We start from the raw sequence: 43,388 nt of genomic DNA, 5'->3' as shown, positions 1-43,388 counted from the left end.
CCCTCAACCAGAGGGTAAGAAACCACACACACCGGCACTACCAAAGACACATAAAATCTTTACAGCAGCAGATGGCAAGACGAAAGTTTCAGTAGTATTTGATAAACCTACAGATGCTGATAAGTTACATCTCAAGGAAGTAACGACGAAAGAGTTGGCTGATAAAATTGCTCGTAAAACAGGAGGAGGAACAGTTCGTGTGTTTGACTTATCTCTTTCTAAAGGAGGCAAGGAAACTCATGTCAATGGAGAACGAACTGTTCGGCTCGCGCTTGGGCAGACTGGTTCGGATGTTCAGGTCTATCACGTAAAGGAAAATGGCGACCTTGAGCGTATTCCTTCTAAAGTTGAAAATGGGCAAGTTGTTTTTAAAACGAACCACTTCAGTTTGTTTGCGATTAAGACACTTTCTAAGAATCAAAATGTCACCACACCTAAGCAGACTAAACCGTCTATCCAAGATAGTCAAACACAGATAGGAGAGAGACAAACTGGAAAATTCCAGAATAAAGAAGTTAATCATAAACCACTGGCTACTGGAAATGAAACAGTGGCAAAAGGGAATCCTACATCAGCAACTGAGAAGAAATTGCCATCTACAGGAGTGGCGTCTAATCTAGTTCTTGAGATCATTGGTCTCCTTGGTTTGATTGGAACTTCATTCATCACGATGAAAAGAAGAAAATAATGACTCAGTTTTTTAAAAATATCCACTTTCGATATTTAGCATTTGATTGGTTAACCATTGAAGATCCCAAAGATTTTACTTATAATTGGTATCTAATAATGATAAGTCATTTCATATAGAGATGAAACTAAGATATAAAAAGAGAAGGCTAGTGAACCACAAAAGTTAGAGTTTTTATGTTCAACTTTTGAGGGGCAGTATAAAGATGGCCTTCTCTTTTTTGCCATCTTTTTATAAAAAATAATAAAAATATATTGACAAAATAAAAATATAGTATATAATAAAAACACAGAAAATAAAAATATTAAAAATTATAAAAAGGTAAAACGTTTATGAAAAAGAAAACAGCAGTGATATTTGGAACCTTTGCCCCTCTCCATCAAGGGCATATCGACCTTATCCAGAGAGCGAAGCGCCAGTGTGATCAGGTCTGGGTAGTCGTTTCAGGCTATGAGGGAGACCGAGGGGAGCAGATAGGCTTAACTCTTCAAAAACGATTTCGCTATATCCGAGAAGCTTTTCGTGACGATGAGTTGACCTCTGTCTGTAAGCTGGATGAGACCAACCTTCCCCGTTACCCTATGGGCTGGCAGGAGTGGTTGGACCAGATGTTAGCGGAGATTTCCTACGATGAAAACCAGCAAGAGCTGATCTTCTTTGTAGGAGAAGCAGACTACCAGCAAGAGCTATCTAAACGTGGATTTGGCACTGTCTTGCAAGAAAGAAAGTTTGGTATCTCATCGACTATGATTCGAGAAAATCCAAGCAAATATTGGAAATACATCGCTCAGCCCTTCCGTCGTCAGTTTACAAAGAAAGTGTTGATTATGGGAAGTGCTAGCAATGGGAAGACCACTTTAGCAAAAGATTTGGCAAGGTATTACGATGCGCCCGTCAGTCTGGAATACGCGCGTGAGTACCAGATCAAAAACAATGTCCGCGACGATGAATTGACTCCAAAGGATTATTATTATCTCCTGTTGGGGCAGTATGACCAGACCTCAAAGCTAATCGATAGCAATGCCAATCGAGGTCTAGTGATAGCCGATACCAACTCCTTGGTAACTAAGGGTTACTATGATTATTACATGGAGACTGAGGACCAAGAGGACTTATCAGGAGAAACCTTTGACAATCTTTTTGTTTCGATCTTGGCCAAGGAAAAATGGGACTTGATTCTCTTTGTGCAGCCTGTCGGTTCTTATGTCAATGACGGATTTAGAGATATGACCATGGCAGAAGACCACATTCGCTACAGTTTTTCCCAGCATTTGGATCAGATGAGGGGGAGATACTTAACGACTATTCCTTTAGTTTATCTAGCGGAGGATTATCTAGGTAATTATGAAGCAGCAAAAGTGGCTATTGATGCCATTTACCAAGCAGATTAGGAGAAAATTATGAAAAAACTAACTAAAAAAATCACACAATTTATCGAAAATTTTAAAAATGTCCATGCAGAAGCCCGCAAGATAGGTTTTGTAGGAATCATGCGTTTGCTCTGGAAAGATCTCTTTGTTGGTCGTAGCCTTTTCCAGTGGTTGTATCTCATCGCCTTGTCAAGTGTTCCCTTGATCTTAGAGTTCACGCAAAATACGGAAAGTCAGGACTGGCTGAGCTTGTTTGCATCCTGGACTGGGATTGTCTGTGTTATCTTGGTAGCGGAAGGTCGTGCAAGCAATTATCTCTTTGGGACCATTAACTCGGCTATCTATTTGATCTTGGCCATGAATGCGACTTTTTACGGAGAAGTTTTGACGACTGTTTACTTCTTTGTCATGCAGCCGATTGGTCTCTATGCTTGGTTGTCCAATCGTATCAATGAACAGGAAAAACCAGAAGAATCCCACTTTGAAGCTAAGAAATTATCTGTTCTTGACTGGCTCAAGTACTTGGTCTTGACTGCCATTATCTGGATTGGTATGGGCTTGGCTTATCAAAGTATCAATAGCGCTCGTCCTTTCCGTGATAGTGTTACCGATGCGACCAATGGTGTTGGTCAGCTCTTGATGACACGTCTTTACCGCGAGCAATGGATTTTCTGGATTGCAACCAATCTCTTTAGTATCTACCTCTGGTGGGGTGAAAATATCCACATTCAAGGGATGTACTGGGTTTACACACTGAACAGTCTAGTGGGATGGTACCAATGGACCAAGGCAGTTCGAAAGGAGGCATAAGATGGCAGACATAAAGATTCCAGAAGGAATGACGGAAAAAGAATATTATGAAATCCATGCCAGTCAGGAGGAGTTTTTAGACTGGTACTACAGGCAGGAACTCCCTCAATATGAAAAACCAAGTGTGACAGTGGATATGGTGGCTTACTGCTTTGTCGAAGGAAAGATCAAGCTCTTACTGATCCGTCGCAAGGCCCACCCTTATCAAAACTGTTTGGCTCTGGTTGGAGGCTTTATGGACAAGGGAGAAGATGCTGCACATGCCTGTCAGCGCGAGGTGAGAGAAGAAGTCAATCTGGATCTTCCTTTAGAAAAAATCGAGCAATTGATGACCGTATCGACTCCCGGCCGTGACCCACGTGGCTGGACAGTGACCATCGCCCACTTGGTTTATTTGCCTAGTCGTGCATTAGAACTTGTTCAAGCAGGAGACGATGCCAAGGATGTCGTTTTCGTAGATGTGGATTTTCGGACGGGCAAGTGCTTCTTAGAGGGAGTAGAGTTGGAGGAGCAAGCTTTCGCCTTTGACCATTATGCCATTATCCAAGAGTCCATCAAACGAATCCAAGGCCGTCTCGATTGGAATCCGACCTTCCTTTATCTGCTGGAGGAAGAGTTCACTGTTTACGAAGGAACTGAACTGGTCAATCTCATCAACCCAGGTCGCCCAATCGTCAGCAATAACTTTCTCGTAAAATACGGCGAATATGTAGAAGAGGCTGGGCTCAAACGAGTGCCTAAAAAGAAACCAAGAAAAACCTATCGATTGAAATAAAGAGGTCGGGACCAAAATCCCGACCTCTTTATTTATTATCATTTTTTATGAATGGCTATCTTTCTTAGAATTACACAAGAGCGATGCAAAAAATAGGACTCTAATCTAAGAAATTTTCTATTTTTTCGTTTCGATTACGAATTGAAATAGTGGAGGGAACAATTTTTAAAATAGTTTATCTAAATAATTGACAGATTCAAGGCCTAATGTTACAATTATATTACAAAATAATTTCTTAATATTTCAAAAATGTTACAAAGGAGTAGAAAAATGAAAAAGAAAATCTATATCAAATTGATGGCAGCGACTGTATTGGTTTCTACCTTGCTACTGGGAGCTTGTGGAAATAAAAACGAAACCACTCAAACCAGTAGCTCTGCAAAGACAAGTCAATCATCAAGCTCTAAAGCGGCTTCTTCTAGCAAAGAAAGCAAGACTCAAAAATCTTCAAGCTCAGCTTCATCTGAAAAGACTCAGGCATCTTCTGGTCAGTCTTCTACAACGGTAGACCAGTCACAAGCGAAACCGGCACCTGAATCAAGACAAGAACAAGCAACTCCTAGTCAACAAGCCCCATCTCAGGCTCCATCAACTCAGCAAGGCTTTCAAGCACAGTCTAACCAGTCAGGCTATGATCCAACAACTGACCGCAAACTTCAAGACAAGCAAGCAGAACACAACAAACGCTACAAGGGTGTTTTAACCATGGTCGATGGTGATTTCTCAGCAGCTGCAGGCAACTGGAAGGGAGCGAATGGCGAAACTATTACGGTTTCATCAGGGGGCCAATTTACAGTAGAAACTGCAGAAGGAAATAAAGAAAACTACTCTATTAGAGGCTACTCTTACACTCTTGATGATGGCAAGTATAATGCTAAAATCGGAGGAGGAAAAATCATCCAAATTACAACAGGTGCGGATGGTAAAGTTTCAAGCGTTGCCTTGATTCAATAATAAAATTTTGTGTTTTAACTCTTACTAGAAATCGTTCTGTAAAAGAGTGAATCAACTGTTTTTCACTTAGTTTCTCCAAGAGAAAGTGGTATAATAAAAAAATCAAAGGAAAACGAGTGATAATACATGGCGGATAAATTAATCTTACCTCAAAACACACGATTGATGGGAGTATTTCTTGGGTTTGTAGGTGGTTCTTTGGATGTGTTTTGCCATATTCAATACCATAGTTTGGTAGCGACACAGACAGGGAATATTCTCCTACTTATATCTGATTGGCACGACTCAAATGTCATCAATACGATGCTACGATTCTGCTCCATTATTTTCTTTTCTCTAGGATTTCTGTTTGCATTGCACATGAAAGAATACCGCAAAACGGCCTACTGGCGGGTTAAGATGTTGCTCCCCTTATTTATCGGGACCCTTATCTTGCCTTTCTTTTCACGATTTCCTCTATTAGAAGTTCCTTTCATTGCTTTTGGAACAGGAATGATGATGCTAACATTTACGGGTAGTTTGATTGAAGATCATCCCTATGTCATTTTTATGACATCTGGAAATTACCGAAAGATGTTGACCGCTTTGTATCGCATTGCTAGAAGAGAAGGAAATATCCAAGAATACCGTCGTCAGGCCTTAAATTATGGGATTGTTGTGGGAAGTTTCGTAGTGGGCGCAATCAGCTTGGCTGTATTGATGCATTTTCTTCATGAATGGTCTATATGGATTGTCAGCCTCAATTTGTTTTTGATTATGTCCTATTATATAGCTAGAGTGAAGCAATTAGATTTACAAGATGAAAATATATAAAAACGGCAAGACTCATTTTTGAGCTTTGCCGTTTTTGTGAGTTGTAGATGTGAGACTATACTTTGTCTAGTTGCAAGAGGGCTTCAATCTCTGCTAGGGTGCTAGCTTGGGAAATAGCTCCACGAAGTTTGGCTGCGCCAGATGTACCACGAAGATAGTGAGGAGCGAGGCCACGGAATTCACGGACTGCAATTTTTTCTCCTTTGAGGCTAATCAAGCGTTTTAAGTGTTCGTAGGCGATTTTCATCTTATCTTCAAAGGTCAAATCAGGAAGGATTTCTCCTGTTTCAAAGTAATGATTGATTTGATTGAAGAGGTAGGGATTTCCCATGGCTGCTCGGCCAATCATAACTGCGTCAGCACCAACTTCTTCGACACGCTGTTTAGCGTCTTGAACCGTACGAATGTCACCGTTGGCGATAAATGGAATCTTGGTCAAAGCTTGAGCGACCTTGTGAAGGGTCTCGAGGTCAGCGTGACCAGTATACATTTGCTCACGGGTACGACCGTGCATAGCAAGGGCAGAGACACCAGCAGCCTCAGCGGCGAGAGCATTTTCTACTGCCAGAGATGGGTCAGCCCAGCCGGTACGCATTTTGACAGTAAGTGGGATATCAAGGACAGACTGGACTTTGTTGATGATAGAGTAGATTTTGTCTGGATCCTTGAGCCACATAGCGCCAGCTTCGTTCTTCACGATTTTGTTAACTGGGCAGCCCATGTTGATATCGACGATATCGGTCTTGGTGTTTTCTTGGATGAATTCTGCTGCGCGTGCGAGGCTGTCTTCATCGCTACCAAAAAGTTGGATAGAGACAGGGTTTTCGCCTTCATCGATATGAAGCATGTGCAGGGTTTTTTCGTTGTTGTATTGGATTCCCTTGTCAGAGACCATTTCCATGACAACGAGTCCAGCTCCGAGCTCTTTTGCGATGGTACGAAAGGCTGAGTTGGTGACACCAGCCATGGGCGCTAAAACAGTACGATTGGGAATCTCAACATTGCCAATCATAAAGGGTGTATTAAGATTTGTCACGAATGAGTTCCTCCAGGTCGTTTTCATCAAAGTTATAAGTTGTTTGGCAGAATTGACAAGTGATTTCTGCCCCGTGGTCTTCCTCTTTCATTTCTTCAAGGTCTGAATTTGGAAGGCTGGCAAGAGCGTTCATAAAACGATCTTTGCTGCAGTCACATTGGAAACGAATTTCTTCTTCAGAAAGACGTTTGTAGGATTCGTCGCCGTAGATAGCCTTTAGAAGGGCTTCGATATGGTCGTCGCTTTCTAGAAGAGTTGAAATGGCTGGCATTTCTTGGATGCGTTTCTCAAAGCGAGCAATCTCTTCTTCCTTGGCCCCTGGCAATACTTGGAGAAGGAAGCCACCTGCGACTTTGACCTTGTCGTCTTTATCCAAAAGAACATTGAGGCCGACGGCTGAAGGAGTTTGTTGACTTTCGGTCAGGTAGTAGGCTAAGTCTTCACCGATTTCTCCAGAGATGAGAGGAGTCATGGAGTTGTAAGGATTTCCAGTACCATAGTCTGTGATAACGAGGAATTGACCGTTTCCAACAAAAGGTCCGACTAGGACTTCACCTGTTGCGGTCTTTTTGATGTCAACACCTGGATTTTGAACGTAGCCTTTGACATTTCCCTTGGTATCTGCGACCGTGATGATGGCACCGAGAGAGCTCGTTCCAAGAACTTTTACAGTAATCTTGGTATTTCCTTTTTCATTGGCTGCGAGAATTTGGCTAGCGATAAGGGCACGACCAAGTGCAACAGTTGAACTGGCTTGAGTTTGATGTTTTTCTTGAGCAGTGCGGACGGTTTCTGTGCTGTCAAGGACAAAAGCACGAAAGGCTCCGCTTTCTGATATAGTTTTAATAATTTTATCCATAGCTACTATTTTAGCATAAAAATGCCCAAAGGGGGAGCCGTGTGTTTGCTGTCATTCTTTAAACTGTTTAATTTCTGATGACTGGTATAGGAGATTTATAGAAATGGAAATCTTTGCCTGCATCTGCTGTTAACATTTTAATTTATCTTAAAATAACCTAAAACGAACTTTTAAGTTATGGTAAACAGTTGAAAAAAAGGTTGATAAAGTGGTAAAATGTTAGGAAGATAAGTTACTAATAGTGCGTAGTTGTAGTCGATAGAAATGATATATTAATGGATAGCTTATGAAAAAACAACGAAATCTACATATATTCTTAGGCCGAACGGCCCTATATTTTGTAATCTTACTTGGCTTGCTTTATTTTTTTAGTTACCTTGGGCAGGGACAAGGTGGCTTTATTTATAATGAGTTCTAGTTTAAAGGAGAAAAAGAACTGTGTCTAATAAACCGATAAAAGATATGATTGAAACGATTGAGCACTTTGCTCAAACACAGCCAACATATCCTGCCTATAATGTTTTAGGTCAAGAGCATACTTATGGCGACCTGAAGGCTGATTCAGATAGTTTAGCTGCAGCTATCGATCGACTTGACTTGCCTGAGAAATCTCCAGTCGTCGTTTTTGGTGGTCAGGAATATGAGATGTTGGCTACCTTTGTAGCACTGACTAAGTCGGGTCATGCCTACATTCCAATTGACAGCCATTCAGCCTTGGAACGAGTTTCTGCTATCGTAGAAGTTGCAGAGCCAAGTTTGATTATTGCCATCTCAGATTTTCCATTGGAGCAAGTCTTTATGCCAATGATGACTTTAGCTCAGGTTCAAGAAGCCTTTGCTCAAGGGGATAGCTATGAGATGACGCATCCAGTCAAGGGAGATGATAATTACTACATCATCTTTACTTCTGGTACGACCGGTAAGCCTAAGGGGGTGCAGATTTCCCATGACAATCTCCTCAGCTTTACCAACTGGATGATTACGGATAAGGAATTTTCGACGCCAAGTCGTCCGCAAATGCTAGCTCAGCCCCCTTATTCTTTTGACCTATCTGTCATGTACTGGGCACCAACCTTGGCACTTGGTGGTACGCTTTTCGCTCTTCCTTCAGCCATTACTCAGGACTTCAAAAAACTCTTTGCGACCATCTTTTCACTCCCGATTGCTATCTGGACCTCAACACCGTCCTTTGCAGATATGGCCATGTTGTCAGAAGACTTTAATAGCGAGAAAATGCCTGAAATCACGCATTTCTACTTCGATGGGGAAGAATTGACGGTCAAAACAGCTCAAAAACTGCGTGAGCGATTCCCAAATGCCCGTATTATCAATGCCTACGGACCAACAGAAGCGACAGTAGCCCTGTCAGCTGTTGCTGTAACGGATGAGATGTTGACGAATCTCAAACGCCTTCCAATCGGCTATACCAAGACTGATTCTCCAACCTTTATCATTGATGAGGAAGGCAATAAACTGCCAAATGGTGAACAGGGAGAAATCATCGTTTCTGGACCAGCTGTTTCAAAAGGCTATATGAACAATCCTGAAAAAACGGCAGAAGCTTTCTTTGAGTTCGAAGGTCTTCCAGCCTACCACACAGGGGATGTAGGAACCATGACAGATGAGGGATTGCTTCTCTATGGTGGACGCATGGATTTCCAGATTAAGTTTAATGGTTATCGTATTGAGCTTGAAGATGTTTCTCAAAACCTCAACAAGTCTCGCTTTATCGAGTCGGCTGTTGCTGTCCCACGTTATAATAAGGACCACAAGGTACAAAATCTACTGGCCTATGTCATCCTAAAAGACGGTGTCCGTCAGCAGTTTGAACGTGATATCGATATTACCAAGGCTATCAAGGAAGACTTGGCTGATATCATGATGTCTTATATGATGCCGTCTAAGTTTCTCTATCGAGATAGTTTGCCGCTAACGCCTAATGGTAAAATTGACATCAAGGGCTTGATTAACGAGGTAAACAGCCGATGATGGAGCTTTATAAACAGCTACCTCATTTGGAACCTTATGGTGACCTTCAGTACTTTTTATACGTAATTGTTGCGACTTTACCTATCTTTATTGGTCTTTTTTTCAAGAAACGTTTTGCCTTGTACGAGGTGCTCGTTAGTCTCTTCTTTATCGTCACCATGTTGGTCGGTGGAAAGACGAATCAAATAAGCGCTCTTATCCTTTATGTTATCTGGCAAGTGCTGCTTGTATCTTTCTACAAAAGGTACAGGAAACAACGGGATAGTAAATGGATATTTTACCTGGTTAGTTTTCTATCCCTATTGCCTATCGTCTTTGTGAAAGTATCTCCTGCTATTCATGGATCTCAATCTTTGTTTGGATTTTTAGGGATTTCTTACTTGACCTTTCGTGCAGTTGGGGTTATCGTTGAGTTGAGAGACAGTGTCATCAAGGATTTAACGGTCTGGCAATTCTTACGTTTTCTTCTCTTTATGCCGACTTTCTCGAGTGGTCCCATTGATCGTTTTAAACGCTTCAATGAAAATTATGAGACCATTCCTGAACGGGATGAGTTGATGGACATGCTAGAAGAGGCTGTCAAGTGTATCATGCTTGGCTTCCTTTACAAGTTTATCTTGGCCCATGTTTTGGGAGAGATATTACTGCCTCCGCTGAAAAATTTGGCCTTGCAGACAGGTGGTTTCTTTAACCATTATGCTCTTGCAGTTATGTATACCTTCGGTTTAGAACTGTTCTTTGACTTTGCGGGCTACTCTATGTTTGCCTTAGCCATTTCAAACTTGATGGGTATTCATAGTCCTATCAACTTTAACAAGCCCTTTTTGTCAAGGGATTTAAAGGAGTTTTGGAATCGCTGGCACATGAGTCTGTCTTTCTGGTTCCGTGACTTTGTCTTTATGCGGATGGTCATGGTGTTGACCAGAAAGAAGGTCTTTAAAAATCGCAATGTCACTTCAAGTGTAGCCTACATTCTCAATATGCTGATTATGGGATTTTGGCATGGTGTGACCTGGTACTACATCGCCTATGGACTTTTCCATGGGATTGGGCTAGTCATCAATGATGCATGGGTTCGTAAGAAAAAAGCGCTCAATAAAGAACGGAAAAAAGCTGGAAAGGGTTCCTTACCTGAGAATCGCTGGATTCAGTTGCTTGGCATGGTTGTCACCTTCCATGTCGTGATGGTTTCATTCTTAATCTTTTCTGGATTTTTGAATGATTTATGGTTTAAAAAATAAAAGGATATGAAAAATGGATATCAAATCAGAAGTTATTGAAATTATTGATGAGTTGTTTATGGAAGATGTTTCTGACATGATGGATGAAGATCTTTTTGATGCCGGTGTCTTGGATAGCATGGGGACGGTTGAATTGATTGTTGAGATTGAAAACCGTTTTGACATTCGTGTTCCAGTGACGGAGTTCGGTCGTGATGACTGGAATACGGCTAATAAAATCGTAGCAGGTATCACGGAGTTAAAGAATGCTTAAACGCTTGTGGCTGATCTTCGGTCCTATCTTCATTGCTGGATTTTTGGTTCTTCTACTCATCTTTTTTTATCCAAGTACAACAAGCCATAATCTGACGGAGGAGAAGTACTCGGCGGCTTCTGTTAGTACAGAGAGCTTTAAAGAGAGAAGCCAAAAAGTGAGGGCCTTTACGGAACCCAATATGCGTTTTATTCCTTTTCTAGGGTCAAGTGAATGGGTTCGGTTTGATAGTATGCATCCTGCTGTTTTAGCAGAAAAATACAATCGTCCCTATCGTCCTTATTTTCTAGGTCAGGCAGGAGCAACCTCTCTTATCCAATATTTTGGATTACAACAAATCTTGCCGGAAATAGAGAATAAGCAGGCGGTATTTGTGATTTCACCTCAGTGGTTTACGCAGTCAGACATTGATTCTTCAGCTTTTCAGAGCTATTTTAACAGCGATCAGTTGACAGCTTTTTTGGAAAATCAATCTGATGATACTGCGACTCAGCATGCAGCTATTCGTTTGTTAAAGCAGAATCCTAATGTTGCATTAAAAGGCATTGTTCAAAAGCTATCGAAGGGCGAGGAATTGTCAGAGGTTGATCAAGCTACTATTGATATCTTTGCACGATTCAACGAAAAACAATCCGCTCTCTTTGGACAATTTTCTATTCGAGGAAAACTCAAATACAAGGAACATGTGGAGAATTATTTAAAAGATCTTCCAGATCAGTTTTCGTATGATGAGTTGGAGAAAATCGCTCGTAAGGATGCAGAAGCAAATACGACCAATAACGATATGGGGATGGAAAATCAGTTTTATAATACTCGGGTGAAAAAAGATCTAAAAAAATGGGAGGGGTCTCAAAAAAATTATAGCTTCCTTAAGTCAACGGAGTACAATGATTTGCAGCTGGTCCTCAATCAATTTGCTAAGTCGAATGTCAATGTACTCTTTGTCATCCAGCCCGTTAACAAGAAGTGGATGGAGTACACAGGGCTCAGCGAAGAGATGTACCAGCATGCTGTGGAAAAAATTCGTTACCAATTAGAAAGTCAAGGTTTTACCAATATTGCCGATTTTTCAAAAAATGGAGGAGATCCATATTTTGTTAAGGATACCATTCATCTAGGATGGTTGGGTTGGCTAGCTTTTGATAAGGTTACCAATCCCTTCTTGACGGATCCAAAGCCAGCTCCAGACTACAAGATGAATAACCGCTTCTTTAGCAAGGACTGGGCGACCTATGATGGGAACATCAAAGATTTCCAATAAGATTAGCTAAAAGTTTGGGATTGGAACCCAAGCTTTTTTGTTTAATTAGCGAATGTTTTAGATGGGAATAAGTCAAAGGTTTCAAATTTTCTAGAAATATCGTATGATATAAAGGAAAAAAGAAAAGGATTTCAAAATGAATAAACGTTCTTTGTTACCTGTCTTGTCGACAGCTCTATTAGCCCCAGCCTTTTTAGCTGGACAAGTCTACGCTGAGGAAGCAACAACTCCTGCGGAAAGTTCAGCTGTTGTAGCGACTCCTGCTACGTCGGCGACTTCAGCTCCTGTTGAGAGCCCTGCGGTACCGGAAACTTCAGCAACTTCAGAAGCGGTTGCACCTGCAGAAACTCCGTCAGCTCCTGCTGAATCTACTAAAGGCGAAGAGAAGGACACCGTTATCTTACACACCAATGATGTCCATGGTCGTATTGTAGAGGAAAAGGGAGTAATTGGTGATGCTAAGTTAGCGACTGTCATTGAGCAGGAACGCGCGAAATCAAATCAAACGACTCTCGTCGTAGATGCGGGAGACGCCTTCCAAGGTTTACCGATTTCCAACTCTACAAAGGGTGAAGCACGCGCTGAAATTCTTAATAAGATGCAGTATGATGCCATGGCAGTAGGAAATCATGAGTTTGACTTTGGTTTAGACGAAGCTAAGAAATACAAGGAAATCTTGAAATTCCCATTACTTAGTTCAAATACCTACGTCAATGGTGCTCGTCTCTTTGAAGCTTCTACAATCGTTGATAAAGATAAGACTGTGGAAGGTGATGAGTTTGTTGTAATCGGCGTGACAACACCTGAAACAGCTACCAAAACTCACCCTAAAAATGTCAAAGGGGTAACTTTTACAGATCCAATCTCTGAAGTCAATAAGGTTATCGAAGAAGTTCAAGCCAAGGTTCGTGCAGAAGGTAAGGACTACAAACACTATGTTGTGCTGGCTCACTTGGGTGTGGATACCACAACCCCAGTAGAATGGCGTGGTTCAACTTTGGCAGAAGCCTTGTCTAAAAATCCTCGTTTGAAAGGGAAACGCGTAACAGTAATCGACGGTCACTCTCATACAGTAGAATCAACGACTTATGGAGACAATGTTACCTATAACCAGACAGGAAGCTACCTTCATAATGTAGGGAAAATCACCTACAAATCACGTCAGCTTTTGGGCAATCCAACTCAGATTCCGGCTGCTGATGCTAAAAAATTACCAGCTAATCCAACAGTTGAAAAACTAGTCAAAGATATTAAACAAAAATACGATGCTGAAAATGCTGTTGAAGTCGTTTCAAACAGCCCTGTAGAACTCAATGGAGATCGTGAAAACGTTCGGGTTCGTGAAACCAACCTCGGAAACGTTGTAGCAGATTCTCTCTATCAGTATGGTCAGACAGGATTTAGCCATCCGACTGACATCGCTGTGACAAATGGTGGTGGCTTGCGTGAAACTATTGCAAAAGGCAAACCGATTACGAAAGGCAATGTCATTGCGGTTCTTCCATTTGGAAATACCATCTCACAAATCCAAGTGACGGGGCAACAAGTGTTGGATATGTTTGAAAAGTCACTCGGATCTATCTTGCAGGTCGATAAGGATGGCAAGAAGGTCTTGGATGAGAACGGCCAACCATTGTTAGAGCCAAGTGGTGGCTTCTTGCAAGTTTCAGGTGTGAAGGTCTACTATGATACCAACCTACCATCAGGTAAACGTATCTTGGCCATCCAGGTCAAAAACCGCACAACTGGTCGTTATGATCTCCTAGACCTCGCAAAAACCTACTATCTTGCAACCAATGATTTTCTAGCTGCGGGTGGTGATGGCTACACGATGTTAGGTGGTGCACGAGAAGAAGGTCCTTCTATGGATGCAGCCTTTGAAGAGTATCTGAAAACAGCTGATTTGACCCAATATGAAAAGATCAATCCAAACTCGCGGACGATTTCTGTGGATTCTACAATCTTTAGTCTGCCGGTAGAAACGCCTCAAACGAATGCGGCTGCTAACGATGCGACTACGAATGTGCCATTGACTTATGAGGTGGCAGGTCAATTTAGCAAGAAGGCAGTTGTCTCAGAAAAAGCTCTCCCAAATACAGGAAGTGAACAGTCCATCTTCTTGCTCTTGATGGGAATGGTAGCTGGTCTGGCAGGTATCTTATCGAGTCGAAAACCAAAGCAAAAATAGGTTAAATTTTACATCTAGAAGAGTCTAGGGAAACGTTTTTACGCCTTTTTCCCTTGACTCTTTTTTGGTTTATGATATAATTAACCAGTAAAGAATCGGAGGCTATCCAAGTTTTTTTACGAAAAAGATAGCTAGGGAAGGAGTAACACATGAGACAGCTTGCACAGGAAATCGATAACTTTTTAAACGAGGTGATCCTGAGATCTGAGAACCAGCATGAAATTCTGATTGGGCATTGCACAAGTGACGTAGCCTTGACCAATACTCAGGAACACATCCTCATGCTCTTGTCGGAAGAGTCCCTAACCAACTCGGAGCTAGCCCGTCGTCTCAATGTCAGTCAGGCAGCAGTGACCAAGGCTATCAAGTCTTTGGTCAAAGAGGGCATGTTAGAGACATCCAGAGATCCCAAGGATGCGCGTGTGATTTTTTATCAACTGACAGAGCTAGCTCGACCAGTAGCGGCAGAACACCACCATCATCATGAACACACGCTCTTAGCCTATGAACAAGTGGCAAGTCAGTTTACTCCAAATGAACAAGAAGTTATCCAGCGGTTTTTAACTGCTTTAGTAGGAGAAATCAAATAATGCGGTATATTACAGTAGAGGACTTGTCTTTCTATTATGACAAGGAACCTGTCCTCGAGCATATCAACTATAGTGTTGATAGTGGGGAGTTTGTCACCCTGACTGGTGAAAATGGGGCTGCCAAGACGACGCTTATCAAGGCGAGTCTGGGCATCTTGCAGCCAAGATTTGGCAAGGTAACCATCTCAAAGACAAACACTCATGGAAAAAAGCTAAGGATAGCTTATCTTCCCCAACAGATAGCCAGTTTTAATGCTGGCTTTCCAAGTACGGTTTATGAATTTGTCAAGTCGGGTCGCTATCCGCGAAAGGGCTGGTTCCGTCGTTTGAATGCCCACGATGAGGAGCATATCAAGGCCAGTCTAGACTCAGTTGGTATGTGGGAACACCGTGATAAACGAATTGGCTCCCTCTCTGGTGGGCAAAAGCAACGAGCGGTGATTGCTCGGATGTTTGCTTCTGACCCAGATATCTTTGTCTTGGATGAGCCGACGACTGGGATGGATGCGGGGAGCAAAAATGAATTTTACGAACTCATGCACCACAGTGCTCACCATCATGGTAAGGCCGTTTTGATGATTACCCATGATCCTGAGGAGGTCAGGGACTATGCGGATCGCAATATTCATCTAGTCCGTAACCAAGACTCGCCATGGCGTTGTTTCAACGTTCACGAAAGCGACCAGGAGGTGGAACATGCTTAGTTTGTTATCTTATGACTTCATGCAGCGTGCCTTCTTGGCGGTCATTGCCATGAGTCTCTTTTCTCCAGTTCTTGGGACCTTCCTTATCTTACGTCGTCAGAGTCTCATGAGCGATACCCTCAGTCACGTTTCTCTATCAGGGGTAGCCTTTGGTCTGGTTTTGGGAATTTCTCCAACGATTTCAACCATTGCTATCGTCCTGATCGCTGCGGTCTTTCTAGAGTATCTCCGTACAGTCTATAAGAACTTTATGGAAATCGGAACTGCCATCCTCATGTCTACAGGGCTTGCAGTCTCCCTTATCGTGATGAGTAAGGGAAAAAGTTCGAGTTCCATGAGTTTGGACCAATATCTCTTTGGTTCGATTGTGACTATTAGCCAGGAGCAGGTGATTTTCCTCTTTGCCATTGCGGCGGTCGTCCTACTCTTGACTTTCTTATTCTTGCGACCAATGTATATCCTGACCTTTGATGAGGACACGGCCTTTGTGGATGGCTTGCCAGTTCGTACTATGTCCATCCTATTTAACATGGTGACAGGGGTGGCCATTGCCCTTATGATTCCAGCAGCAGGAGCCCTTTTGGTGTCGACTATTATGGTCTTGCCGGCTAGTATTGCCCTTCGTCTGGGGAAAAACTTTAAATCCGTTATGTTACTAGCCAGCGCTATTGGCTTTTTGGGAATGGTGGCAGGTCTCTATATTTCCTACTATGCGGAAACTCCTGCTAGCGCTAGTATCACCATTATCTTTGTAGCTGTCTTTTTGTTAGTCAGTCTATTGAAACGTTTTATCAAATAGGAGAATGAAATGAAAAAACTCAGCTTACTACTAGCTAGTCTATGTGCCTTGTTTTTAGTGGCTTGTTCCAATCAAAAACAGGCAGATGGGAAGCTAAATATCGTGACAACCTTTTACCCTGTCTACGAATTTACCAAGCAAGTCGCAGGAGATACCGCTAATGTAGAACTTCTAATCGGTGCTGGTACAGAACCTCACGAATACGAACCGTCTGCCAAGGCAGTTGCTAAAATCCAAGACGCAGATACCTTTGTCTATGAAAATGAAAATATGGAAACTTGGGTTCCTAAATTGCTAGAATCCTTGGATAAGAAAAAGGTGAAAACCATCAAGGCGACAGGTGATATGCTCCTCTTGCCAGGTGGTGAGGAAGAAGAGGGAGACCATGACCATGGAGAAGAAGGCCATCACCATGAGTACGATCCCCACGTTTGGTTATCACCAGTCCGTGCCATTAAACTAGTAGAGCACATCCGTGACAGCTTGTCAGCAGATTATCCTGATAAAAAAGAGACTTTTGAGAAGAATGCAGCTGCCTATATCGAAAAATTGCAAGCTTTGGACAAGACCTACACAGATGGCTTGTCTCAAGCCAAACAAAAGAGTTTTGTGACCCAGCATGCTGCCTTTAACTACCTTGCCTTGGACTACGGTCTCAAGCAAGTATCCATCTCAGGTCTCTCACCAGATGCAGAACCATCAGCAGCACGTTTGGCAGAATTGACAGAGTATATCAAGAAAAACAAGATTTCTTATATCTACTTTGAAGAAAATGCCTCACAAGCCCTCGCCAATACCCTCTCAAAAGAAACGGGCGTCAAACTAGATGTGCTCAATCCGCTAGAAAGCCTGACAGAAGAAGCAACCAAGGCTGGTGAGGACTATATCTCTATCATGGAGAAAAACCTCAAGGCTTTGAAGCAGACAACAGATCAAGAAGGACCGGAAATCGAGCCAGAAAAGGAAGAAAACACCAAGACAGTTCACAATGGTTACTTTGAGGATGCAGATGTCAAAGACCGCACCTTAAGTGACTATACTGGTAACTGGCAGTCTGTCTATCCTTTCCTTGAGGATGGAACTTTTGATCAAGTCTTTGACTACAAGGCTAAGTTGACTGGCAAGATGACCAAGGATGAGTACAAGGCCTACTATACAAAAGGCTATCAGACAGATGTGACTAAGATCAACATCACGGACAATACCATGGAGTTTGTTCAAGGTGGACAAAGTAAGAAATTTACGTATAAGTATGTCGGCAAGAAAATTTTGACTTATAAGAAAGGCAATCGTGGTGTGCGCTTCCTCTTTGAAGCGACAGATGCGGACGCTGGACAGTTCAAGTACGTTCAGTTTAGTGATCACAATATTGCCCCAGTTAAGGCAGAACATTTCCATATCTTCTTTGGAGGTACCAGCCAAGAAGCCCTCTTTGAAGAGATGGATAACTGGCCAACCTACTACCCAGATAACCTATCTGGACAAGAAATCGCCCAAGAAATGTTGGCGCATTGATGCAAGAGAAGATCCCGCAAATCTGCGGGATTTTTTGCTGGAAATGATTAGGTTGTTAGGTATTATAGTACATAGCTGTGCTGTTCACAATGTGATAAAGCAGTCATTTTTTGCTTAGTAGACTTTGGCTGATTCTAACTAGCTGGCAAATACAAAAGCTACGATTGTACAAATTATAGAATCTTTTCAGGGGATTTAGGAAGAAATCTTAGTCATATTGACGCTACTATCGCTTTTTGTTATAGTCAAGGAGAGAGCGGTCTGGAACAATAGTTTATTCACAGTCTGTGGATAAGTCTAGGAGGAAATGACATACAACTCAGGGTGTTGAAGTATCCTGATAATAGTTCCGTATATTAGTGACTTTCTAGAAAGCTAGTAGAAACCCTAGTATAAAGCTATTTGATAAAGGTCTGTTTAGGGTGAAAGCTTCCAAGTCTAAAAGCTGGAGTCTGAAAAGACTAGTTTTTAGGTATGTTTTCTTATCCACAAGTTGTGGATAACTTTGTGAACAAGAGAAAGAGATATGAGATGATGACGAAAATAAAACCACATGGACCATTACCAAGTCAGGCCCAGTTGGATTATTTAGAGGATGAACTAGCTGTCTTTATCCATTTTGGGCCCAATACCTTTTATGACCAAGAATGGGGAAGTGGGCAAGAGGATCCCAAACGTTTTAACCCGACCAAGTTGGATGCGCGTGAATGGGTTCGGGTACTCAAAGAAACAGGTTTTAAAAAGCTGATTTTGGTGGTGAAGCACCACGATGGTTTTGTCCTCTATCCGTCAGCACATACAGACTATTCGGTCAAGGCTAGCCCTTGGAGGGATGGAAAGGGGGACTTGCTCCTTGAGGTCTCCCAAGCTGCGACTGAGTTTGATATAGACATGGGAGTGTATTTGTCTCCTTGGGATGCTCACAGTCCCCTCTATCACGTGGACCGAGAAGCGGACTACAATGCCTACTATCTGGCTCAATTGAAGGAAATCTTGTCAAATCCTGCCTATGGAAATGCTGGTAAGTTCGCTGAGGTGTGGATGGATGGTGCTCGAGGCGAAGGGGCCCAGAAGGTCAACTATAAGTTTGAGACCTGGTTTGAAACCATTCGTGACTTGCAGGGCGATTGTTTGATTTTCTCAACTGAGGGAACCAGTATTCGCTGGATTGGAAATGAACGGGGCTATGCAGGGGATCCCTTGTGGCAAAAAGCCAAACCAGACCAGTTAGGAACAGAGGCTGCATTAGATTATCTACAGCACGGTGATCCCTCAGGTACGCTGTTTTCAATTGGTGAGGCAGATGTTTCCCTTCGGCCGGGTTGGTTTTACCATGAGGATCAGGATCCTAAGTCTCTCGAGGAATTGGTCGAAATCTACTTTCACTCGGTAGGGCGGGGAACACCTCTCTTACTCAATATTCCGCCTAATAAAGATGGATTCTTTGACGAAAAGGATATCCAGCGTCTCTATGAATTTGCTGCCTACCGTGACGAACTCTATAAAGAAGATTTGGCTCTGGGAGCCAAGGTATCTGGCCCTGCTCTATCACCAGACTTTGCCTGTTATCATCTGACAGATGGACGGAAGACCAGTTTTTGGGCAAGTGATGCAGAGTTTCCAATCCCATTAGAGCTCGATTTAGGGACACCTAAAACTTTTGATGTAATCGAGCTGAGAGAAGATTTGAAGCTGGGGCAACGCATCGCTACTTTCCATGTTCAGGTAGAGTTGGATGGTGTCTGGCAGGAGTTTGGATCTGGTTATACTGTTGGCCACAAACGTCTCTTACGAGGATCGGTCGTTGAGGCGCAGAAGATACGTGTGACCATTACAGAGGCACAGGCTTTGCCTTTGTTGACCAAAATCTCACTCTATAAAACACCTACCTTGTTGAAAAAAGAAGCTGTTCAGCAGCTAGACTTTTCAGAAAAAAGTCTAGCTGTGACCAAGGGAGAAAATGTCCACTTTACAGTGAAACGCAGAGAATCTAGCAGTCCTTTGGAAGCTAAGATTTCGATTCAACCAGGGACGGGTGTGCATGGTGTCGCTTATCAGGATGAGATTCAAGTTATTGAGTTTCAAGCTGGCGAGACTGAAAAAAGCTAACGCTACCAACCTTGTATTTTGCAGGAGATAAAACCTTGGACTTTTATCTGAATTTGACGGTAGATGGTCAGCTTGTAGATCAACTTCAGGTCCAAGTTTCATAAAAAAAACCTTTGCATCGTGCAAAGGTTCTTTTGGTTATGAGTGATTTGGTAGCCAGCTGAGGGTGAAGGTCAGTTGCTCAGCTTTCAAGAGGTCTTGGTGTTGGATGCTAGATACAGAGGTCTTGTCCAATCGACACTCTTTGACAAAGTTAAAATGGCTGTAGTTTTGCTCAGCATGGATATCTAGCCATTTATTTTCCTTAGCTAGGTAGACACGCAGATGGTCAAAGAGAGGGATTCCGAGGTCGTAGCTGGGTTTGCCTGGACAGGTCGGGTAGAATCCAAGAGCCGACCAGATGTACCAAGCAGAGAGACTACCGTTGTCCTCATCGCCAGGATAGGCTTGCCAACTTGGGTGAAAGGCTTTCTGACGTATCGACTTGATGAGAAGAGCAGTGTAGTCAGGGTAGTCACTGTAGCGGAAGAGATAAGGGATGTGGAAACTAGGTTGGTTGGAAATGGCGACTTGTCCAAAGGGAGCAGTAGCCATCTCGCTCATTTCATGAATCTCGTAACCATAGCCAGTTGTTTCAAAGAGAGGAGTATCCTGACAGGCTTTCAAAAGGTAGCGACTAAAGACTTCTTTTCCACCCATCAGTTGACGCAAACCTGGGATGTCATGTAAGACACCTAAAGTCGCTTGAATGGCAGAACATTCGGCGTAGTCACGTCCCCAACTGTAAGGAGAGAAGTCAGGACGGAAGTTTCCTTGACGATCTCGCGCTCGCATGTAGCCTGTCTCAGAGTCAAAGAGATGACGGAAATTTTGAGAAGAAGTGTTATAAGTGTTAGCAATCTCTGTTTTCCCTAGTTTTTCGGCACAGCTGGCGATGCAAAAATCACTATAGGCGTAGTCTAGGGTGTGGCTGACGCTTTCGTGATTGTCTGTGGATAGATAGCCCAGTTCTTGGTATTGGGTTAGTCCGTGACGACCATTGATGCCGAGAGGGTCAGACTTGGTGGCTGTTTCAAGCATGGCTTGGAGGAGTTCTTCTTCCAAGTCAGGAGCCATTTCCTTGCAGGCACTATCTGCGATAATACCGTCCAATAGAGTCCCTGGCATCATGCCACGTTCATCTGGGGCTAGCCATTTAGGCAGAAAACCAGTATCGCGGTAGCTATTGAGGAAACCTTCTAGAAAGCGGTGATAGTGTTCCGGTATGATAAGGGCAAAGAGGGGGAAGGTGGTGCGAAAGGTATCCCAGAAACCATTGTTGTTAAAGAGAACACCAGGCTTGACAGTATCAGTAGACAAATCCATGTGGATGGCCTGCCCTGACTCGTTCACCTCATAAAATGTCTGTGGGAAGAGGAAGAGTCTGTAGAGGCAGTGGTCAAAGAAGGTTCGGTCGGCTTCCCCTATCTCAAGAACATCAAAACGATGGAGGAGATTTTCCCAGTCCGCTTTCGCACTTGCTTTACAGCTATCAAAGTCCGTTTGAGGTAGATTGAGCAGCGCTTGAGAAGGGGAGATGAAAGAAGTCCCTAGTTGAATCTCGGCATGGCTATCTGCGAAGTCAATCCGCCAGTCTCCGCTTTCTTGGTTGACAGCAAGAATCTCTGTATTCATTTGCAGAGCAGTGAAGAGTATCAGCGGATTTTTATTGGTCTCAGTTTTGCCTTCTTGTCTTAGGGCAAGATTCCGCTTATCTACCTGCTCAATTGTTAAATCATCTGCAGCGTGAAGGTAGAGGGAGAGGGATTTACCTTGCTTTTGCTCTAGGCGAATAGAAGCGCCATAGCAAGTCGGTGTGAGCTGGGTTTCAATCTGATAGCGCAGAGAAAAGAGTTTCAAATAGTGAGGCTGGAAGCAAGCTTTATCTATATCATAAGAAGACTGGCGGTGAAAGAGACTGTCTCCCCCAAGCTGACCTGTGACAGGTGTCAGAAGGAGCCAAGAGTAGTCCCCAATCCAGGGGCTGGGCTGGTGGGTTAAGCGAATCCCCTGAAAGATGGGCAGGTGCGGATCGAAGAACCAAGCTCCCTCCTGGTCACTGGTCTGGGGCACAAAATAATTCATCCCAAAAGGCACGCCTGTGTATGGCAGGGTATTTCCCCGAGAGAAGGCATGCTTGCTGGCAGTGCCAAAGCGGGTATCAATGGTTTCAAGTAGTGGTTTCATAGTCTTTCCTTTAGTTGTTTTTCTACATTATATCAGAAAAATGAGGCCTTTAGATATGGGGTTCGAAAGTTAGCAATTTTGTAGAAAAATGACTATCATTTGTGTATATATTTTCTGGACTAAAAGCTATATACTGAACATGAAACTTGTTTGAAAGAGGTAAAATTAAAAATGGTTTATTCAAAAGAGATTGTCAGAGAGTGGCTGGATGAAGTAGCAGAGCGTGCCAAGGACCATCCGGAGTGGGTGGATGTCTTTGAGCGTTGCTACACCGACACCTTGGACAATACGGTTGAGATCCTAGAAGATGGCTCAACTTTTGTACTCACAGGAGATATTCCTGCCATGTGGCTTCGGGATTCGACGGCCCAACTCAGACCCTACCTTCATGTGGCTAAGAGAGATTCTCTCTTGCGTCAGACCATTGCAGGTTTGGTCAAGCGTCAGATGACCTTGGTGCTCAAGGATCCTTATGCCAACTCCTTTAACATTGAGGAAAACTGGAAGGGGCACCATGAGACTGACCACACCGACCTTAACGGCTGGATTTGGGAGCGCAAGTATGAGGTGGACTCGCTTTGCTATCCTTTGCAGTTGGCTTATCTCCTTTGGAAAGAAACAGGGGAAACCAGTCAGTTTGATGAAACTTTTGTCACAGCAACTAAGGAAATCCTTCATCTCTGGACGGTAGAGCAGGACCACAACAACTCTCCATATCGCTTTGTTCGTGATACCGACCGTAAGGAAGACACTTTGGTAAATGATGGTTTTGGTCCTGACTTTGCCGTGACAGGAATGACCTGGTCAGCTTTTCGTCCGAGTGATGATTGTTGTCAGTATAGCTACTTGATTCCATCCAATATGTTTGCCGTCGTTGTCTTGGGTTATGTGCAAGAAATCTTTGTCGAACTAGACCTAGCTGATAGCCAAAACATCATCGCAGATGCTAAACGTCTGCAAGCAGAGATCCAAGAAGGGATCGAAAACTATGCCTACACCACCAATAGCAAGGGCGAAAAGATTTACGCCTTTGAAGTGGATGGTCTAGGAAATGCTAGCATCATGGATGATCCAAACGTACCAAGTCTACTGGCTGCTCCATATCTTGGTTACTGTGCGATTGATGATGAGATTTACCAAGCAACTCGTCGCACCATTCTGAGCCCTGAAAATCCCTACTTCTACCAAGGAACATACGCTAGCGGTCTCGGAAGTTCTCACACCTTCTATCGCTATATCTGGCCAATCGCCCTTTCTATCCAAGGCTTGACAACAAGAGATAAGGCGGAGAAGAAATTCTTGCTCGATCAGCTCGTTGCCTGCGATGGTGGCACAGGTGTCATGCATGAAAGCTTCCACGTAGATGATCCAACGCTCTACTCTCGCGAATGGTTCTCATGGGCCAACATGATGTTCTGTGAGTTAGTCTTGGATTACCTGGATATCCGCTAATACTCTTCGAAAATCTCTTCAAACCACGTCAGCTTCGCCTTGTCGTAGGTATGGTTACTGACTTCGTCAGTTCCATCCACAACTTCAAAACAGTGTTTTGAGCTGACTTCGTCAGTTCTATCTACAACCTCAAAGCAGTGCTTTGAGCAGCCTGCGGCTAGCTTCCTAGTTTGCTCTTTGATTTTCATTGAGTATAAAAGGGGCTCGCTTTAGTTTCACCGATTCGTGTCAGAATCACAAATTTACATTTAAAACGTTAAAATTTAAATTTAGAATGAGGTTTTACTTCATGGAAAATGTTGTCGTACATATTATCTCACATAGTCACTGGGACCGTGAGTGGTACTTACCTTTTGAAAGCCACCGGATGCAGCTGGTGGAATTGTTTGACAATCTTTTTGATCTTTTTGAAAATGACCCTGAGTTCAAGAGTTTCCACTTGGACGGCCAAACGATTGTCCTTGATGACTACTTGGAAATTCGCACTGAAAACCGCGACAAAGTCCAACGTTACATCGACGAAGGCAAACTCAAGATTGGTCCTTTCTATATCTTGCAGGATGATTACTTGATTTCCAGCGAAGCTAACGTCCGCAATACCTTGATTGGACAAGCTGAATGTGCAAAATGGGGCAAATCAACCCAGATTGGTTACTTCCCAGATACCTTTGGAAATATGGGACAAGCTCCTCAAATCCTTCAAAAATCAGGCATTCACGTGGCAGCTTTTGGGCGTGGTGTGAAGCCGATTGGATTTGACAACCAAGTTCTCGAAGATGAGCAGTTTACTTCCCAGTTTTCAGAAATGTACTGGCAGGGTGCGGACGGAAGTCGCGTTCTCGGTATCCTCTTTGCCAACTGGTATAGTAATGGGAATGAAATCCCAGTTGATAAGGATGAAGCCCTGGCCTTTTGGAAACAAAAACTGTCAGACGTGCGTGACTACGCTTCAACCAACCAATGGTTGATGATGAACGGCTGTGACCACCAGCCTGTACAGCGAAATCTGAGCGAAGCTATTCGTGTAGCCAATGAACTCTTCCCAGATGTGACTTTTGTGCATAGTTCCTTTGATGACTATGTCCATGCAGTAGAAAGTGCTCTACCTGAGCAACTATCTACCGTTACAGGTGAGTTGACCAGTCAAGAAACAGATGGCTGGTACACGCTTGCCAACACTTCTTCATCCCGCATTTACCTCAAACAAGCCTTCCAAGAAAATAGCAACCTGCTAGAACAAGTAGTGGAACCATTGACCGTCATCACCGGTGGGCACAACCATAAGGACCAGTTGACCTATGCTTGGAAAGTCCTTCTACAAAATGCGCCACATGACAGTATCTGTGGCTGTAGCGTGGACGAGGTTCACCGTGAGATGGAGACACGTTTTGCCAAGGTCAACCAAGTCGGAAACTTCGTTAAGACCAATCTTCTCAACGAGTGGAAGGGTAAAATTGCAACCCACGAAGCCCAAAGCGACCATCTCTTTACCGTCATTAACACAGGCTTGCATGACAAGGTTGATACGGTCAGCACAGTGATTGATGTAGCGACTTGTGATTTCAAAGAATTGCACCCAACAGAAGGCTATAAGAAGATGGCAGCCTTGACCTTGCCAAGCTACCGTGTCGAAGACTTGGAAGGGCATGCTGTCGAAGCGAAAATCGAAGATCTGGGAGCTAACTTTGAGTATGATTTGCCAAAAGACAAGTTCCGCCAGGCTCGTATCGCTCGTCAAGTGCGCGTGACAGTACCTGTTCATCTGGCACCACTTTCTTGGACAACCTTCCAATTGCTCGAAGGAGAACAAGAACACCGTGACGGTATTTACCAAAATGGAGTGATTGATACGCCATTTGTAACGGTAAGTGTGGATGAAAACATCACGGTCTACGACAAGACAACTCATGAAGCTTATGAAGATGTTATTCGCTTTGAAGACCGTGGTGACATTGGAAATGAGTACATCTATTTCCAGCCAAAAGGAACAGAGCCTATCTACGCAGAACTCAAAGGCTGTGAAGTCTTGGAAAATACAGCACGTTTTGCTAAGATCTTGCTCAAGCATGAATTGACAGTTCCAGTAAGTGCAGACGAAAAACTGGATGAGGAACAAAGAGGTATCATCGAGTTTATGACGCGTGAAGCTGGACGCTCAGATGAATTGACAAGCATTCTTCTTGAAACAGAGATGACCGTCTTTGTTGACAATCCACAAATCCGCTTTAAGACTCGCTTTACTAACACAGCCAAGGACCACCGTATCCGTCTCTTGGTTAAGACTCATAACACTCGTCCAAGCAATGACTCTGAAAGCATCTATGAGGTGGTGACAAGACCAAACAAACCAGCTGCTTCTTGGGAAAACCCTGAAAATCCACAACACCAACAAGCCTTTGTCAGCCTTTATGATGATGAAAAAGGGGTGACGGTGGCCAATAAAGGATTGCACGAGTATGAAATCCTTGGAGATGACACTATTGCAGTGACCATTCTTCGTGCCTCAGGTGAGTTAGGTGACTGGGGTTACTTCCCAACACCAGAAGCTCAGTGCTTGCGTGAGTTTGAAGTCGAGTTTGCCCTCGAATGCCACCAAGCAGGGGAACGCTTCTCCGCTTTCCGTCGTGCCAAAGCCTTCCAAACACCATTCACTAGTCTTCGAGTTGCTAAACAAGAAGGAAGTGTGGCAGCGACTGGCAGCCTCTTGAGCCATGCAGCACTCAGCTTGCCACAAGTCTGCCCGACAGCCTTTAAGGTAGCTGAAAATGAAGAAGGATATGTACTTCGTTACTACAATATGAGTCAAGAAAATGTGCGTATATCAGAACACCAACAAACCATTTTGGACTTGCTTGAACGACCATACCCCGTTCATTCAGGACTCTTAGCACCACAAGAAATTCGTACAGAATTGATCAAAAAAGAAGACATTTAACAGTTTTAAAGTGTTTGATAACTAATACTATGAGATAGAAAGGAGGGGCGAAAGAGTAAGGACTAACTACTGATTCGCCCCTTTTTATGGAAAGAACAATGACCATTGCAACCATTGATATTGGAGGAACTGGGATTAAGTTTGCCAGTCTGACTCCTGATGGAAAAATACTAGATAAGACAAGTACTCCAACGCCAGAAAGTTTGGAGGATTTACTGACTTGGCTAGACCAACGCTTGGCAGAACAAGATTATAAGGGCATTGCTATGAGCGTTCCAGGCGCGGTCAATCAAGAAACAGGTGTAATTGAGGGAATCAGTGCCGTACCTTACATCCATGGCTTTTCTTGGTATGAGACGCTTGCTCATCATCAGCTACCTGTCCATCTAGAAAATGATGCCAACTGTGTTGGACTTAGTGAACTGCTAGCTCACCCAGAGATTGAAAATGCAGCCTGTGTCGTGATTGGGACAGGGATTGGTGGGGCCATGATTATCAATGGCAAGCTTCACCGAGGTCGCCACGGCTTGGGAGGAGAGTTTGGCTACATGACAACCATTGCACCAGCAGAAAAGCTCAACAACTGGTCGCAACTAGCCTCTACAGGAAATATGGTGCGATACGTGATTGAAAAATCTGGTCAGACTGACTGGGACGGACGCAAGATTTACCAAGAGGCCGCAGCTGGCAATGTTCTTTGTCAAGAAGCCATTGAGCGCATGAACCGTAATCTGGCTCAAGGCTTGCTCAATATCCAGTATCTCATCGATCCAGATGTCATTAGTCTGGGTGGCTCCATCAGTCAAAACCCAGACTTTATCCAAGGCGTCAAAAAAGCTGTTGATGAATTTGTCAAAACCTACGAAGAATACACGGTCGCACCTGTTATCCAAGCCTGCACCTATCACGCAGATGCCAATCTCTACGGTGCCCTTGTTAACTGGCTACAGGAGGAAAATCAGTGGTAACATTTACAGGGCTTAGTCCCAAACAAGAGCAAGCATTAGAGTTGCTTAAAAAGCATATTTCGCTAGCAGATGTAGAGGTAGCAGTCGCTCAGTCTGACCAAGCCTCTATCTCTATCAAGGGTGAGGGTGCCCGCTATCAACTGACTTATCGCAAACCTCACCAACTTTACCGTGCCTTGTCCTTATTGGCAACGGCTCTAGCAGAAGCTGACAAAGTAGAGATTGAAGAACAAGCGGCTTATGAAGATTTAGTCTACATGGCTGACTGTTCCCGAAATGCAGTGCTAAATGTGGCTTCTGCCAAGCAGATGATTGAGGTCTTGGCTCTCATGGGCTACTCAACCTTTGAGCTTTACATGGAAGATACTTATCAGATTGAGGGGCAACCATACTTTGGTTACTTCCGTGGAGCCTATTCAGCAGAGGAGTTGCAGGAAATCGAAGCCCATGCCCAGCAGTTTGATATGACCTTTGTGCCTTGTATCCAGACCTTGGCCCACTTGTCGGCCTTCGTCAAATGGGGCGTTAAGGAAGTGCAAGAACTCCGTGATGTTGAGGATATCCTCCTTATCGGTGAAGAAAAGGTTTATGATTTGATTGATGGCATGTTGGCCACTCTGTCTAAACTGCAAACTCGCAAGATCAATATCGGGATGGATGAAGCCCACCTGGTTGGCTTGGGACGCTATCTTATCTTAAACGGTGTTGTGGACCGTAGTCTCCTCATGTGCCAACACTTGGAGCGCGTGCTGGATATTGCAGACAAGTATGGTTTCCACTGCCAGATGTGGAGTGATATGTTCTTTAAGCTCATGTCAGCTGATGGTCAGTACGACCGTGACGTGGAGATTCCAGAGGAAACTCGTGTCTACCTAGACCGTCTTAAAGATCGTGTAACCTTGGTTTACTGGGATTATTACCAAGACAGCGAAGAAAAATACAACCGTAACTTCCGCAATCACCATAAGATTAGTCAAGATATCGCCTTTGCAGGTGGTGCTTGGAAGTGGATTGGTTTTACGCCTCACAACCATTTCAGCCGTCTCATTGCTGTTGAGGCCAATAAAGCCTGTCGTGCTAATCAGATCAAAGAAGTCATTGTGACTGGTTGGGGGGACAATGGTGGCGAAACAGCCCAGTTCTCTATCCTACCAAGCTTGCAAATCTGGGCAGAACTCAGCTATCGCAATGACCTAGACCGTTTGTCTGCTCACTTCAAGACCAATACAGGTCTATCGGTCGAAGACTTTATGCAGATTGACCTAGCCAACCTCTTGCCAGATCTACCAGGCAATCTCAGTGGTATCAATCCCAACCGCTACGTCTTTTATCAGGATGTTCTCTGCCCTATTCTTGACCGACACATGACACCTGAACAGGACAAACCTCACTTTGCTCAAGCGGCTGAAACTCTTGCTTCTATCAAAGATAAAGCAGGCCTCTACGCCTATCTCTTTGAAACTCAGGCTCAGTTGAACCAGATTTTAAGCAGTAAAGTGGATGTGGGACGACGCATCCGTCAGGCCTACCAAGTAAACGATAAGGAAAGTCTACAAGAAATTGCAAGACAAGAATTGCCAAAACTCAGAAGTGAGATAGAAACCTTCCACAAACTCTTTAGCCACCAATGGCTGAAAGAAAATAAGGTCTTTGGCTTGGATACGGTCGATATCCGTATGGGCGGACTCTTACAAAGGATTAAGCGAGCAGAAAGTCGCATCGAGGCTTATTTAGCAGGTCAGCTTGACCGTATCGAAGAATTAGAAGTCGAAATCCTACCATTCAACGATTTTTATGGAGACAAAGACTTTGCAGCCACAACAGCCAACCAGTGGCACACCATTGCGACCGCTTCGACGATTTATACGACTTAGGAGTAGAATATTGACAAACATCTTCTTTATAAAAAGAAGATGTTTTTGCTTAAATATAATATTTAAAAATAGATAAAATATAGGAAGTGGGGGATATTTGATAGAATAACATATTCAGCAATACATGTGCTTAAAAGCTATATGAATCAAGAATTTTATTAAATTAGGTGGTAGATTTTAACTGTATCAGTTGAATTATCAGAAGTCAAAATGTATAATGTAGAATAGAGGTTTTCTATGCGTAGAGGTTGTAAAAGTCCATCTCTAATAAAATAGTCATATGTCAAACTTAGAAAGGAATATAGAAAGTGAAAAGTTTTAAAATTTACAAGGGAAGACATGAAAAATTTTCTCTACGAAAGAAAAATGTTGGACTTGTTTCGATTGCAATCGCTAGCTTGGCGATATATGGAGTAGCGCTTGATACACCAACTGTACAAGCAGATGAAAACAACAATCTGAGCAGTCTAGTAGAGACTAGCTCGACAACTGATGTGAAATCAGAAAATAATAGTGATCAATCAGCAGTGGTGGAGTCAGAGAAAGTATCTTCAGCCACAGAAGTTAAGGAAACAGAAAAAGCTACTAGTCCAGCACCAACTGTTGAACAAGCAGAAAAGGAAGTGTCAGTTTCAAAAACTGCACCTAAAGTGGAAGGGGCAGACAAAAAATCCGTAGCTCCTTCAAACTCGACAGCAGTCGCGAAAGAAACTCCAGCACCTGTTGAGTCTAAGCTGGTTGAAAAGTCTACTGATGGGCAAACAGCAGCTACTCCTCGTTCGACTGCTCCGGTACGTACGCGCAGAAGTTTGCAACAAAACCCAACTCAAATCTCGAATTTTTCAGTAACGGTTACGACTAAAGATGGAACACTTATGAATCCGGGTGATACAAAACCCTTACCTGCTCAAGAAGTTTCCCTTGACAAGGTTCAAATGGACTTTAAAATCACACAAGATGGGACGCTGAAAAAAGGTGATGTTCTCCGTATTCCGGTCAAATTGGAAAATAATGCCTACGGTGCTTACTATGCAAATCTTGGTTCTGGAACAGCAGAGCATATCGAGGGTGTTGGAACAATTAAATTTGTACATTCTGCCCCAAATAATCTTGCCTATGAAATCACCTTAGACCAAAGCTTCCAAGATATGCCTCAAAATACTGAAAAGACGGTATCAGTTACTCAAAAGGCAGCGACTATTGGGAAATTTACAGCAAAATCAAGTTATGAAAATATTATTTTAGAAATAAATGGCAATAAGTTTACTTTTAAACCAACACCAAGAACATTTGAGAAAGCACAGGCGCCTTTTGCTGTTTATAATAGTGCAAGTAGCGATAGAGCAAATTCAATAAAAATAGGCACTTCAACTGGGGATGCAAATTATTATAATAATTTATTGTCAAGCGATGGTATCAACCCTGGACAAACAGGAATTCCAAATGGTGATATCATTTCTGTCCATCGTATAAAACCAGGTAATGGGTCAAAAATTGTTAGTATCAAACCAGACCTTAAAAGATATACTTCTACTTTAGCAATTAGTGAGGATGGAAAATATCTTGTTAAAGGAGATACTTCAACTTCTATTAGCATCAATTCAGATCCAGATAATAAGTTAATAAATCTACCTGCAAATTCAACAAATGATACTATTCTTAAAGCATTAAAGCAAGCAGGCAAAAATTCTTCAGTTGTTATTGATAATGGAGATGGGACCTACACAGTTGCTATTAATTTAGGAAAAATGACAGGAAATGGTGCTACTACCTATCATGATATTTGGCCAACTGACGACTATGCTCAAATGGGCGATCAATATCAGGAAATCAACAGAACAGAAGAAGTCAATAAAAAAGTTAGTGCTATTTTAAAGGATGCTAGTGTCATTCAAGGAACTGGGCATTCAACACGAATTACTTTTGCAGATTCCTCAATTAAGAATACTATAACGAATGAGTCAAGAAGTTATAGTTATAACGTTGATGACAATGGTAATGTAACTAAGCTTAAAGAAGAAACGATTTCTGCCACAACAACCCCATCCGTTGCGCGTGCTGAAGGTCAGAAGAAGATTACAATACACTATGTCGATACAAACGGCAAGGAAATTGAAACTCAGGACTATAAATATGGTTATCCAGCAGGAGGAACTGCCACTCCAACCCCTGATTATAACGCTAATCCAAAAACAATTACAGGCTACACACTTGTAACAGCTGATACGGCAATCGCGTCGTATGGTACACAGTTAAAGACTACTAAACAAATTCCATTCACTAGCAACGACCAAGAATTTTATTATGTCTATTCAGCTAAAAAATCTAGTGCCAAAGTTACGTATATTGACGATGATACTAACGGAGGAAAAGTTCTTGAAACGAAGGATTTGAATGGTTTTTATGGGCAGACTGATCCTTATCGAACAGCTGAAACCATTAAGACGTATACCGATAAAAATTATGAACTTGTTTCAGACAATTATCCAACAAATGGTGTAACCTATAATGAAAATCTTCAAACCTTTGAAGTTCATTTGAAACACAAAAAGACGTCAGTAGCAGAAGAAAAGACGGTTAAGGAAACTATCCATTATACATACGAGGGTGGTGCACCAGCAGCTCCAGACCATACTAGTAGCTTAAAATTCACCAGAACAGCAACAACTGACCTTGTTACAAATGTTACAACTGGTGATTGGACAGCGGAAAATGGAACAAGTTTTGCAGCCGTAACATCACCAACAATCAAAGGTTACACTCCAGATTTAGCGGAGGTTCCAGCAGTTGACAATATTACGGCTAACAGTGACAATATCGAAAAGACAGTTGTTTACAAAGCTAATCCAGCTAGTGCAAAGGTAACTTATATCGATGACACAACAGGGGAAACGCTTGAAACGAAGGATTTGAATGGTTTTTATGGGCAGACTGATCCTTATCGAACAGCTGAAACCATTAAGACGTATACTGATCGAAATTATGGACTCGTTTCAGATGGTTATCCAGCAACTGGTGTAACCTATAATGAAAATCTTCAAACCTTTGAAGTTCATCTACGTCATAAGGGAGCTGCAGTTCAAGAAACAAAGACAGTCACAGAGACCATCAAGTATGTTTATGAAGATAACACAGAGGCAGCGGATACGAAGGTTCAGACTTTGAAGTTCTATCGGATTAACAACAAGGATCTGGTGACTAATAAGATTGTCTATAAGGGTCCTTGGTTCCCGTCTACCGGAACCTTCCCAGAGGTAGTTTCTCCAAAGATTGATGGTTATACACCAGATAAGGCAACTGTAGCAGCCGTTGAACAGATTACGGGAGATAGCGCAGATATTGAAGAAACGGTTACCTATAAAGCAGATAAGCAAAAAGTAACCTATACCATCATTGACGACACTGCCCAAAAAACGCTGAAAGATAAGGAAGTACTTACCAGCGGAGGCTCTGATACTCCTCTTCCAGACAGTGCCCGAGAAAAATATGATTTAATGGTGAATGCTTATCTAGCTCAAGGTTATGAATTGGTTTCTAAAGACCAGCTTCCAGCTAAGTTCGACCTTGACAGTAGCCACGATCAAAATGTGGTTGTTCACTTGAAGCATGGTACAACTGATATCCAAGAAAGCAAGTCTGTAAACTTGACTGTTCGTTACCATGGTGCTGGCGGACAAACACCAGCAGATAAGGTGCAAACAGCGATTTGGACTCGTACCGTAACAAAAGATAAAATCACAGGTACAGAAGTTTCTGCCACAGCTTGGACAAGCGACAAAGCAAACTATGATGCTGTTCCGTCTCCAATGATTCCTGGTTATAGCGTGGATATTGCAACGGTTCCAGCAGAAACCGTTACTCAAGAGAATATTGTTAAGGATGTATATTACACAATCCAAACGCAAAAAGTTACTTACACAGTTGTAGATGAGACAACAGGTCAGACTCTGGAAAATCAAGTTGAATTGACAACAGGCGAGTCTGGTGCTGCTCTTCCAGCTGCAGCACAAACGAAATACGACACCGTAGTCGCAGGCTACTTAACACAAGGTTACGAAGTGACTTCTAAGGATGAATTGCCAGCCCAATTTGACACCGACAGCAGCGTGGACCAAAACGTGGTCATTCGCTTGAAACACAAAGTGTCAACTTCTACAGAAACCAAGACTGTAACGCAAACGATTAACTACGTCTACGAGGATGATAATACACCTGCAGCTCCGGAGAAGAAAGCTAGTTTGACTTTCACTAGAGAAGTGAAAACAGATGAAGTGACGAAGGATGTTACACCGGGGGCTTGGGCACCATCTACTGGCACCTTCCCAGAGGTAGTTTCTCCAACTGTTGATGGCTACACACCAGATAAGGCTAAAGTTGACGCAGAAACCGTAACTGCTGATCAGGCTGACATCAAGGTTACGGTTAAATACAAGGCTGACAAACAAAAAGTAACCTATACAATTATTGATGATACAACTAATACCACTTTGGAAGATAAACAAGAGCTTACAAGTGGGAACTCTGATACACCTCTTCCAAATGGTACAGAAGCGAAGTATGATTCAATCGTGGACGCTTACCTAGCCCAAGGTTATGAATTGGTTTCGAAAGACCAGCTCCCAGCTAAGTTTGACCTCGATAGTGGTTATGACCAAAATGTAGTAGTTCATGTGAAACATGGTACAAGTTCTAGCAAAGAAAATAAAGCAGTAAGCATGACAGTTCGCTACCACGGTGCCGGTGATCAAACCCCAGCAGACAAGGTGCAAACAGCAACTTGGACACGTACAGTAACGACAGACAAGGTAACAGGCTCTGTTGTGAGCACTACGGATTGGACAAGCGACAAGGCAAACTATGACGCAGTCCCATCACCAGTGATTCCAGGTTACACAGTAGATATTGCGACTGTTCCATCAGAAGTGGTTACCCAAGAAAACATTGTCAAGGATGTGCATTATACTGCTCAGAATACAGCTCAAACCCAAAAAGTTACTTACACAGTTGTAGATGAGACAACCGGTCAGACTCTGGAAAAGCAAGTTGAATTGACAACAGGTGAGTCAGGTACGGTTCTTCCAGCTGCTGCGAAAACGAAATACGACACTGTGATTGCAAGTTATCTGGCACAGGGTTACGAAGTGGCTGCTAAGGATGAATTGCCAGCTCAGTTTGATACCGACAGTAGCGTAGACCAAAACGTGGTGATTCGCTTGAAACACAAAACTGTTTCAGTTGAGGAAACCAAACAAGTAAGCATGACTGTTCGTTACCATGGTGCCGGTGGTCAAACTCCAGCAGATAAGGTACAAACAGCGACTTGGACACGTACCGTAACGACAGACAAGGTAACTGGCTCTGTTGTGAGCACGACGGATTGGACAAGCGACAAGGCAAACTACGACGCTGTCCCATCACCAGTGATTCCAGGTTACACTGTAGATATTGCGACAGTTCCATCAGAAGTGGTTACCCAAGAAAACATTGTCAAAGATGTTCATTATACTGCAGTGCCAGTAAGTCCAGAGGTTCCTAACACTCCGGATACTCCAGTTAAGCCAGAACCACCAGTAACTCCATCAACTCCAGTCAAACCAACTCCTCCAATGACACCGCTCACCTCAGGACATCCAGCTTCACCAGCTACGTCAGCATCAGTTCTTCCGCGAACAGGTGAATCTCAAGTTGGTTCAAGCCTTGTAACGCTGACAGGTCTAGGTTTGCTTCTATCAGTTCTTGGTTTGGCAGGACGTCAGAAAAAAGAGGACGAATAACTTTTTATAAGTTGTAAAAAGTCAGGTCTTTCATTGAAGAAATACTAGAAATAGTTTAAAGATGAATGATTTAGTGGAAAAATGAGCCCCGCAGGCAACCTCAGTTAGTTGACTTGTGGGGCTTTTCCCTTGTTTTGAGGAATGAGACTCAGAAAGGAGCAAGTGCAAATAGAGACTTTTGGTCGCTGAAATAGAAGCGAGGCGAAATCACTAAATGATTCCGCCTCGTTTCTATTTTAAATCTTGCACGGAGCTTATATCTTTCGGTTTTTCTTACTGTAAAAGGTTCCTGCTAAAAGACCGAGAATAGCTGGTGCTACCGCAATAAGTGTTAGTGAAACCCATTCTGCTGTAATAAACCGCTCACCAAAAACGACAAATGGAATGAGCCAGTTAAAAATCCCTGTAAATGGGAAGAACCATTTATAACAAACCCTTCTTTTACCAGCAGAAAAGCCACATAACAATTCGACACTAGGAGCCAAAAGGTAAAAATAAAGCAGGCTGTAGCCCATCTCTTCCCCTATAATCCTACTTAATCCCCAACAATAGCACGAGGGCATAAAAGGCGTCTTAATCAATTGTTTCGTGTTCAACCTCCTGTCCCAAATCCGGTATAATCATTGTTTCAATAATGTTTTCGACAAGCGAAGTAAATTGCCAAAAGAATAAAGGTAGGGATATTTGCAAGCAAAAAAGTTAAGGAAATCAGACAGAAAATCTCCCACCAGGTTATGTTGTTAGTTAAGGCCAGAGAGAAGATTGTCAATAAAGAAAAGCAATAAGTTATGCCTGGCAGTATGAAACCCAGCTACTTACTTTCTTTTTTGGAGAGAAAAATCTGTAATAGGATTCCTCCAGTCAGGATTGGCAATATGATAAATGAAACGATTACGGTTCTCATTTGTTTCAACTCCCTCCATCATTTTGATATTCAGACGTTACTATGTCAGACGAATCAAAGGAATAGATGTATTGGAGCTTATAAGCGCAGTTTCTTTACCTACAGTCTCCAGAATACCCATTTCATATTGAAAGTAACACTAAATAAAGTAAAAGTCAATCAAGAGATTAATGCTTAAGAGAGATGGAGGATTGCTACCCTCTTATTCCTAAGTTCTAAAACATCTATATAAGATATTTTGAACTGACTATTATCCCCATTCTTTTCAGAGCTATCTCTGAGAGCAAGGAGTACAATAGAAAAAATAGCTTGGAAGGAGTATAATGAAGGTATAAAGATAGTTTGGAGGTCTGACCATGAAAAAGCTACTACTAGTCCTAGCTACTAGCATGCTAGTCTTATCTGCCTGCCATAAAATGACAGAGGATGGAGCAACTAGTCCGTCAATACCAAGGGAGCAACAAACCAAGGAAACAACCAACTATTTTCACTATTTAGCAGATTCCTATCGAAAAGCTCTTTCGCACGAAAAAGAATCCAAGGATACAACTGTTCAGTCACCGATGGCTGCCACAGTTGCAGCCATGGAAGAACTCCAGTTATCTAATCCGACTGATCAAGCCTTGATTATGAAGAACTACTCAGATTTTCATAAGCTGATCCAATACAACACCGAAAAGTGGGAAGAAGAGTTTGCAAGTTGGGCTTCTTCTATGGGGCAGTTCTATCATAGACTAGAGCATAGAAACTTTGATGAAAAGAATGATCTCATCAAAAAATTAGAAGCAACAACTGTCTCTCAGAAAAGTGTCAAATGGAATGTTTTTGGAGTATCGAGTGACAATGCCTATGATTACTTGGTTTTGGATGCCTACTATGACAATCAGGACAAACATTTCTACCTATTTACACTGAAGGATGGGCAAGCACAGGTCTTGTATACCGATAAGACACTGGAAACTATCCTTACTGCAAATTTTGAAGAGACTGAGAATACAGATTTAGCGCAACGTTTTAAGGAATTTCTATTAAAAACAAGTGTAACCACAGAGAGCGAGCCAGATACAGATAATAGTTCTTTAATAGACAAGATAAAAACGGCCATGGAATCCTATTCGGATAGTAAAGGTGAAAGATTTAAGTCAACTAACTTAGCAACATATGGTCACTACTATGGACTTGCAGTGCCAGACCAGATAATGCAATTTGGACAAGTAGATGGGGTGAATTATACTTTTAAATGGTATGGGTATAGTGCAGGTTCAGGTTCAGGGCGGTTTGAAATCCTAGCTTGCTATGTGAATGAAGCAGAGAAAGAGGTGATTCTCTTTGGCTACAAGGATGGTAATCCTGCTCTTTTACACACCGAAGGAAGACCAGAGATTGATAAAAATGAATCAGGGGCTATCATAAATGCCCAGGTTCATTTTGTCGAGTTTCATCACCCAATATTAGAACAAGTTTTCAATTAGTAAAGAGGAAATACATTTATCGCATGTAGAGTGTTTCTCGTGAAACCTATTTCTTATAAAAAACTTCTCCACATAAAATAATTTGTGGAGTTTTTTCTATAATTAGTAGTTTAACCTAGCCTTCAAATAGGAGTATACTAATAATGTAATCGTTATCAAACCTAAAAATTCGATGAAATCAGTTTTTAGGAATAAAATGGGAGGAAATTATGAAAAAGTTTTCAAAGACCTTAAGAGATAACTGGATCTTTCTCTTGATGGTTTTACCAGGGGCGCTTTGGTTGATTCTATTCTTCTACATCCCAGTATTTGGAAATGTGGTCGCCTTCAAAGACTACCATATGAGTGGTGAAGGATTTATCCACAGTATTATGAATAGTAAGTGGGTTGGTTTCGATAACTTTAAGTTCTTATTTAGTTCTAAAGATGCTTTTATTATCACTCGTAATACCGTTCTTTACAACCTTGGATTTATCTTTATCGGCTTGATTGTGTCGGTGGGTATTGCCATCATCCTCAGCGAGCTCCGCTCTAAGAGAATGGTTAAAATCTTCCAAACATCTATGTTGTTCCCTTACTTCTTGTCATGGGTTATCATCAGTTTCTTTACAGATGCTTTCCTAAACATCGACAAAGGGGTTATCAACCGTTTCTTGGAAACCATTGGTGTGAAGGGAATTAACTTCTATGCAGACTTGGGTATCTGGCCATATCTTCTCCTTTTCCTAGGTATCTGGAAAGGCTTTGGATATAGCAGTGTCATGTACTATGCGACTATCATGGGAATTGACCCAACCTACTACGAAGCAGCAACAGTGGACGGGGCTAGCAAGTGGCAACGGATTCGCAATGTAACGATTCCACAGTTGACACCGCTGATAACTGTTTTGACTATCCTTGCAGTCGGAAACATCTTCCGTGCAGACTTCGGTCTTTTCTACCAAATCCCACACAATGCTGGTCAGCTCTATAATGTAACCAACGTACTAGACGTCTATGTCTATAATGGTTTGACTCAAACAGCGGATATTGGTATGGCATCAGCAGCTGGTCTTTATCAGTCAGTTGTCGGTTTGATTCTCGTTATCTTCTCAAATATACTTGCAAGACGAGTCGATCCAAATTCAGCACTATTCTAGAAAGGAGGAAAGCATGGCAGAAAAAATTAAAAAAGCAAAAATTGATAATGTCGGCATTCACTCCTTTAGTAAGAAGGCAGATATCTTCTTTAGTATTATTTCTGGATTGATTGCTCTCTCTTGTATCTTGCCCTTTATCTTTGTCATCATGATTTCCATCACAGATGAAAAGAGCATCCTCCAACATGGATATAGCTTCTTCCCATCACAGTTTGGATTAGATGGTTTCGAGTTTTTGGCTCAGTTTAAAGATAAGATTTTACAAGCGCTCTTTATCTCAGTATTTGTAACAGTAGTTGGAACCTTGACAAATGTCTTTATCACAACCACTTATGCCTACGCCATTTCTCGGACAACCTTTAAGTACCGCAGATTCTTTACGATTTTCGTCCTACTTAGTATGTTGTTCAACGCCGGTTTGGTTCCGGGCTATATCGTGGTAACTCGTTTGCTTCAACTGGGTGATACAGTTTGGGCCTTAATTGTTCCAATGCTTCTCTCACCATTTAACATCATCTTGATGCGTTCCTTCTTCAAGAAGACCATTCCAGAAGCCATTCTCGAGTCCGCTCGTATTGATGGTGCTAGTGAAGCCCGGATCTTCTTCCAAATCTGTTTACCATTATCGCTACCAGGTATCGCAACCATCACGCTTTTGACAGCTCTTGGTTTCTGGAACGACTGGTTCAACGCCCTTCTTTACATCAAGAGTGACAACTTGTATCCATTGCAGTATTTGCTTATGCAAATCCAACAAAATATGGACTACATTGCTAAAGCAGTCGGTCTTTCTGGTCAACTGGGTGTTGCTCTTCCAAAAGAAACAGGACGTATGGCCATGGTTGTGGTTGCAACCCTTCCGATTGCCATTCTGTATCCATTCTTCCAACGCTACTTTGTAAAAGGTTTGACCATCGGTGGTGTGAAAGAATAGGACTTACTGAGAAACACCGTTTCTCTTTTCCTAACTTCATCTTAGTGGCTGAAGTTACAAATCATTAAATCGTTTATAAGTTTAAAAATAAAAAAGGAGTTTTTATCATGAAAAACTGGAAAAAATATGCTTTTGCATCTGCTAGCGTAGTCGCTTTGGCTGCAAGTCTTGCTGCTTGTGGGAACCTTTCAGGTAACAACAAAAAAGCTGCTGACTCAGCTTCAGGAGAAAAACCTGTTCTTAAAATGTACCAAATCGGTGACAAACCAGACAACTTGGATGAATTGCTAGAAAATGCAAACAAAATCATCGAAGAAAAAGTTGGTGCTAAATTGGATATCCAATACCTTGGATGGGGTGACTACGGTAAGAAAATGTCAGTTATCACATCATCAGGTGAAAACTACGATATCGCTTTTGCAGATAACTACATTGTAAACGCTCAAAAAGGTGCTTATGCTGACTTGACAGAATTGTACAAGAAAGAAGGAGCAGATCTTTATAAAGCACTTGACCCAGCTTACATCAAAGGAAACACTGTAAACGGTAAGATCTATGCTGTTCCAGTTGCGGCCAACGTTGCATCTTCACAAAACTTTGCCTTCAATGGAACTCTTCTTGAAAAATATGGTATCGACATTTCAGGTGTAAACTCATACGAAACACTTGAACCAGTCTTGAAACAAATCAAAGAAAAAGCTCCAGATGTAGTACCATTTGCAGTTACTAAGAACTTCATCCCTTCTGAAAACTTTGACTACCCAGTAGCAAACGGACTTCCATTCGTTATCGACCTTGAAGGGGATACTACTAAGATCGTAAACCGTTACGACGTTCCTCGTTTCAAAGAACACTTGAAGACTCTTCACAAATTCTACGAAGCAGGATACATTCCAAAAGACGTAGCAACAAGCGACACTTCATTTGACCTTCAACAAGACACTTGGTTCGTTCGTGAAGAAACAGTAGGACCAGCTGACTACGGTAACAGCTTGCTCTCACGTGTTGCTAACAAAGACATCCAAATCAAACCATTCACTAACTTCATCAAGAAAAACCAAACAACTCAAGTTGCTAACTTTGTTATCTCAAACAACTCTAAGAACAAAGAAAAATCAATGGAAGTGTTGAACCTCTTGAACACTAACCCTGAACTCTTGAACGGACTTGTTTACGGTCCAGAAGGCAAGAACTGGGAGAAAATTGAAGGTAAAGAAAACCGTGTACGCGTCCTTGAAGGATACAAAGGAAACACTCACATGGGTGGATGGAACACTGGTAACAACTGGATTCTTTACATCAACGAAAACGTTACAGACCAACAAATCGAAGATTCTAAGAAACAATTGGCAGAAGCTAAAGAATCTCCAGCGCTTGGATTCATCTTTAGCACTGATAGCGTAAAATCTGAAATCTCTGCAATCACTAACACCATGCAACAATTCGATACAGCTATCAACACTGGTACTGTAGACCCAGATAAAGCAATCCCAGAATTGATGGAAAAATTGAAATCTGAAGGTGCCTACGAAAAAGTATTGAACGAAATGCAAAAACAATACGATGAATTCTTGAAAAATAAAAAATCATAAGATTGATTGATTTCGTGTATTCATTCCTAATTCCTAAAAATGTGATCACTGCCTTCCTTAGTTTCCTAGAGGAGGTAGTGATTTTTAGGATGTAAAAATGAAAAGAGTAGTTCTAAGAGTTTTGGCGATGTGATACACATGTATCTACAGGAGGTCCATTATGAAAAAATATCGTCTTCTTTTCAAAATGAGTGCTGTCTTCTCTTACCTATTTTTCGTATTTGGCCTTTCTCAGCTGACGTCTATTGTTCAAAATTATTGGCAATTTTCTTCTCAGGTAGGAAATATCTTCTGGATTCAAAATATCTTAAGTCTGCTATTTAGTGGAGTCATGATTTGGATTCTGCTTAAGACAGGCCATGGCTATCTCTTTTGCATTCCGAGAAAAAAATGGTTCTGGTATTCAATACTGACAGTCCTAGTAGCGGTAGTTCATATATCTTTTAATATTCATACAGCTAGATATGTTCAGTCAACTGCTGAAGGCTGGGCTCTACTGATTGGTTTTAGTGAGACTAATTTTGCCGAATTGGGTATCTACATATCCCTGTTCTTTCTAGTGCCGCTGATGGAAGAGTTAATCTATAGAGGATTACTGCAACACGCCTTTTTTAAAGATTCGAGATTTGCTCTTGATTTGCTTCTTCCGTCTATTTTATTTGCTCTCCCTCATTTTTCAAGCCTGCCTAGTCTGTTAGATATCTTCGTCTTTGCAACAGTTGGAATCATTTTTGCTGGTTTGACCCGCTATACCAAGAGCATTTATCCTTCCTATGCGGTGCATGTGATCAATAATATTGTAGCGACATTACCATTTTTGCTGACTTTTTTACATAGGGTGTTTGGGTAAAATACTGGCGAGAGTTAGGAATTATAGTGTTTCAATTTATAAGCGAATTTCAGGAGGGAAATGAGTATGACACCATTAAAATGGTTTGCTGGAGGAAGTGAAAGAGGTTGTGAAGCCATGACTATCATTGATCATCTACTGGAAGATATAAAGGATGAGCATCAATTTACTCCCTTGAAAAATCAGTTAGTGATCTATAAAAAACGATTAGAGGACGACGGGACCTCTGTTCCATTTATATTGAGCCAAATGAATGTTGACATCTCGCGTGTATTGATTGAAAACAAGCTAAGTTTGTCAGAAAGTCAAGCTGAGCAGATCAAAAAATTGAGAGAATTATCTGTTATTCGGTATGGTTACTGATGAAGTGCAGTAGCAGGTCTCTCTATATAATTTCCGGTCAAATAAATTGCATTCGTTTTCTCAAGTGGGTATACTAGAATAGTTGAATGAAAAATTCTGAAAATTTAAGAATAGAAAAGAGAACAAATCTTATGGCAAAAGATATTCGTGTCTTACTTTACTACCTCTATACTCCAATTGAAAATGCAGAGCAATTTGCGGCAGATCACTTGGCTTTCTGTAAATCAATCGGTCTCAAAGGTCGTATCCTAGTCGCTGACGAGGGAATCAATGGAACTGTTTCAGGTGACTATGAAACAACTCAAAAATACATGGACTACGTTCACAGCCTACCAGGAATGGAAGACCTCTGGTTCAAGATTGACGAAGAAAATGAACAAGCCTTCAAGAAGATGTTTGTTCGCTACAAGAAAGAAATTGTCCACCTTGGTTTGGAAGACAACGATTTTGACAACGACATCAACCCACTTGAAACAACAGGTGCTTACTTGTCTCCAAAAGAGTTCAAAGAAGCCCTTCTTGACGAAGATACAGTGGTCCTTGACACACGTAACGATTATGAGTACGACCTAGGACACTTCCGTGGGGCTATCCGTCCAGACATCCGCAACTTCCGTGAGTTGCCACAATGGGTCCGTGACAACAAGGAAAAATTCATGGACAAACGTGTCGTGGTTTACTGTACAGGTGGAGTTCGCTGTGAGAAATTCTCAGGCTGGATGGTCCGTGAAGGCTACAAAGATGTCGGCCAATTGCATGGAGGAATCGCAACTTACGGTAAAGACCCAGAAGTTCAAGGTGAGCTTTGGGATGGGAAAATGTACGTCTTTGACGAGCGTATCGCCGTAGATGTTAACCATGTCAATCCAACCATCGTAGGGAAAGACTGGTTTGATGGAACACCATGTGAACGTTATGTCAACTGTGGAAATCCCTTCTGTAACCGTCGTA

33 protein-coding genes and 1 pseudogene (1 of these 34 only partly in view) are annotated in these 43,388 nt (G+C 42.3%); 29 read left to right on the top strand and 5 right to left on the bottom strand.

The annotated features are described in order from the left end of the window. From HMPREF9189_RS0102280 to HMPREF9189_RS10525, 6 genes are all read left to right on the top strand, one after another. Positions 1–688: LPXTG cell wall anchor domain-containing protein (locus HMPREF9189_RS0102280; RefSeq protein WP_000298690.1), on the top strand; the 688-nt coding region annotated here is incomplete at its 5' end. Between the two features lie 332 nt (positions 689–1,020). After that, positions 1,021–2,079 carry an AAA family ATPase gene (locus tag HMPREF9189_RS10545; RefSeq protein WP_000730554.1) on the top strand — a complete coding sequence of 353 codons (1,059 nt, stop codon included), beginning with the start codon at positions 1,021–1,023 and terminating at the stop codon, positions 2,077–2,079. Between the two features lie 9 nt (positions 2,080–2,088). Continuing rightward, the gene (gene pnuC / locus HMPREF9189_RS10540) at positions 2,089–2,868 is read left to right on the top strand and encodes a nicotinamide riboside transporter PnuC (RefSeq protein WP_000737094.1); all 780 of its coding nucleotides are present in this window, start codon (positions 2,089–2,091) and stop codon (positions 2,866–2,868) included. A 1-nt stretch (position 2,869) separates the two neighbouring features. Then, on the top strand, positions 2,870–3,643 hold the full coding sequence (locus tag HMPREF9189_RS10535; protein ID WP_000763404.1) for an NUDIX hydrolase: 774 nt from the start codon (positions 2,870–2,872) through the stop codon (positions 3,641–3,643). Positions 3,644–3,913: 270 nt separating this feature from the next. Next, a complete protein-coding gene (locus HMPREF9189_RS10530) occupies positions 3,914–4,597 on the top strand; it encodes a hypothetical protein (RefSeq protein WP_000727308.1) in 684 nt (227 codons plus the stop codon). A gap of 126 nt (positions 4,598–4,723) precedes the next feature. After that, positions 4,724–5,410 (top strand): YoaK family protein, encoded by a 687-nt coding sequence (locus HMPREF9189_RS10525; RefSeq protein ID WP_000764009.1) that lies wholly within the window; start codon positions 4,724–4,726, stop codon positions 5,408–5,410. A 55-nt stretch (positions 5,411–5,465) separates the two neighbouring features. Here the strand turns inward: HMPREF9189_RS10525 and dusB are convergent, their stop codons facing one another. Together dusB and hslO are read right to left on the bottom strand one after the other, a co-directional pair. Beyond that, positions 5,466–6,446: a tRNA dihydrouridine synthase DusB gene (gene dusB / locus HMPREF9189_RS10520; protein ID WP_000183306.1), complete on the bottom strand. Its 981-nt coding sequence runs from the start codon at positions 6,444–6,446 to the stop codon at positions 5,466–5,468. Beyond that, entirely contained in the window at positions 6,433–7,305 is an 873-nt protein-coding gene (hslO, locus tag HMPREF9189_RS10515; RefSeq protein WP_000357829.1) for an Hsp33 family molecular chaperone HslO, read from the bottom strand. Before hslO ends, dusB begins: the two co-directional genes overlap by 14 nt. Positions 7,306–7,591: 286 nt before the next feature. On the opposite strand from hslO, the gene HMPREF9189_RS0102270 reads away from it, so the two are divergent. The 11 genes and pseudogenes from HMPREF9189_RS0102270 to HMPREF9189_RS10465 all read left to right on the top strand — a co-directional run bounded on the left by HMPREF9189_RS0102270 (position 7,592) and on the right by HMPREF9189_RS10465 (position 20,058). Continuing rightward, positions 7,592–7,723, top strand: coding sequence for a teichoic acid D-Ala incorporation-associated protein DltX (locus HMPREF9189_RS0102270; protein WP_029692964.1), 132 nt, complete (start codon positions 7,592–7,594; stop codon positions 7,721–7,723). Positions 7,724–7,743: 20 nt separating this feature from the next. Then, complete coding sequence (dltA, locus tag HMPREF9189_RS10510; RefSeq protein WP_009755464.1) at positions 7,744–9,294, top strand: D-alanine--poly(phosphoribitol) ligase subunit DltA; 1,551 nt, start codon at positions 7,744–7,746, stop codon at positions 9,292–9,294. Then, positions 9,291–10,535 carry a D-alanyl-lipoteichoic acid biosynthesis protein DltB gene (gene dltB, locus HMPREF9189_RS10505; RefSeq protein ID WP_000970395.1) on the top strand — a complete coding sequence of 415 codons (1,245 nt, stop codon included), beginning with the start codon at positions 9,291–9,293 and terminating at the stop codon, positions 10,533–10,535. Before dltA ends, dltB begins: the two co-directional genes overlap by 4 nt. Positions 10,536–10,548: 13 nt before the next feature. Beyond that, a complete protein-coding gene (dltC, locus tag HMPREF9189_RS10500) occupies positions 10,549–10,788 on the top strand; it encodes a D-alanine--poly(phosphoribitol) ligase subunit DltC (RefSeq protein WP_000351968.1) in 240 nt (79 codons plus the stop codon). After that, positions 10,781–12,049, top strand: a complete 1,269-nt coding sequence (gene dltD, locus HMPREF9189_RS10495; protein WP_000919842.1) for a D-alanyl-lipoteichoic acid biosynthesis protein DltD — start codon at positions 10,781–10,783, stop codon at positions 12,047–12,049. The genes dltC and dltD overlap by 8 nt, the downstream gene beginning before the upstream one ends. A 136-nt stretch (positions 12,050–12,185) precedes the next feature. Continuing rightward, a complete protein-coding gene (gene nt5e, locus HMPREF9189_RS10490) occupies positions 12,186–14,237 on the top strand; it encodes a cell surface ecto-5'-nucleotidase Nt5e (RefSeq protein ID WP_001042703.1) in 2,052 nt (683 codons plus the stop codon). Positions 14,238–14,386: 149 nt separating this feature from the next. Then, entirely contained in the window at positions 14,387–14,827 is a 441-nt protein-coding gene (gene adcR, locus HMPREF9189_RS10485) for a zinc-dependent transcriptional regulator AdcR (protein WP_001249324.1), read from the top strand. Beyond that, positions 14,827–15,531, top strand: coding sequence for a metal ABC transporter ATP-binding protein (locus HMPREF9189_RS10480; protein ID WP_001269484.1), 705 nt, complete (start codon positions 14,827–14,829; stop codon positions 15,529–15,531). Before adcR ends, HMPREF9189_RS10480 begins: the two co-directional genes overlap by 1 nt. Then, the gene (locus tag HMPREF9189_RS10475; protein ID WP_000950023.1) at positions 15,524–16,330 is read left to right on the top strand and encodes a metal ABC transporter permease; all 807 of its coding nucleotides are present in this window, start codon (positions 15,524–15,526) and stop codon (positions 16,328–16,330) included. The genes HMPREF9189_RS10480 and HMPREF9189_RS10475 overlap by 8 nt, the downstream gene beginning before the upstream one ends. A 9-nt stretch (positions 16,331–16,339) precedes the next feature. After that, positions 16,340–17,845, top strand: coding sequence for a zinc ABC transporter substrate-binding lipoprotein AdcA (adcA, locus tag HMPREF9189_RS10470; RefSeq protein WP_000736545.1), 1,506 nt, complete (start codon positions 16,340–16,342; stop codon positions 17,843–17,845). A 534-nt stretch (positions 17,846–18,379) separates the two neighbouring features. Next, positions 18,380–20,058: pseudogene (locus HMPREF9189_RS10465) on the top strand (alpha-L-fucosidase). Positions 20,059–20,092: 34 nt separating this feature from the next. Here the strand turns inward: HMPREF9189_RS10465 and HMPREF9189_RS10460 are convergent. Further along, complete coding sequence (locus HMPREF9189_RS10460; RefSeq protein ID WP_000803424.1) at positions 20,093–22,180, bottom strand: GH92 family glycosyl hydrolase; 2,088 nt, start codon at positions 22,178–22,180, stop codon at positions 20,093–20,095. A gap of 171 nt (positions 22,181–22,351) precedes the next feature. Here HMPREF9189_RS10460 and HMPREF9189_RS10455 point away from each other — a divergent pair, with 171 nt between their 5' ends. Then, on the top strand, positions 22,352–23,632 hold the full coding sequence (locus tag HMPREF9189_RS10455) for a glycoside hydrolase family 125 protein (RefSeq protein ID WP_000263075.1): 1,281 nt from the start codon (positions 22,352–22,354) through the stop codon (positions 23,630–23,632). On the opposite strand, the gene HMPREF9189_RS12595 is transcribed toward HMPREF9189_RS10455, so the two are convergent. Then, positions 23,629–23,820: a hypothetical protein gene (locus tag HMPREF9189_RS12595; protein WP_000693085.1), complete on the bottom strand. Its 192-nt coding sequence runs from the start codon at positions 23,818–23,820 to the stop codon at positions 23,629–23,631. The genes HMPREF9189_RS10455 and HMPREF9189_RS12595 overlap by 4 nt on opposite strands. Before the next feature lie 101 nt (positions 23,821–23,921). Between HMPREF9189_RS12595 and HMPREF9189_RS10445 the strand changes: the two genes are divergently transcribed. The 4 genes from HMPREF9189_RS10445 (at position 23,922) to HMPREF9189_RS10430 (ending at position 35,183) form a co-directional block, all read left to right on the top strand. Continuing rightward, positions 23,922–26,567, top strand: coding sequence for an alpha-mannosidase (locus HMPREF9189_RS10445; RefSeq protein ID WP_000432744.1), 2,646 nt, complete (start codon positions 23,922–23,924; stop codon positions 26,565–26,567). Positions 26,568–26,665: 98 nt separating this feature from the next. Continuing rightward, positions 26,666–27,535, top strand: a complete 870-nt coding sequence (locus tag HMPREF9189_RS10440; RefSeq protein WP_000150732.1) for an ROK family protein — start codon at positions 26,666–26,668, stop codon at positions 27,533–27,535. Next, on the top strand, positions 27,529–29,409 hold the full coding sequence (locus HMPREF9189_RS10435; RefSeq protein ID WP_000256039.1) for a beta-N-acetylhexosaminidase: 1,881 nt from the start codon (positions 27,529–27,531) through the stop codon (positions 29,407–29,409). Before HMPREF9189_RS10440 ends, HMPREF9189_RS10435 begins: the two co-directional genes overlap by 7 nt. A gap of 308 nt (positions 29,410–29,717) precedes the next feature. Beyond that, positions 29,718–35,183, top strand: coding sequence for a MucBP domain-containing protein (locus HMPREF9189_RS10430; protein ID WP_000834569.1), 5,466 nt, complete (start codon positions 29,718–29,720; stop codon positions 35,181–35,183). 254 nt (positions 35,184–35,437) lie between these two features. Here HMPREF9189_RS10430 and HMPREF9189_RS10425 read toward each other — a convergent pair whose 3' ends face one another. After that, a complete protein-coding gene (locus HMPREF9189_RS10425) occupies positions 35,438–35,698 on the bottom strand; it encodes a hypothetical protein (protein ID WP_000542374.1) in 261 nt (86 codons plus the stop codon). Positions 35,699–36,443: 745 nt separating this feature from the next. Between HMPREF9189_RS10425 and HMPREF9189_RS10420 the strand changes: the two genes are divergently transcribed. From HMPREF9189_RS10420 to HMPREF9189_RS10390, 7 genes are all read left to right on the top strand, one after another. Further along, on the top strand, positions 36,444–37,559 hold the full coding sequence (locus HMPREF9189_RS10420) for a DUF4767 domain-containing protein (protein WP_000735126.1): 1,116 nt from the start codon (positions 36,444–36,446) through the stop codon (positions 37,557–37,559). Between the two features lie 209 nt (positions 37,560–37,768). Further along, positions 37,769–38,698: a sugar ABC transporter permease gene (locus HMPREF9189_RS10415; RefSeq protein ID WP_000714573.1), complete on the top strand. Its 930-nt coding sequence runs from the start codon at positions 37,769–37,771 to the stop codon at positions 38,696–38,698. A gap of 13 nt (positions 38,699–38,711) precedes the next feature. Continuing rightward, entirely contained in the window at positions 38,712–39,632 is a 921-nt protein-coding gene (locus tag HMPREF9189_RS10410) for a carbohydrate ABC transporter permease (protein WP_000818290.1), read from the top strand. A 107-nt stretch (positions 39,633–39,739) separates the two neighbouring features. Next, the gene (locus tag HMPREF9189_RS10405; protein ID WP_000800424.1) at positions 39,740–41,224 is read left to right on the top strand and encodes an ABC transporter substrate-binding protein; all 1,485 of its coding nucleotides are present in this window, start codon (positions 39,740–39,742) and stop codon (positions 41,222–41,224) included. A gap of 160 nt (positions 41,225–41,384) precedes the next feature. Continuing rightward, positions 41,385–42,074, top strand: a complete 690-nt coding sequence (locus HMPREF9189_RS10400) for a CPBP family intramembrane glutamic endopeptidase (protein WP_000760783.1) — start codon at positions 41,385–41,387, stop codon at positions 42,072–42,074. A 66-nt stretch (positions 42,075–42,140) separates the two neighbouring features. Beyond that, on the top strand, positions 42,141–42,437 hold the full coding sequence (locus HMPREF9189_RS10395; RefSeq protein WP_025168536.1) for a bacteriocin immunity protein: 297 nt from the start codon (positions 42,141–42,143) through the stop codon (positions 42,435–42,437). Positions 42,438–42,568: 131 nt separating this feature from the next. Further along, positions 42,569–43,388: the 5' portion of a rhodanese-related sulfurtransferase gene (locus HMPREF9189_RS10390; protein WP_001030013.1), read on the top strand. 167 nt of this gene lie beyond the right edge of the window; the window shows 820 of its 987 coding nt (coding positions 1–820); it begins with the start codon at positions 42,569–42,571; its stop codon lies off the right edge, out of view.

Source organism: Streptococcus sp. oral taxon 071 str. 73H25AP (assembly GCF_000146755.1).
Taxonomy (GTDB): Bacteria; Bacillota; Bacilli; order Lactobacillales; family Streptococcaceae; genus Streptococcus; species Streptococcus oralis_T.
Note: the sequence above shows the minus strand (reverse complement) of the source record. Positions and strands in the feature narration are given on the sequence as shown.

Coding starts and splice junctions, on each gene's coding strand:
- HMPREF9189_RS10420 (WP_000735126.1), top strand. CDS start 36,444: ATGAAAAAGCTACTACTAGTCCTAGCTACTAGCATGCTAGTCTTATCT.
- HMPREF9189_RS10535 (WP_000763404.1), top strand. CDS start 2,870: ATGGCAGACATAAAGATTCCAGAAGGAATGACGGAAAAAGAATATTAT.
- HMPREF9189_RS0102270 (WP_029692964.1), top strand. CDS start 7,592: ATGAAAAAACAACGAAATCTACATATATTCTTAGGCCGAACGGCCCTA.
- adcR (WP_001249324.1), top strand. CDS start 14,387: ATGAGACAGCTTGCACAGGAAATCGATAACTTTTTAAACGAGGTGATC.
- hslO (WP_000357829.1), bottom strand. CDS start 7,305: ATGGATAAAATTATTAAAACTATATCAGAAAGCGGAGCCTTTCGTGCT.
- HMPREF9189_RS10460 (WP_000803424.1), bottom strand. CDS start 22,180: ATGAAACCACTACTTGAAACCATTGATACCCGCTTTGGCACTGCCAGC.
- HMPREF9189_RS10410 (WP_000818290.1), top strand. CDS start 38,712: ATGGCAGAAAAAATTAAAAAAGCAAAAATTGATAATGTCGGCATTCAC.
- HMPREF9189_RS10400 (WP_000760783.1), top strand. CDS start 41,385: ATGAAAAAATATCGTCTTCTTTTCAAAATGAGTGCTGTCTTCTCTTAC.
- HMPREF9189_RS10445 (WP_000432744.1), top strand. CDS start 23,922: ATGGAAAATGTTGTCGTACATATTATCTCACATAGTCACTGGGACCGT.
- adcA (WP_000736545.1), top strand. CDS start 16,340: ATGAAAAAACTCAGCTTACTACTAGCTAGTCTATGTGCCTTGTTTTTA.
- HMPREF9189_RS10530 (WP_000727308.1), top strand. CDS start 3,914: ATGAAAAAGAAAATCTATATCAAATTGATGGCAGCGACTGTATTGGTT.
- dltB (WP_000970395.1), top strand. CDS start 9,291: ATGATGGAGCTTTATAAACAGCTACCTCATTTGGAACCTTATGGTGAC.
- pnuC (WP_000737094.1), top strand. CDS start 2,089: ATGAAAAAACTAACTAAAAAAATCACACAATTTATCGAAAATTTTAAA.
- HMPREF9189_RS10395 (WP_025168536.1), top strand. CDS start 42,141: ATGACACCATTAAAATGGTTTGCTGGAGGAAGTGAAAGAGGTTGTGAA.
- nt5e (WP_001042703.1), top strand. CDS start 12,186: ATGAATAAACGTTCTTTGTTACCTGTCTTGTCGACAGCTCTATTAGCC.
- HMPREF9189_RS10405 (WP_000800424.1), top strand. CDS start 39,740: ATGAAAAACTGGAAAAAATATGCTTTTGCATCTGCTAGCGTAGTCGCT.
- dltC (WP_000351968.1), top strand. CDS start 10,549: ATGGATATCAAATCAGAAGTTATTGAAATTATTGATGAGTTGTTTATG.
- HMPREF9189_RS10475 (WP_000950023.1), top strand. CDS start 15,524: ATGCTTAGTTTGTTATCTTATGACTTCATGCAGCGTGCCTTCTTGGCG.
- dltD (WP_000919842.1), top strand. CDS start 10,781: ATGCTTAAACGCTTGTGGCTGATCTTCGGTCCTATCTTCATTGCTGGA.
- HMPREF9189_RS10455 (WP_000263075.1), top strand. CDS start 22,352: ATGGTTTATTCAAAAGAGATTGTCAGAGAGTGGCTGGATGAAGTAGCA.
- HMPREF9189_RS10525 (WP_000764009.1), top strand. CDS start 4,724: ATGGCGGATAAATTAATCTTACCTCAAAACACACGATTGATGGGAGTA.
- HMPREF9189_RS10415 (WP_000714573.1), top strand. CDS start 37,769: ATGAAAAAGTTTTCAAAGACCTTAAGAGATAACTGGATCTTTCTCTTG.
- HMPREF9189_RS10425 (WP_000542374.1), bottom strand. CDS start 35,698: ATGGGCTACAGCCTGCTTTATTTTTACCTTTTGGCTCCTAGTGTCGAA.
- HMPREF9189_RS12595 (WP_000693085.1), bottom strand. CDS start 23,820: ATGAAAATCAAAGAGCAAACTAGGAAGCTAGCCGCAGGCTGCTCAAAG.
- HMPREF9189_RS10440 (WP_000150732.1), top strand. CDS start 26,666: ATGACCATTGCAACCATTGATATTGGAGGAACTGGGATTAAGTTTGCC.
- HMPREF9189_RS10545 (WP_000730554.1), top strand. CDS start 1,021: ATGAAAAAGAAAACAGCAGTGATATTTGGAACCTTTGCCCCTCTCCAT.
- HMPREF9189_RS10480 (WP_001269484.1), top strand. CDS start 14,827: ATGCGGTATATTACAGTAGAGGACTTGTCTTTCTATTATGACAAGGAA.